The 57,671-nt window shown below is 67.2% G+C and carries 32 protein-coding genes and 1 riboswitch (2 of these 33 cut by a window edge); of the genes, 18 read left to right on the plus strand and 14 right to left on the minus strand.

Annotation, left to right across the window (positions count from 1 at the left end):
• The 3 genes from edd to zwf form a co-directional block, all read right to left on the minus strand.
• Positions 1-446, minus strand: partial view of a phosphogluconate dehydratase gene (gene edd, locus ABD024_RS01155; RefSeq protein ID WP_343848842.1) — the beginning only. Its footprint begins 1,375 nt before the window's first position; 446 of the gene's 1,821 nt are visible here — the first part of the coding sequence; the start codon lies at positions 444-446; the stop codon falls past the left edge of the window.
• A 107-nt stretch (positions 447-553) separates the two neighbouring features.
• Entirely contained in the window at positions 554-1,267 is a 714-nt protein-coding gene (gene pgl, locus ABD024_RS01160) for a 6-phosphogluconolactonase (protein WP_343848844.1), read from the minus strand.
• 118 nt (positions 1,268-1,385) lie between these two features.
• On the minus strand, positions 1,386-2,849 hold the full coding sequence (zwf, locus tag ABD024_RS01165; RefSeq protein WP_343848846.1) for a glucose-6-phosphate dehydrogenase: 1,464 nt from the start codon (positions 2,847-2,849) through the stop codon (positions 1,386-1,388).
• 340 nt (positions 2,850-3,189) lie between these two features.
• Between zwf and ABD024_RS01170 the strand changes: the two genes are divergently transcribed.
• From ABD024_RS01170 to nagA, 3 genes are all read left to right on the plus strand, one after another.
• The gene (locus ABD024_RS01170; RefSeq protein ID WP_343848860.1) at positions 3,190-3,942 is read left to right on the plus strand and encodes a GntR family transcriptional regulator; all 753 of its coding nucleotides are present in this window, start codon (positions 3,190-3,192) and stop codon (positions 3,940-3,942) included.
• A gap of 31 nt (positions 3,943-3,973) precedes the next feature.
• Positions 3,974-4,108 carry a hypothetical protein gene (locus ABD024_RS01175; RefSeq protein WP_425543106.1) on the plus strand — a complete coding sequence of 45 codons (135 nt, stop codon included), beginning with the start codon at positions 3,974-3,976 and terminating at the stop codon, positions 4,106-4,108.
• Positions 4,109-4,250: 142 nt separating this feature from the next.
• Positions 4,251-5,390 (plus strand): N-acetylglucosamine-6-phosphate deacetylase, encoded by a 1,140-nt coding sequence (nagA, locus tag ABD024_RS01180; RefSeq protein WP_343848861.1) that lies wholly within the window; start codon positions 4,251-4,253, stop codon positions 5,388-5,390.
• Positions 5,391-5,475: 85 nt separating this feature from the next.
• On the opposite strand, the gene ABD024_RS01185 is transcribed toward nagA, so the two are convergent.
• From ABD024_RS01185 to ABD024_RS01200, 4 genes are all read right to left on the minus strand, one after another.
• Positions 5,476-7,092, minus strand: a complete 1,617-nt coding sequence (locus ABD024_RS01185; RefSeq protein WP_343848862.1) for a tetratricopeptide repeat-containing sulfotransferase family protein — start codon at positions 7,090-7,092, stop codon at positions 5,476-5,478.
• A 104-nt stretch (positions 7,093-7,196) separates the two neighbouring features.
• Complete coding sequence (locus ABD024_RS01190) at positions 7,197-8,822, minus strand: tetratricopeptide repeat-containing sulfotransferase family protein (protein WP_425543107.1); 1,626 nt, start codon at positions 8,820-8,822, stop codon at positions 7,197-7,199.
• 81 nt (positions 8,823-8,903) lie between these two features.
• Positions 8,904-10,526, minus strand: coding sequence for a tetratricopeptide repeat-containing sulfotransferase family protein (locus ABD024_RS01195; protein WP_343848864.1), 1,623 nt, complete (start codon positions 10,524-10,526; stop codon positions 8,904-8,906).
• Positions 10,527-10,730: 204 nt separating this feature from the next.
• On the minus strand, positions 10,731-13,745 hold the full coding sequence (locus tag ABD024_RS01200; protein ID WP_343848865.1) for a TonB-dependent receptor: 3,015 nt from the start codon (positions 13,743-13,745) through the stop codon (positions 10,731-10,733).
• 491 nt (positions 13,746-14,236) lie between these two features.
• Positions 14,237-14,468: riboswitch (cobalamin riboswitch) on the plus strand.
• 132 nt (positions 14,469-14,600) lie between these two features.
• Here ABD024_RS01200 and btuB point away from each other — a divergent pair.
• Positions 14,601-16,451, plus strand: a complete 1,851-nt coding sequence (btuB, locus tag ABD024_RS01205; protein ID WP_343854399.1) for a TonB-dependent vitamin B12 receptor — start codon at positions 14,601-14,603, stop codon at positions 16,449-16,451.
• A gap of 171 nt (positions 16,452-16,622) precedes the next feature.
• A complete protein-coding gene (locus tag ABD024_RS01210) occupies positions 16,623-20,183 on the plus strand; it encodes an efflux RND transporter permease subunit (protein ID WP_343848866.1) in 3,561 nt (1,186 codons plus the stop codon).
• Between the two features lie 194 nt (positions 20,184-20,377).
• Here the strand turns inward: ABD024_RS01210 and ABD024_RS01215 are convergent, their stop codons facing one another.
• Positions 20,378-24,928, minus strand: coding sequence for an autotransporter outer membrane beta-barrel domain-containing protein (locus ABD024_RS01215; RefSeq protein ID WP_343848867.1), 4,551 nt, complete (start codon positions 24,926-24,928; stop codon positions 20,378-20,380).
• A gap of 415 nt (positions 24,929-25,343) precedes the next feature.
• On the opposite strand from ABD024_RS01215, the gene ABD024_RS01220 reads away from it, so the two are divergent.
• From ABD024_RS01220 to ABD024_RS01230, 3 genes are all read left to right on the plus strand, one after another.
• Positions 25,344-26,708: a M16 family metallopeptidase gene (locus ABD024_RS01220; RefSeq protein WP_343848868.1), complete on the plus strand. Its 1,365-nt coding sequence runs from the start codon at positions 25,344-25,346 to the stop codon at positions 26,706-26,708.
• 65 nt (positions 26,709-26,773) lie between these two features.
• Entirely contained in the window at positions 26,774-28,186 is a 1,413-nt protein-coding gene (locus ABD024_RS01225) for a M16 family metallopeptidase (protein WP_343848869.1), read from the plus strand.
• Positions 28,187-28,355: 169 nt separating this feature from the next.
• Positions 28,356-28,892, plus strand: coding sequence for an acyloxyacyl hydrolase (locus ABD024_RS01230; protein WP_343848870.1), 537 nt, complete (start codon positions 28,356-28,358; stop codon positions 28,890-28,892).
• A gap of 6 nt (positions 28,893-28,898) precedes the next feature.
• Here the strand turns inward: ABD024_RS01230 and ABD024_RS01235 are convergent, their stop codons facing one another.
• The 4 genes from ABD024_RS01235 to ABD024_RS01250 form a co-directional block, all read right to left on the minus strand.
• Positions 28,899-30,425: a DHA2 family efflux MFS transporter permease subunit gene (locus ABD024_RS01235; RefSeq protein WP_343848871.1), complete on the minus strand. Its 1,527-nt coding sequence runs from the start codon at positions 30,423-30,425 to the stop codon at positions 28,899-28,901.
• A 109-nt stretch (positions 30,426-30,534) separates the two neighbouring features.
• Positions 30,535-31,740 carry an HlyD family efflux transporter periplasmic adaptor subunit gene (locus tag ABD024_RS01240; protein ID WP_343848872.1) on the minus strand — a complete coding sequence of 402 codons (1,206 nt, stop codon included), beginning with the start codon at positions 31,738-31,740 and terminating at the stop codon, positions 30,535-30,537.
• A 9-nt stretch (positions 31,741-31,749) separates the two neighbouring features.
• On the minus strand, positions 31,750-33,189 hold the full coding sequence (locus ABD024_RS01245; RefSeq protein ID WP_343848873.1) for an efflux transporter outer membrane subunit: 1,440 nt from the start codon (positions 33,187-33,189) through the stop codon (positions 31,750-31,752).
• Positions 33,190-33,210: 21 nt separating this feature from the next.
• Positions 33,211-33,669: a MarR family winged helix-turn-helix transcriptional regulator gene (locus tag ABD024_RS01250; RefSeq protein WP_343848874.1), complete on the minus strand. Its 459-nt coding sequence runs from the start codon at positions 33,667-33,669 to the stop codon at positions 33,211-33,213.
• A gap of 389 nt (positions 33,670-34,058) precedes the next feature.
• On the opposite strand from ABD024_RS01250, the gene ABD024_RS01255 reads away from it, so the two are divergent.
• From ABD024_RS01255 to ABD024_RS01265, 3 genes are all read left to right on the plus strand, one after another.
• Positions 34,059-34,925 (plus strand): MBL fold metallo-hydrolase, encoded by an 867-nt coding sequence (locus ABD024_RS01255; RefSeq protein WP_343848875.1) that lies wholly within the window; start codon positions 34,059-34,061, stop codon positions 34,923-34,925.
• Positions 34,926-34,977: 52 nt separating this feature from the next.
• On the plus strand, positions 34,978-35,835 hold the full coding sequence (locus ABD024_RS01260; protein ID WP_343848876.1) for an EamA family transporter: 858 nt from the start codon (positions 34,978-34,980) through the stop codon (positions 35,833-35,835).
• Between the two features lie 100 nt (positions 35,836-35,935).
• Complete coding sequence (locus ABD024_RS01265; protein WP_343848877.1) at positions 35,936-37,540, plus strand: S10 family peptidase; 1,605 nt, start codon at positions 35,936-35,938, stop codon at positions 37,538-37,540.
• On the opposite strand, the gene ABD024_RS01270 is transcribed toward ABD024_RS01265, so the two are convergent.
• Positions 37,533-37,700 carry a hypothetical protein gene (locus tag ABD024_RS01270; RefSeq protein WP_343848878.1) on the minus strand — a complete coding sequence of 56 codons (168 nt, stop codon included), beginning with the start codon at positions 37,698-37,700 and terminating at the stop codon, positions 37,533-37,535. The two genes, ABD024_RS01265 and ABD024_RS01270, sit on opposite strands and share 8 nt — an antisense overlap.
• Positions 37,701-37,813: 113 nt before the next feature.
• Positions 37,814-42,172, minus strand: a complete 4,359-nt coding sequence (locus ABD024_RS01275) for a DEAD/DEAH box helicase (protein ID WP_343848879.1) — start codon at positions 42,170-42,172, stop codon at positions 37,814-37,816.
• A 212-nt stretch (positions 42,173-42,384) separates the two neighbouring features.
• On the opposite strand from ABD024_RS01275, the gene ABD024_RS01280 reads away from it, so the two are divergent.
• The 7 genes from ABD024_RS01280 to ABD024_RS01310 all read left to right on the plus strand — a co-directional run.
• A complete protein-coding gene (locus tag ABD024_RS01280) occupies positions 42,385-44,400 on the plus strand; it encodes a S1 family peptidase (protein ID WP_343848880.1) in 2,016 nt (671 codons plus the stop codon).
• Positions 44,401-44,536: 136 nt separating this feature from the next.
• A complete protein-coding gene (locus tag ABD024_RS01285; protein WP_343848881.1) occupies positions 44,537-46,789 on the plus strand; it encodes a TonB-dependent receptor domain-containing protein in 2,253 nt (750 codons plus the stop codon).
• Between the two features lie 121 nt (positions 46,790-46,910).
• Positions 46,911-47,729 (plus strand): alpha/beta hydrolase, encoded by an 819-nt coding sequence (locus ABD024_RS01290; protein WP_343854401.1) that lies wholly within the window; start codon positions 46,911-46,913, stop codon positions 47,727-47,729.
• 102 nt (positions 47,730-47,831) lie between these two features.
• Positions 47,832-52,829 (plus strand): alpha-2-macroglobulin family protein, encoded by a 4,998-nt coding sequence (locus ABD024_RS01295; RefSeq protein WP_343848882.1) that lies wholly within the window; start codon positions 47,832-47,834, stop codon positions 52,827-52,829.
• A 172-nt stretch (positions 52,830-53,001) separates the two neighbouring features.
• Positions 53,002-55,368, plus strand: a complete 2,367-nt coding sequence (gene pbpC, locus ABD024_RS01300; RefSeq protein WP_343848883.1) for a penicillin-binding protein 1C — start codon at positions 53,002-53,004, stop codon at positions 55,366-55,368.
• A gap of 54 nt (positions 55,369-55,422) precedes the next feature.
• A complete protein-coding gene (locus tag ABD024_RS01305) occupies positions 55,423-56,838 on the plus strand; it encodes a TolC family protein (protein ID WP_343848884.1) in 1,416 nt (471 codons plus the stop codon).
• Positions 56,835-57,671 carry the 5' portion of an efflux RND transporter periplasmic adaptor subunit gene (locus ABD024_RS01310; protein WP_343848885.1) on the plus strand. It continues 216 nt past the right edge of the window, so 837 of the gene's 1,053 nt are visible here — the first part of the coding sequence; its start codon is at positions 56,835-56,837; the stop codon falls past the right edge of the window. Before ABD024_RS01305 ends, ABD024_RS01310 begins: the two co-directional genes overlap by 4 nt.

A 57,671-nucleotide genomic window follows, 5' to 3' on the forward strand; every position in this document is an offset into this window, starting at 1 on the left:
TCGAACATGTCGTGCGACAGCGCCACCGCGGTGGCCAGCGCCACCACGTCGCGCGAGAACAGCGACAGCTGCATGCCCGGGCGGCCCTGGGTGATGCCGTCGCACATCGCCGGCACGCCGCCAGCGACCTGCGCGGTGAAGCCGGCGTCGCGCGCGACCTGGCGGATCAACGCCGGATAACGCTCGTACGGCTGGTGCGCCGACAGCATGTCGTTGTACGCGGTGACGATGGCCAGGTTGGCGCGCCGGCCGCTGCGCAGCGCGGCTTTGTCCTCGCTACCGCAGGCGGCGAAGCCGTGAGCCAGGTTGCCGCAGGACAGGTGCTCGCGCTGGGGGCCGCTGCGGTCGATCGCGTCGATCCGCCGGAGATACGCCGCGCGCGTCTCGCGGCTGCGCTCGCGCAGGCGTTCGGTGACTTCGGCGACGACGGGATGCAGCGTGCTCATGATTCATTCCGATGGTGGTGTTGTGGGAGCGCACCTTGTGCGCGACGCTTTTGCGGGTATCTCGTTATCTGCTGGCGCCGCCCGCCGTTGGCACACGGGGTGCGCTCCTACGGACACCAGTACACCGCCACCGGTACGCGCTGCTGGGTCAGCACCGCGCGCACCGGATAATCCTGCGCGGCACCGAGGCCGAGCCGCGCGTCGGCGAGCAGGTCGCGCTTCTTCTCGCCAGCCACCAGCAGGTACAGCGCGCGCGTTTCCAGCAGGGTCGGCAGGCTCAACGTGATGCGCGGCTCGCCGGCGCCGGGCGCGCGCATCGGCAGCACGCGGGCGCGGCCGTCCAGGTCCAGCGCCTCGGCCAGGTGGTCGCCGCCGGGGAAGAACGAGGCGGTGTGGCCGTCGTCGCCCATGCCCAGTACCACTGCGTCGAATGGCAGCGGCAGCGCGTCGATGCGCGCGTCGGCGGTGGCCAGCCCGCTTTCGGGGGTGGCGTCGCCGGTGTACAGCGGCACGAAGCGCGCGGCCGCGGCGGCGTGCTGCAACAGGGTGGTCTGCGCCAGCCGCGCGTTCGAGCGTTCGTCGGTGTCTGCCACCCAGCGCTCATCGACCAGGGTCACCTGCACCTTGGCCCAGTCGAGTTTCTCGTGCGAGAGGCGGTCGAAAAAACCCTTCGGCGTGCTGCCGCCGGAGACCGCCAGCACGGCATGGCCGCGTTCGGCCAATCCGCGGCGCAGGCGTTCGGCGACGCGTTCGGCCAGTGCGGTGGCCTGCGCCTTGCCATCGGTGAAGCTGTGGGTGGTGACGTTCAGTGATGGGGTCATGATTGATGTCGGCGCGCAGGGAAGTCAGTCGCTGCCGGTACGCGTAGCGTGTTGGAGAGGGGCAAAGTCTGCCGTGCGCGTCGGCATGGCGGAGTGAATCGCCGCGATGAGTGCTGGCTTACTCACTGTCTTCGTTCCAGGTGCGGCCGTCGCGTTCGATCAATGCCACCGCGGCGCTCGGACCCCAGCTGCCGGCGGTGTACGACCGCGGCGGTTCGCCGCTGTCGGCCCACGCGGCGAGGATCGGGCCGGCCCAACGCCATGCCGCTTCCACTTCGTCGCGGCGCATGAACAGGGTGGGGTTGCCACGCACCACGTCGAGCAGCAGGCGTTCGTACGCATCCGGCTGCTGCACGCCGAACGCCTCGGCGAAACTCATGTCCAGCGGCACGTGGCGCAGGCGCAGGCCGCCGGGGCCGGGGTGCTTGATGGTCAGCCACAGTTTCACGCCTTCGTCCGGCTGCAGTCGCAGCACCAGCCGGTTCTGCGCCAGCGTGCCGGCGCCGACATCGAAGATCGAATGCGGCACCGGCTTGAAGGTGACCGCGATCTCTGACACCCGGCTCGGCAGCCGCTTGCCGGTGCGCAGGTAGAACGGCACGCCGGCCCAGCGCCAATTCGCGATCTCCGCCTTCAGCGCGACGAAGGTCTCGGTGTTCGACTTGCTGTTGTCCAGTTCCTCCGGGTAACCCGGCACGCTGGCGCCTTCGGCCACGCCGGCGCGGTACTGGCCGCGCACGGTGAGCTGGGCGGCGTTGCTGTCGTCGATGGGCTTGAGCGAATGCAGCACCTTCAGCTTCTCGTCGCGCACCGCGTCGGGCGCCAGCGACGACGGCGGCTCCATCGCCACCATGCACAGCAGCTGCAGCATGTGGTTCTGCACCATGTCGCGCAGTGCGCCGGCGCGGTCGTAGTACGCGCCGCGATGGCCGACGCCGAGGGTTTCGGCCACGGTGATCTGCACGTGGTCGATGTGCCCGGCGTTCCACAGCGGCTCGAACAGCGCGTTGCCGAAACGCAACACCAGCAGGTTCTGTACCGTCTCCTTGCCGAGGTAGTGATCGATGCGGAAGGTCTGCGATTCGCTGAACACCTTGCCGACCGCGTCGTTGATCTGGTTCGCGCTGGCCAGGTCGCGCCCGATCGGCTTCTCCAGCACCACGCGCGAGGCGCCTTCGTTGAGCTTGTACTGGCCCAGCCGATTGCAGATGTCGACGAACAGTTCCGGCGAGGTGGACAGGTAGAACACGCGGATGTGCTCGGGCTGGTTGCCGATGAAGGCGGCGAAGTCGTCCCAGCCCTCGTCCTTGCGTGCGTCGAGCGGGCGGTAGAACACCTGCTGCAGGAACACGTCGAGCTGCGCCGCTGCGCACACGCCGATCAGTGCCTCGCGCAGCTGCGCGCGGTAGCCGTCGTCGTCCAGCGCCTCGCGGGCGATGCCGACGATCCGGCTGCTGGCCGGGATCTGGCCGTCGAGGAAACGATGGAACAGGGCCGGCAGCAATTTGCGCACGGCGAGATCGCCGGTGCCGCCGAAAATCACCAGGTCGAACGGTTCGACCGATTGGGAGGAAGCAGTCACGCAGTCACCTCGACTCGATGCCGGATGGCGGGCAGCGGCCGAGAAGGCGCGATGACCCGGGTTGCCGAAGATCGTACCAGTGAAATACCAGATCAGCTACCCGGATGCATACGAATTCATGAACAAATTGCGGTCGGGCGACCAGTCGGAATGATCCCTCAAACTCCGTCGATCCCCGGATCAAGTCCGTGGCTGGCTCTGAGCGCGGGCTGCAGGCCGAAGTCGAAGAGTGCCCTCAGCATGCACTTCGACTTCGCCCGCTGGTGCGCGCTACGCCTAGTGCGAACGGTTGGTCTGGCGGGCTTGCGGTCAGTGGTTCGCTATTGGTATCGTTCGACGCATGGAAACCGCACTGGTCAACGAATACCGCCGCATCTGCCACGACCCGGCCACGCACCAGCCGCTGGCCTATCTGCGCCTGCGTCGGGCGATCCGCAACATCGTCGAGCATCGCGATATCGAACCGGGCCAGGCGCTGCCCAGCGAACGCGACCTGTCACAGGTGCTGAAGCTGTCGCGGGTGACTGTGCGCAAGGCGATTGCCGGCCTGGTCGAGGAAGGCCTGCTGACCCAGCGCCACGGTGCCGGCACCTTTATCGCCGAGCGCATCGTCAAGCCGATGTCGCGGCTGACCAGCTTCACCGAGGATCTGCGCGAGCGCGGCCTGTCGCCACGCTCGGAATTCTTCGAGCGCGGCATCGGCGAGGTGACGCCGGAGGAATCGATGGCGCTGAACCTGTCGCCCGGCTCGCTGGTGGTACGCCTGCACCGCCTGCGCTACGGCCAGGACGAGCCGCTCGCGATCGAGCGCAGCGTGGTGCCGGCCAGCGTGCTGCCCGATCCGCTGCTGGTGCAGGACTCGCTGTACGAGGCGCTGGAGAAACTCAATGCGCGCCCGCGCCGCGCATTGCAGCGGTTGCGCGCGGTGTCACTGAACGCGCAGCAGGCGCGGCTGCTGCACGTCAACGTGGGCAGCGCGGGGTTGAGCATCGAACGGCGCAGCTTTCTGGACGACGGCCGCGTGGTCGAGTTCACCTGTTCCTGGTACCGCGGCGACATCTACGACTTCGTCGCCGAACTGCAGACCGACTGAAGGTATCGATACGGACGCCCGCGGCACCTTGATGTACCGGGAGGCGCGCGAGTCGGCCGCGGTGGTCGCGTGCCAGTTCGCCGCGAACGAGGCTGTGGTCAGCGCGCTGGCGCCATCGCTGCGCGCGCAGCCGCCGCAGCTCAACAAGGTCACCGGGACCGTTTGATCATGTAGGAGCGCACCTTGCCCACAAGGGACTTCCCTCGGTCGTGCGCGGTGCTTTTTTGGCTTCGTCGGGCGGTGCCCGCCTTGCAGGAGTATCACGCGCAGGGCGCTCCTACGGCTCATCATTCTCACGGATATTCACCATGACACTCGCTCTTGCCAACGCCCGCGTACTCACCCCTGACGGCTGGCGCAGTGACCTCGCCGTGCTGCTCGACGGCGGGCGCATCGCCGATCTGCTGCCGCCATCCGATCCGCGTGTGCGCCATGCGCAACAACAGGATCTGCACGGCGCCATGCTGCTGCCCGGCTTCATCGATGTGCAGGTCAACGGCGGCGGCGGCGTGCTGTTCAACGAGGCGCCTACGGTCGAGACGTTGCGCCGGATCGGTGCCGCGCACCGGCGCTTCGGCACCACCGGTTTCCTGCCGACCCTGATCAGCGATCGCGCGGAAGTGATGCGCGTGGCGTTGGCCGCGGTGGAGCAGGCGCTGGCCGAAGGCGTGCCTGGCGTGCTCGGCATCCATCTGGAAGGGCCGTACCTGGCGCCGGCACGCAAGGGCGTGCATGACGCGAAGCATTTCCACGCGCCAAGAAGCGACGAACTGGCGCTGCTGTGCGCGCCGCACCGCGGCGTGCGCCTGCTCACGCTGGCGCCGGACCAGGTGCCGCTGGCCAGCATCGGTGCGCTGGCTGCCGCCGGGCTGATCGTCTGCGCCGGACATACCGCGGCCGACTACGAAACAACCCGCGCCGCGCTCGCGGCTGGCGTGCGTGGCTTCACCCACCTGTTCAACGCGATGACCCCGTTCGGCAGCCGCGAGCCGGGCGTGGTCGGCGCCGCGCTGGAGGATGCCGATAGCTGGTGCGGCATCATCGTCGACGGTCACCATGTGCATCCGGCCAGCCTGCGCGTGGCGCTCGCCGCCAAGCCGCGCGGCAAGATGCTGCTGGTCACCGACGCGATGCCGCCGGTCGGTGCGGACCGCCCCGATTACGTGCTCAACGGCGAGACCATCATCGCCAAGGACGGCATCTGCCAGACCGCGCAAGGCGTGCTGGCCGGCTCGGCGCTGGACATGGCCAGCGCAGTACGCAACGCGGTGCAGTTGCTTGGTCTGTCGCTGGAGGAGGCGGTGCGCATGGCCAGCACCTATCCGGCCGAGTTCCTTGGCCTCGGCGAAAGCCACGGCCGCATCGCCCCGGGCTTTCGCGCCGACCTGGTGGTGCTGGACGACGAGTACCGCGTGCAGCAGAGCTGGATTGGCGGGGCCGGAGGGTGAAGCGAGTTCCAGACCGTCTCGACGACCCTGGCGGGAGCGTGCCGGAATGGTACTCCGGCGCATCAGGGTCCCACATGTAGGCCGATCAGCTCACCACAATCCCTTGTTCGGCAAGGGCCAGCCGCATCGGTTCCAGTTGCTTCGCATAACGGCGCCATTGGCCGAGATTGCGGGAATGAACCGGCTCACGCACCTGGACACTGCTGGGAGTGGTCACGGCAGCCGGATTGCGCTCGGGATGCAGGCAACCCTCCTCCATCGCCAGCCCGCAATGCTGCAGCACGCGACGCATGGTCGCCGCGGGCTCATTCACCAGGGCGGCATATGAAACGTCAAGCATGGCGCCGGGCATGCTGGCCCGCCAGTGGTCCGTCAGGCGTACGTATTGGCCGTAATAATGGGCGAGCGCCTGCTGGTCATAGCAGTAGGGAGAGGCCAGACCGAACATGACCTTCAGGTTGGAATAACACACATCCATCGGACCGCGCGCCAGGTGCAGGATCGGTGCGCGGGGCAATGCCCGACGGATGAAGGGGACCATTCGTACATTGATCGGCAGCTTGTCGATGTAGAAACGATGTCCCCTGGCGCGCCATTGGGTCTGCTGCAGGTAGCGTGCCCCGAGTTCCGCGAAGTCCATGTCCGCGCTGCGCTCGATCACCTTCAGCATGCCCTGCGCGCTTCTTGGCGCGACATCGGCCACCCAGTGGAGCTGGCGCTGAAAATCCTGGATCTCCCCGGCGGAAACCACCTCCGAATGACTCGACAGCATCTGGTCGAGCAGAGTCGATCCCGAACGGGGCATGCCGACGATGAAGATGGGCATGGGGCCGTCGAATTCCGTTGCAGCATCGGTCGCCGCTATGGCGATGGATGCCGGGATGCCGACAAGCGCATCGGTCAGCGTCACCTCGCCCTGTGCATCGTAGGGATGGATTTCACGCATGAGCGCATTGCTGCGCGCCAGCGCCGACCACGCCTCGTCGAGACGCCCGCAATCGTCGTGCACCTTGAAAATCGCCGATTCGAATTCAGCGCGGGCAAACTTGTCGCGCGCATCCGCACTTTCCGCGGAGATGCGGCCAAGCGATTCCCGAAAAAGATCGAGATGGTTCGCTTCCGGCGTCTGCTTGCGAAGGTTCGCCAGAATGACCGCGGCATCACCGTGGTCCGGCCAGTGTTGCAGGCATGCCAGCAGCACCGCTTCGGCCTCGGCGATCCTGCCAAGGAACTGGTACAACATGGCATTCAGGTAATACTCGCTGCTCGTGTCGATGCCGAGCGCTGCCGCTCGATCCATCAGCGCCCGTGCCGCCGGTATCTCTCCAAGCACCCAGCACAGGTGTGCCTGCTCGCTGAGCACTTCGGCCGGCGGGGCCGGTGCGCGTCCGAGGTGCGCGAGACAGGCGCGCGCAGCCTGGATCTCGCCGTTCGTCGACAGGCGCCACGCCAGTTGCGCGATCAGGCGGGCGTCATTGGGCAGCAACGGGACGGCCTGCAGCAATTGCCGGGTTGCCGCATGCATCTTGCCTTGCCGAAGGATCACGTCGGCCAGTGCCATGCGGACGGGAACGTCGTGCGGCGCAGCTTGCACGAGTGACTCAAGTGCGGTCTGCGCCGCCGCCCACTGCCCGGCATCCATGGACTGCTGGGCCTGGCGGCGGAGACGGTCAGCTGCCGCTGAGGTATCCGCGATATGCATGGAGAGATGGTATCCGGGTGCTGGTTGGCTCGATAAATGTAGCAAGGCGTGATCCACCAGGCACCACGTTGAAACGACGATTCATCCCGGCACAAAAACCCGCATCACTGATTGCCATGGAGCTGACGTGGTGAATCCTCGAGCGCCAGCCGCAGGGGTTCCAGCTGCCTCGCGTAATGCTGCCACTCGCCGAGGGCGCGCCGGTGGATCGGTTCGCGCACCTGGGCACTGCTTGGCGTGGCCACTGGCGCAGCATTGCGTTCGGGATGCAGACAGCCCTCTTCGTTTTCCAGCCCGCAGTGTTCCAGAACCTGACGCAGGGTGATCGCCGGCTCGCTCACCAGCGATGCGTAGGAGACGTCGAGCATCGCACCGGGCATGCTGGCGTGCCAGTGGTTGGTCAGTCGCACGTACTGCCCGTAATAGTGGGCCAGCGTGCGCATGTCGTAGCTGTAGGCCGAGGCGGGGCCGAGCATGGCCTTGAGGTTGGAAAAACACACGTCCATCGGCTCGCGGACCATATGCAGGATCGGCGCATGCGGCAACGCGCGACGAATGAGATGAACCATCCGGACGTTGATGGGCAATTTGTCGATGTAGAACCGCCGCCCCTGCGCGCGCCATTGTGTCTGCTGCAGATAACGCGCGCCCAGTTCCGCGAAGTCGATACCCGTGCTGCGCTGTTGTGCGGTCAGCATGCCTTGAACCCCGCTCGGGGGGACGTCCGTCATCCAGCGCAGCTGCCGTCGAAAGTCATTGATCTCGCCGGCGGAAACCACCTGCGAATGACTGGAGAGCATGCGGTCGAGCAGGGTCGTGCCGGAGCGGGGCAGGCCGACGATGAAGATCGGCGTGGCACCCCCGAAGGCCGGAGCCGGTTCGACGGGAGCTGCGGCGATCGCCGCGGACGCGTGGATGATCGCATCGGTCACGGCGGTTTCGCCGGCCGCGTCGTAGGGGCTGAGTGCATGCATGAGGGCATTGCTGCGCGCCAATGCCTGCCATGCCTCATCATGGCAACCAAGGTCGTCCAGCTCCTTGAAAAGCGCCGACTCGAACCCGGCGCGAGCGGTCAGGATTTCCGCGGCGTTGTTGTTCCCCGGGATCCGGCAGAGCCGTTCGCGCAGTAAATCGAGATCATTGGTTTCCGGCGTCTGCTTGCGCACATTCGCCAGTGCCACCGCCGCGTCGGCGAAATTCGGCCATCGGTGCAGGCATGCCTCGAGTACGCTGCGGGCCTGGGCAATCTTTCCGGTGTACTGGGACAGCATGGCGTACAGATAACAGGCATCGGGCGTTTCAATCCCCGCCGCGATCGCGCGATCCATCAAGGCCATCGCTGCCGGTATTTCACCAAGCATCCAGCGCAGCTGCGCCTGCTCGGCCAGCATCGGGGCCGACCGATCGGATGCAAGCTCGAGCTGGTCGAGACAGGCCCGTGCCGCCAGAATTTCGCCATTGAAGTACAGGCGCCGCACCGTCTGGACCATCAACCCGGCGTTGCTGGAGGATGCCAGCGCGACTTGCAGCAGCTGATGGATCGACGCGCGCAACCGGCCGCGCTTGAGCAGCACGCTCGCAAGTTCCATGCGGGCGGGGGCATCATCAGGTACCCGTTCGACAAGCGCCTCGAGGGTGATCTGCGCTGCATCCAGCAGGCCGGCGTCCATGTACTGCCGGGCGCGGCGGCGGAGGCGGTTTTCCACGGTGGGCATGTCATCCGCGGTCATAGGGAGAGACGACCTTTGCGGGATAGTGGAAAGCTCGCGCTGCCATACCGTGACACTGGCAGGCAGTTTGGGCCGATGTCGTCACGACTGCCGCACCCGACCGGGAATTTCACCAAGTGCCAGGCGCAGGGGTTGCAATTGCTCGGCGTAGTTCCGCCACTGGTCGAGGCCGCGGGTGTGGATCGCTTCGCGCACCTGCGCACTGCTCGGCGTGGCAACCGGCGACGCATTGAGTTCCGGACGCAGGCAGCCTTCCTCCAGCGCCAGCCCGCAGTGCTCGAGCACGTGTCGCAGCGTGCTTTCCGGGTCGCGCACCAGTGAGGCGTAGGAGATGTCGAGCATGGCGTCGGGAAGCCGGGCGTGCCAGTGCCGGGTCAGGCGCGCATATTGCCCGTAGTAGTGCGCCAGCGCCTGCAGGTCGTAGCTGTACGGCGAGATGTTGCCGAACATGGCCTTGAAGTTGGAGAAGCAGGTGTCGATCGGGTCGCGCACCATGTGCAGGATCGGCGCGTGCGGCAAGGCCTTGCGGATGAACGCGACCATCTGGATATTGGCCGGCAGCTTGTCGATGTAGTAGGCGTGACCTTGGGCGCGCCACTGCGTCTGCCGGAGGTAGCGCGCGCCCAGCTCGGCGTGGTCGATGTCCGCGCCGCGCTGGATGATCTTCAGCAGCCCGTGCGACTTCGCCGGAGGCACGTCCGCCACCCAGTGCAGTTGGCGCCAGAAGTCGATGATCTCGCCGGCGGACACGATCTGCGAATGGCCCGACAGCATCCGGTCGAGCAGGGTGGTGCCCGAGCGCGGCATGCCGACGATGAAGATGGGTGTAGGCCCCTCGGACGCGGGCGCAGGTGTCGTTTCGGCCTCATCGCTCAGCGCAGGCATGCGCATCAATGCGTCGGTGACGGCGGTCTCGACGTCGGCGTCGTACGGATTGAGCTCGTGCATGATGGCGTTGTAGCGCACCAAGGCGGGCCAGGCCTCTTCGCGACGTCCGAGATCGTCCAGTATCTTGAATTGCACGTATTCGAATTCCGCGCGGACGAAACGGGCACCGGGATCCGGCTCGTCTCGGGGAAGCCGGCGCAGTTGCTCTTGCACGTCATCCAGCCGATGGGCTTGCGGCCGCTGCTTGCGCAGGTTCACCAGCGCCATCGCCGCATCACCGAAATGCGGCCAGCGTTCGAGGCACCCCTCCAGCACCGTACAGGCGCGCTCGACGTCGCCGCTGAACTGAAGCAGCATGGCGTACAGATGCAGTTCGCCCGGTGAGTCGACGCCGGCCGCGATGGCTTTTTCCATCAGCGCCTTTGCCGAGGCAATCTCGCCGATGCTGAAGCGCAGGTGTGCCTGTGCAACCAGCAGCTCCGGCGGAGGTGCTGGGGCCTGGGCGAGGAAGTCAAGACAACTGCGTGCGGCGAGAATCTCGCCAAAGGCAACTAGGCGCCTCGCCACGCCAATGATCAGCAGGCCATCCTTTGGCAGTCGACGTGCAACCCGCAGTACCAGCCCGGTTGCTTCACGCAGCCGGCCACGCCTGAACAGGACATCAGCCAGGTCGACCAGCACCGTGGGGTCGTTCGGTACGTGTCGGGCAAGAGACTCCAGGGCCACCTGCGCGGCGTCCCATTGCTGGTTGTCGATGTACCGCCGGGCTAGGTTGCGCAGGCGATCTTCTGCTGCGTAAAGGTCCTGTGAATTCATTCGGGCATAGTAGCTTCATGGATGGGAGATCGTGAGCCTGGTCACTGCTGTTAACGAGGTTCCTTAAATCAGGCACGTTCGCCACGGTTGGCTTCGCTGAATCGTTGCGTACAGGGACTTCAGCCTGGAAATTTCTGCCTGCAGGACAAAGAAAAGCCACCGGCCGAAACCGGTGGCTTTCAAGGCTTGAATCAGCCGGTACGATCAGTAGTCGTAGGTGACCGACAAACGTACCGTGCGCGGCGGCTGGAAGTAGATGCCATCGCCGTAGCTGTTGTTGATGTTGAGAGTGTTCGTGAAGCGGTTGTACGAGCTATTACCGGTCGGGTCGGTCTGCACGGCCTTCTGTCCGTTCAGCGCGTTGAAGACGTCCAGGTTGATCCCGAGCTTGTTGTCGGCGAACGCCGGCGAGTAGTGCACGCCGAGATTGAGCTGCGTGGTCCACGGTGTATGGCCGACGCTACCTGCCGTGACGCGCGCGCCATTGCACCAGTGATAGTTGCCGCTGCCGTAGTTGTTGTAGCCGGACGGGTCACCCGGCTTGCCCGGGCCGTAATAGGCCTTGCCCGAGCCGCCCGTGCCGTAGTAGCCCAGGCACTCCTTCGGATAGCCGGACTGTTCCAGCAGCGTGCCGGACACCAGCCATTCCGGCGTGATCTGATAGGCGCCGCGGATACGGAGCTGGTGCTTGCGGACGTTGGCCAGTTCGCCGTTCGAGCCATCCATGAGCTGCCAGGAATCCCAGTCCTCGGTCTTGGAGACGTCGGCCTGACCGAAGTCGGAACGCACCTGGCCCTCGGTATTGCCGAAGCCGCGGGTGTAGGTGTAATCGACGCGCGCCTGCCACTTGCCGTCGAACGGATGCTCCATGTACAGGTTCAACGAGCCGGTCTTGCGCTTGACGCCCTGCTGATAACCCCAGTCCTGCTGAGTCATCGGTATGAGCTTGCTCTGGGTGCCATCGTCCGACTTCACCAGGATGGTGTTGGTCATACCCGGATTGATCAGGCGGCAGTAGGACGCGCCGTAGAGCGAATCGTAGTAAGCATTCGGATCCAGGCCCATGCTGGTCATCTTGTCCGCGATGTGGCCCGGCGAGCATTCGTCGTCGATCGCGGTCTTCAGGTCGCGCCACATCGCCTTGGCACCGTAGGTCCAGTCATCGTTGAGCTTCTTGTCGAAGCCGAGGATGAATTCATCCAGATACTCCGCTTTCAGGTTGCGCGCGGTGACTTGCTGGGCATCCTTCGGCAGACCTTTCTCGCCGTCTGGCGAAGTCGTCGCGGGGTCATCTTGCGTCGTCAGGCCGGTCGGGACGCCGGTGGTTGGGTCGACGCCGGTATAGCTGTAGTTGGTGGTGAGATAGGTCGAGGTGTTTGCCGCACGCTCGGCGGCGTTGTCCGGCAGCGCAAGGTAGTAGCGACCCGCATTGCCGTAGATCTTGAACGAGGAGTCGCCCATCACGTCCCAGCTGGCGCCGATGCGGGGTTCCCACTGGTTCTTCAAATCGACGAACGCCTTGCCGACGTCGTTGTAGTTGGTGAAATGGTCGTTGCGGACACCGATGCTCAACAACACGTTGGGCGAGACCTGCCAGTCGTCCTGCAGGTAGTAGGCCTTCTGGGTCGTCCTCATGCTGGTTTGCCAGCCGATCTCGCGCTTCTGTACGGTGGAGGCGGAGATGTAACGCCAGTAGTAATTCAGCGCCGGATTAAACGGGTTCTGCTGATTCGGACCCTGGTTGTGGGCCTGGTAGGACATGTTGTCGATACCCACGGCCAGGTCGTGGTCGCTCAACTTGTAGTTGAAGTCGGCGCGCAGGCCGTGGGTGCCGTTGGTGGCGTCGTTCGAGTCCCAGCTGGTGTTGGTCTGGGGGTTGATGATGCCGAACGGACCCGTACCTGGCGGCAGGAAGGCCGGATTCTCGTTTTGCGGCCGGGAGATGAACGGCAGCAGGCTGGTGTTGCCGTAGATCGTCGGATTCTGGAAGTTGGCCTTGCCGTACAAGACGCTCAGCGTGGCGGCATCAGTGATGTAACTGGTGAAGTGGGCGAGATAGAACTGGGAGTTGTCCTTGGTCACGTCGTTCGCGGTGGAGAATGCGCCCGCCTTCAGCGTCTTGTAGTCGAAGTCATAGGTCGAGCCCGCCCCGGTGGACTGCCGGTTGTTCAGCGCCGTCAGCTCCAGGATGTTGCTGTCGGTGATGTTCCAGTCCAGCTTGCCGTAGAACTTCGTGTTCTTGTCCGTGTTGTACTGGACGACCTGGTTGGCCGCGACTTCCACATTGTTGGACTGCGTCTTGGTGGTCTCGGCCGCCAGGAACATGAACAACTTGTCCTGGATCAGCGGGCCGCCAAGATAGGCCGAGTAGATCGTCTCCCATTGCTTGTTGTCATTGCGGTACTGGTGCAACGTGCCCGGCAGACTCGGGGTTTCCAGCGCGTAGTTGACCTGGCTGGTCGACGCCGGGACGACCGGATGACCGTAATAGTTGTTGACCGGGGTCCCCTCGAGGAACCGCGGCTGCCAAGACACCTGGCCGCCGAAGTGCCATTCGTTGGTGCCGCGCTTGCCGATCTGGTTGATCACGCCGCCGTCGGAACGACCGTACTTGGCGTTGTAGCCGCCGGTGAGCGTTTCCTGCTGGTCGATCGCGCCGTACGGCAACTGGAAGCCGCCCAAGTTCTTGTACGGCTCGCCGGTGTTGTAGCCGTTCACGTAGTAGGCGTTCTCGGTCACGCTTGAACCGCCGAACGAGACGAGGGCGTGGTTGCCCGGACCGGTGAAGTAGCCGCTGCCGGACGTGGTGCCCGGTGCCAGCAGTGCAATGGACTCCGCGCTGCGGCCGACCGGAAGCTTCCGCAGGTCAGCCGCGGTGATCACCGTGCTGGAATTGACGCTGGAGACGTCGATGGACGGAAGTGCATTCGCCTGTACGGTCACCGCGCTCAGCGAGGTCGTTCCTGGCGCAGCTGCCGAGAACGTGACCGAGGTACCGGCGCCGGGTGACAGCGCCACGTTGTTTCGCGTATCGACGACGGCGCCGTCCTTCTTGAGCGAAACCGTGTAGACCCCGACCGGCACGTTGCTGATCTGGAAACGGCCCGAGCTGTCGACGGCAACTTCGCGCGTCAGGCCCGTCGCGTTGGTGGCGCTGACGGTTTCGCCCGCGGCTGCCGGTGCCTGGCCGAAGATGGAACCCGTGGTGGACTGTGCCATGGCGACACCGCCGAGGCTCACGCTCAACGCCAGGGCGAGAGCGGTGTGGCGCCACCTTGGATTATGGATTTTGTTGTGACTACTCATTGACAATGAATCTCCCCAGAGTGAAAGGCCCGAAGGCCAAGTGACGTAATTCGATCAACTCACCGATAAGCAGCTGGATGCACGCGGGCAGCCGCCGATTGTTCCGTCAGTCAGGCGCAGAGCCTCATGCCGTCGCGTTGTATCCATGACATTCAGCAACTTGTTATCCGAACATAAAGCGACGCAAATACCGACGTCAACAAAATCTTCATGATTATTATGAATTAGTAAGAAGTTACGATTTCCAACACTCAAATTTGTAATAACTTGCGATTATTGTTTCCTTGATTCTCATTTTATGGGAAGGACTTCAATAATATTGGCGTTGACAGAAACGATGAGTGTGAAAGCCTGCAAGCGCTCTTTTAACGGGGCGTTTGATTTGCGTGAATTTCACGCCGGCGCTAGAGTGGCGCGGTTCAGGTGTCCCGAAGGCTCATGGCCGGAGGGATGAAACGGGAAGCCGGTGCGTGGTGTGCGAACACACTGCAAAGCCGGCGCTGCCCCCGCAACGGTAAGCGAGACCACGAACGGCGAACGCCACTGTGCATGGCACGGGAAGGCGCCGTTTCAAGGCATGCGGGCGATCGCATGCCACTCGTCAGCCCGGAGACCGGCCCGAACGATTCCTGGTGGCTCGCGGTGGGCGAGGCCGAACCACGTGTCGGTCGATCCTGCCTGCCCGTCGTTCCGCCTTCCTCCTGCCCGCTGCCAGCTCATTGAACACATGAGCCGTGCGCGGGTGCGCGGCGTAGAGGAACGAACATGATGAAGAAGTCCCTGCTGGCAGCGGCGCTGCTCGGTTGCACGATGGCCGCGCAGGCTGCCGAGCAGAACGATGCATCGGCGCTGGCCCCGGTGATCGTCACCGCCACGCGCACCGCGATCACCGCCGACGAGGCGCTGTCGTCGGTGACGGTGATCACCCGCGCCGACATCGAGCGGCTGCAGCCGCTGTCGGTGCCGGATCTGCTGACCGGCCTGCCCGGGGTGAGCTTCGCCAACACCGGCGGCTACGGCCAGCAGACCTCGCTGTTCATGCGCGGCACCAACTCCACCCACACCCTGCTGCTGGTCGACGGCGTGCGGGTGGCATCGGTCAGCGCCGGGCTGGCGGCGTTCGAGCAGATTCCGGTGGAGCAGATCGAGCGCATCGAGATCGTGCGCGGCCCGCGTTCGAGTCTGTATGGCGCCGACGCGCTCGGCGGCGTGATCCAGATCTTCACCCGCCGCGGCACGCGCGATGGCGGGCTGCGGCCTTCGTTCAGCGTGACCACTGGCAGCAACAACCTGCTGCGCGGCCAGGCCGGACTGTCCGGCGGCAGCGAGCACGCCTGGTACAACCTCGGCGCCGGCGCGCAGTACACCCGCGGTATCAATGCCTGCCGCATCGGCGCCGGCACGGTGTTCGCCGGCTGCTTCACCGACGAGCCGGACCGCGACGCCTACCGCAACAAGAACCTCAGCGCCAGCGGCGGCTACCGCTGGGACAACGGCGCCGAGCTCACCGGCACCTGGCTGCGCAGTCTCGGCGAGATCCATTTCGACGGCAGCTACCAGAACCGCAGCCGCACCCTGCAGCAGGTCGCCGGCAGCGGTTTCAGCTTCAACCCGCTGGAAGCGTGGAAAACCACGCTGAGCGTGGGCCAGAACCTGGACCGCTACGACAACTACGAGAACCGGGACTTCGTCGGCTACATCTACTCGCGACGCAACCAGGCGTCGTGGCAGAACGACCTCAGCGTGGCCAGCAACCAGCTGCTGACGCTCGGTATCGACTGGCAGGGCGAGCACATCGACAGCGACACCGGCTTCCTGGCCAGTCGCCGCAACAATACCGGCGGCTACGTGCAGTACCAGGGCACGTTCGGCCGCCACGAGGTGCAATTGTCGGCGCGACGCGACCACAACGGCCAGTTCGGCGACCACAACACCGGCGCCGCGGCGTGGGGCTACCGCTTCGATCATGGCCTGCGCCTGTCCGCCAGCTACGGCAGCGCGTTCCATGCGCCGACCTTCAACGACCTTTACTACCCGTATGGCAGCGGCAACCCGGACCTGAAGCCGGAAAAATCGCGCAGCGCCGAACTGGGCCTGAGCCAGCAGCAGGAGACGTGGAACTGGGCGCTGAACGCCTACCAGACCCGCATCGACCAGCTGATCGCACTGGACAGCAACTACTTCCCGTCCAATATCAGCAAGGCGCGCATTCGCGGCGTGGAAGGCCAGCTCGGCGTCAAGCTCGCCGGCTGGCAGCTGCAGGGCTACCTGGGCTGGCTGCAGCCGCGCAACGAGGACGGCGGCACCAACGATGGCCGGACCTTGCCGCGCCGGCCCGGGCGCACCGCACGGGTGGATCTGGATCGCCGCTTCGGTGCGTTCGGCGTCGGCGCCACGGTCAACGCGGCCGGGCGCAGCTACGACGATGCGGCGAACCGGCATCCGCTGGCCGGCTACGCCACTACCGACCTGCGCGCCAGCTGGCACTTTGCGCCGGACTGGCAGGTCGAGGCGCGGCTGGCCAACGTGTTCGACCGCCATTACGAGACCGTCTGGTACTTCAACCAGCCCGGTCGCAGCGCGTTCCTGACCCTGCGCTACAGCCCCGCCACGCGCTGAGCTTCCGCTTCACCGTGGAGACCACCCCTGCCTTCCGGCAGGGTGTGGACTTCAGGCACATACGTCGGGGCGTGCCAAGGGGCATAAAGTGGGCATGAACGGAACTCTTGCCCTATCCTCGCCATCCCTGCGCTGGTCCAGCCCGCGTTCGCACCGGTGGACGGAAGCATCATGAACATCTTCGCCCCGCTGATTCGCCGCCCGGTCGGCACCTCGCTGCTCGCGCTCGGCCTGATGCTGGCCGGGCTGTGGGCGTACCTGCTGCTCGGCGTGGCCGCGTTGCCGTCGCTGGATTTCCCCGGCGTCTACGTGGTGGCCAGCCAGCCCGGCGCCAGCGCGCAGACCATGGCGAACACCATCCTGGCGCCGCTGGAGCGGCACCTGGGCCGCATTCCCGGCGTCGACGAGATGTACGGCAACGCGAACGAAGGTTCCGCCTCGGTGATGGTGCGCTTCACCATGGACCGCACCGCCGACAGCGCTGCGCGCGACGTGCAGGCGGCGATCAACGCGGCCGCGGTCGACCTGCCCAGCGGCATGCCGTCGCCGCCGCAGTACTTCAAGTTCGACACCTCGCAGATCCCGATCCTGTTCCTCACCCTGACCTCGACCGGGTTGCCGCAGGACCAGCTGTTCGACCTCACCGACACCTTGCTCAAGCCGGCGGTGGCGCAGATCGACGGCGTGGCCCAGGTGCAGGTGTTCGGCGGCACCCCGCATGCGGTGCGGATCGAGCTGGACACCGCCGCGCTGGCGGCCAAGAGCCTCACTGCGAACGACGTGGCCAACGCGCTGCGCGCGGCCAACGTCACCTCGCCGCAGGGCATCCTCAGCAATGGCCGCACGCAGATGACGGTGAGTGCCAGCGACGGCCTGCAGACGCCGGCCGAGTTCGCCCGCCTGCTGGTTTCGGTGAAGAACGGCACGCCGGTGCGGCTGTCCGACGTGGCGAAGGTCTACGGCGGCCAGCAGGACGAATACCAGGCGGCGTGGTTCAACGACGCGCGCGCGGTCGGCATGCAGATCAGCAAGCGGCCGGAGGCGAACGCGGTGGCCACGGTGGAGGCGATCCGCGCCAAGCTGCCGCAGCTGCGCGCCTCGCTGCCGCAGAACGTGACGATGACGCCGGTGTTCGACCTCACCCAGACCACCAAGTCGGCGCTGCACGAAGTGCAGGTGGCGCTGCTGATCTCGATCGTGATGGTGGTGCTGGTGATGCTGGTGTTCCTGCGCCGGCTGCGGCCCACGCTGATCGCCACGCTGAGCGTGCCGCTGTCGCTGGCCGGCGCGTTCGTGGTGATGTGGACGCTCGGCTACACGCTCAACACGCTGTCGCTGGTGGCGCTGGTGCTGTGCATCGGCTTCGTGGTGGACGACGCGATCGTGGTGATCGAGAACATCGTGCGCCACATGGAGCGCGGCGAGCCGCCGATGCAGGCGGCGCTGACCGGCGTACGCGAGATCGGCTTCACGGTGATCTCGATCACGCTGTCGCTGGTGGCGGTGTTCGCGCCGCTGCTGTTCGGCAACAACATGCTGATCATGCTGCTGCGCGAGTTCTCGGTGACGCTGACCGCGGCGGTGGTGATCTCGGCGCTGGTCTCGCTGACCCTGACGCCGGCGCTGTGCGCCTACCTGCTGACCCACGAGCCGGAACGCAGCAAGCCGCCCGGGCGGATCGAGCGGGCGGTGGAGAACTTCGACCGCAAGCTGCTGCGCGTCTACGAGCGTTCGCTGGACTGGGCGATGCGCCATCGCCGGCTCATGCGCTGGCAGCCGCTGACCCTGCTGCTGCTCACCTTTGCGCTCGGCTTCGCGGTGGCGAAGACCGCCGGCGGCACCTTCATGCCGGACGAGGACACCGGCCAGCTGCAGGTCGACATCCGCACAGACGCGAACATCTCGCCGGCCGAACTGACCGCGCGCACGCTGGCGGTGGCGAAGATCATGCAGGCCGATCCGGCCGTGCTCGACCAGCTGACCCTGCTCGGCAGCAATGGTGAGGGCGCGGTCGGCAACAATGCGCAGATGTTCGTCGACCTGAAGCCGCGCGGCAGCGGGCCGGGCCAGCGCGACGAAGGCATCAAGCAGGTGGTCGAGCGCCTGTCGAAGCATTACGACAAGCTGCCCGGCGTGAAGGTCTCGGTGAGCGCCGCGCAATTCCTCGGTGGCGGCGGCAGCGGCGACGGCGGCGGCCAGTACGAGTTCCAGCTGATCAGCACCAACGGCGACGACCTGCAGCCGTGGGCGCTGAAGATGGTGCGGCAGCTGCGCACCATCAAGGAATTCCGCGACGTCGGCAGCAACTTCGACCAGGTCGGCAAGCAGCAGCTGCTGAAGATCGACCGCGAGGCGGCCGGCCGCCTGCACGTGGGCATCGGCACGATCGACTCGGCGCTGTACAACTCGTTCGGTCAGCGCCAGGTGTCGCAGATCTATTCCGACATCAACCAGTACTCGGTGGTGCTCAGTACCGGCGCGGCGCAGAGCGTGAGCCCGGAGTCGCTGCTGAACGTGCGCGTGCGCAACGAGCAGGGCCGGATGATTCCGCTATCCGCGCTGGCGACGATCGAGCCGGACATCAGCCCGCTGCGCGTGCGCCATCACAACCAGCTCGAAGCGGCCACGATCAGCTACAACCTGGCCAAGGACGTCACCCAGGACGTCGGCGTGAAGCTGGTCGAGCAGGCTGCCTACGCGGCCAGGCTGCCGGCCGGCATGCGGGTGGATTTCACCGGCGCCAACCAGCGCCTGAAGCAGGCCCAGTCCAACGGCATGGTGCTGCTGCTCGGCTCGATCCTGGCGATGTACATCGTGCTGGGCATCCTCTACGAAAGCCTCGGCCATCCGCTGACCATCCTGTCCACCTTGCCGGCGGCCGGCGCCGGCGCATTCCTGGCGATGCTGGTGACCCAGACGCAGATCTCGATGATGGCGATCATCGCGATCCTGATGCTCATAGGCATCGTCAAGAAAAACGCGATCCTGATGGTCGACTTCGCCCTGGTCGCCGAACGCGAGCGAGGATTGCCCGCACCCGAGGCGATCCGCGAAGCCGCGCTGGTGCGCTTCCGTCCGATCACCATGACCACCCTGGTCGCGATGGGCGCGGCGCTGCCGCTGGCGATCGGCTTCGGCATCGGCTCGGAAATGCGCCAGCCGCTCGGCATCGCCATCGTCGGTGGTTTGCTGGTGTCGCAGTTGCTGACCCTGCTCAGCACGCCGGCGATCTATCTGTTCAACCATGATCGCCTGGCGCGGCACGCGAAGGGCTTCATGCCGGCACGCCTGCAGTGGTTGGCCATCGGCAGCGCCGTGCTGGGTTCGGTCCAGGTGCTGGCTGGTGTGCTCGCCCTGTTGATCCCGAAGCTGGCGGCGAAGATGGGCGACAAGGCCCCGCTCGTCTCGATCGGGCTGCTTGTGCTGGGCGTGACATTGCTAATCCTGGGCATTGCCGTGCTGCGACGCCGGCGCCGCGCGCGCTTTGCCTTGTTCAGCGTGTTCGCGGTGGTCCTGGGCCTGCCCGTGCTGGGCCAGCTTGCGATGCTGGCGATGGCGCCACCGGGGGCGCCCGGCGGCAATCCAGTCGGGATCATCCTTCCCGCGATGATGCTGGCCACCGTGGGCTGGGGCGTGTTCAGCGCGCGCACCAAGGCCTATTTCGGCGAATCGACCGAGGGCTTCTTCGCCCGGCGCGGCGGACGCCTGCGCCTAGCCCGCGGCAGGCACTGACCCGCTCGACGGGTGCCGTGGTGGCCGCGGTCGCCTGCTGCTGCGGAACCACCATGATGTCTCCGGGATTTTGCGCCCCCGCCAGATGCGCACTGGTGCCTGAAAGCCCGGGTGCCGCCAAACACGCCAAACAAAGGAAACAAAAGGGCCATCTCACTCCGTCCCCCTTTGTATCCGCGACGACGGCGATGGCTTTAGAGCGCCACCTTCAGGCGCGCCGACAGCATCTGTGCATGGTCGCGCTGGCCCATCTCATAGTCGTAGCCGAACTTCAGTGTCGTGCGTGTCGATAGCGTTGCATCCAACCCGACGCCGAGCAGGCCGCTGTAGCGCGACAGGCCGATGCCGACCAGCGGCTGCCATTGCTGCAGGCCAACGAAGCTGGCGTCGAGCGCGTCGCCGTGCGAGGTCAGGGTGCGCTGCCACTGCGCACGCGCACTGACGTCCACGGCCCGCCCGTCGTCCAGGTTCCAGTGGCGGCCGGCACGCACGCCGAGGCCCGCCTGCCAGCGATCCAGGGTCTGCGCGTTGCTGCGCAGGCCAAAGCCGCCGGCGCCCTGTTCGGCGAAGCCGCCGCGATCGATGCGTGCGTACTGCACATTGACGAATGGCGTGACATGGCTGTCGCCACGACCGAGGTGCAGTCCGCTCTCGCCGTAGGCCACGTTGTAGTTGCCGCTGTACTGGGTCTGCACGCCCTGCACGCTGTCGCCCAGCAGGATCTGCCGGCTGACATCCTGCTCGAAATGGCCGAAGCCGACGCGACCCTGCGTGTACCAGTTGCCGTTGAGCCAGCCTGCGTACATCATGCCTTCGGTGCTGCGACTGTTGTCGTGGTCGAAGCTCTGCTCCAGCCGCTGCTGGCCCCGGCTCTGGCCGAACGCGTAACCGGCCACGCCGGAATGGCCGATCTGGCGGTCGCTGCCGACCAGCCAGCCGTTCAACTGGAAGCCGACACCGTCGAAGCCGGTGCGCGCCATGTCGCCACCGATGCTGAGGTTGCGCATCCACATGCCGAAGCCGGTGCCCTTGTCGAGCAGGTTGTCGAAGCGATCCGACAACGCGCGGCCGGACGCGTCGATAGCCTTGAAGGTCATCGCCGCGCTGGCCGCGTGCAACTGGCCGGACAGGCTTTGCAGCGAGGCCTGCGCCGCCAGCAAAGTAGGCGACTGCTGGAACTGGCCGGCGGCACGCAGGAAGTCGCCCGACACGCCGGTGAGGTTGCCGGCTGCGATCTTGTCGTTCAGCTGCTCGAAGGCACCTTGCACGCGCTGAGCGCTGCCGAAGGAGGCCGGGGTGTAGCTCACGCCCTGGCCCGCGGCCGCCGTGGTCACGTTGAGGCCGGTGGTGTCCAGCCACACGCTGTTGGCGTCGTAATTGATGGTGGTGGCGGTGAAGACCACACCCGTGCCCTTGACCAACTGGTCGAAGGTGCCGGTGAGGCCGCCGGCTGCCGTGAGGACGTTGGTGTGGGTATTGCTCACATAGCCGCTGTCGGCGCCGGTCACCTCCAGCGTGCCGCCGTTGAGTATGGCTGTACCGGCCACATCGAGTTTGCTGCCCAGGCTGACCGCCAACGTGCCTGTGGAAGCGTTCGTATAGTCGCCTCCGACCGTGATATTGTGCCTTTGCACAAATACCTTGCCGGCGTTGGAAAGATTGCGAGCGACGCCGACCATCCAGACATCCAGGTAGTTGTCTGCAAGACGACCTAGAACGCCCGCCTCGCCTACCGTGACGTCGCCAGGTACCACTTGCTTCGCCAGCAACACGCCGTTATTGATCGTGGTGCCTCCGGAGTACGTGTTTGCCGCTTCCAGAATCAAATTGTTCGAGCCATCTTGCGTGATAAATCCTGTCCCGGAAATCGCACCACCGTAGAAAATGTTCAGATTGCTGTTGAATACGAGCGATCCGTTATTCACGACATCGGCGTGCAGCTCGTACTTGTCGATGTCGTATATGGCCGTACTGGACGGGTCGCTAGGCAGATTCCCGGTGTTATCCATCTGCAAGGTACCGCGTTCGATCGTGATGTAAGTGGGCTGAATTTGGTGGCTCGCCAGCAGCGTGAGTGTTCCCGTACCGGCTTGTACAAGCGTGCCGTAATAGGCCGGGGCATCCCCTGCCAAAATATTGCCGTCAAAAGTCACAGCGTCACTGCGATTGAACATCAGCTCGCCGCCATCGATGTTGACGTCGTATTGGCCGATGGAACCTTTTGTAGCACCATCGCCTATTTGCAACGTGCCGCCAAGGACTGTGATCGGACTAGTTGTGAGTTCATCGTTGTCGATAACCCAGGTGCCATCGCCTTTTTTGATCAGTGAGCCCGCGAAGGTGGTCGTGCCGGTGACCGCTTGCGAGTACGACTGTGTCGTCCCCGTGCCGCCGTCCAAAACCAGGGAGGAATCAGAGTTCGAACCGATCTCGAGATCGCCCTGAATGGAGCCGCCGGCCGACAGGGCGACGTAGTTGTTTGCAGTCGGAATCATCTGCACATTGCCGATGATGGTGCCTGCATTGATCAACGCCATCTCCCCGTCAGGATTGGATGGAATGGCGCTAGCCGACGCCACGAAAATGGCGCAATCGCCGGTGCCTCCACAATCTCCACCCGTAGTACCAGTCGCCTCGATGGTGGATCCGCTGTCATTGCTCACTGTGCCGCCGTGTTGCAGGAAAACGCCGATTGAGCTTCCAGTGATCGTACCGCCATCGATATTGCTCACGACGCCGGTATCGCCGGAGATTTGGATCGCGACGCCGTACGACCCCAAGGCACTAATGACGCTATTGCCTTGGTTGGTAACCGAGCCTCCATTCCCCATTACAACGCCGGAGCTTCCGCTGATCTTGCTGTCGTGGCTATTGGTGACTGTACCATTGCCATACATATTGATGGCTATGCCGCTGCTTTCAATGCTGGCGCCGTTGCTATTGATGACGCTGCCTTGACCGTTATAGAAGTCCAATCCCGTACCGCCGCCGTTGGCCTTTATGCTGGCGTCATCGTTGAGCACTGTGCCCCCCTGCGTCAGTCGCAGGCCATAGCCGTACAGACCGTCGCCACTGATGATGCCGCCACTCTCATTGACGACCGCGCCGGCACTGAATAGATGGATGCCGGTTACTCCGGCTATAACGCCACCGTCGCGATTGGTAACGGTAACCGAGGCACCACTCAGGAACAGACCTCTGCCTTGGTCGCTGAGGATGCTGCCTCCGTCGTTGCTCACCGTAATGGAGTCGCCGCCCAAGGCAACAATGCCCTCTCTCGTTCCACTGATGGTGCTGCCGGCACCGTTGTGGATGGTGGCTCCGTCGTAAAATCTGGCTGCTATATATCCTGTAATGCTGCCACCGTCGTGATTCAAAACGTTTACGGTGCCGGTGCGCGATTCCAACGGGCCGTCTACATTGTCAACAAGCGCACCCGCATTGTTCAGCGTCGCACCATTGCTCAAGACCAGGTGATTGCTCAGCGACACACCGCCGTTCACCGTTAGTGTGGCGTTTTGGCTATTGCTGTCGTCCACCGTGACGCTGCCGATACCAACGGCACCATCCGAGACAAGTTCCAAGGTGCCGCCTTGTACGGTGGTGCCGCCGGTATATGTGTTGGTCCCAGAAAGGATCAGCTTGCCCGGACCGGCCTGCTCCAGTGAGCCACTGCCGCTGACGAGGCCGTTGAAGGTCACGTTGTCGCTGCGGTCGAACACCAGAAATCCGTTGTTCGTCACATCGCCGACGATCGAACCGGTGATGCCACCGTTGCCGAGTTGCAGGGTGCCGCGACTGATCGTGGTGCCACCGGTGTAGGTGTTGGCACCGGTCAGGATCAGCGTTCCCGCGCCGGCCTGCTCAAGCGAGCCACTGCCGCTGACGAGACCGTTGAAAATCACGTCGTCGCTGCGGTTGAACACCAGCGACGCCTCGTTCGTCACGTTGCCGGTGATCGAACCGGTGGTGCCGCCATTGCCAAGCTGCAAGATACCGCGGCTGATCGTGGTGTCGCCGGTGTACGTGTTGGCACCGGTCAGGAACAACGTGCCCTTGCCGGCCTGTTCCAGCGAACCGCTGCCGCTGACGATGCCGCTGAAAATCACGTCGTCGCTGCGGTCGAACACCAGCGACGCCTCGTTCGTCACGTTGCCGGTGATCGAACCGGTGGTGCCGCCATTGCCAAGCTGCAAGATACCGCGGCTGATCGTGGTGCCACCGCCGTAGGTGTTGGCACCGGTCAGAATCAGCGTTCCCGCGCCGGCCTGCTCCAGTGAGCCACTGCCGCTGACGAGGCCGTTGAAAATCACGTCGTCGCTGCGGTTGAACACCAGCGACGCATTGTTCGTCACATCGCCGACGATCGAACCGGTGATGCCGCCGTTGCCGATCCGCAACGTGCCCAGCTTGATCGTGGTACCGCCGGTATAGGTGTCCGTACCGGCCAGCACCAGCGTGCCGGTACCGCCCTTGATAAGGTCGATCGAGCCGCGGATATCCTCGGACAAAACGGTGACGTCATTGGAGTCGACGATGATCTCGCCACCGGTAAAACCAGTGCTGCCTGCCGGTGGTGGTGCGGGTGGTGCGGGTGTGGGCCTGACGTTTGCGCCACCCCCGCCACTACCACCACAGCCCGATAATCCCAGTGCCAGTGCCACGGCAAAAGCCATCGCACACGACTTAAGCCAGAAGCCGCCGATCTCGCGAGTCGGCGCGCCCATCCCCTGCGAATTTTCCATGTGCTTCCCCCGAAGTCGCAACATCCTGCCGCAAGGATCATCGGAATGCTATGTGCGCTGCGGCAGATCCAGGTTTCGGGGTAGGCGGCTTCCGGCGCGCCTTGCGTCGCGGTGCATCGGTCTGCCCGTTTCGTGCGCTCGTCGCCAGCGTCGGCAGGTGCATGCGCACGTCCTGCGGCCACGCGTCGATCAGCGTGACGATAAGGAGGGTGGAGGGAATAAATCAGCCGGCTGATCTCGGCCGTCTACGACTTCAGCGGCTGAGCGCCAGCTACAACTTCCGCGGTCCGATGACAGGCGAAAGCCTGCTGCTCACCAGCCAGCCGGCCAAGGCGCGGGTCTGCAGTCGCGCCCTTAGCTTTACACCCTTCGCGGACTTGCTAAGGTTGAGCCCTTTCCAACGAAGGGACCGCCCATGCGTCTGCGTCCGGCTGCCTTGCTCGCTTCATTCGCCCTGTTGACCGCGCTGGCCTCGCCGCCGCTGGCCGCGGCCGAACTGACCATTCCGCCGATCGCCTACCAGCAGCGCACCCTGCCGAACGGCTTGCAGGTGCTGAGCGTGGAGGATCATTCCAGCCCGAACGTGGCGGTGCAGGTGTGGTACCACGTCGGCTCGAAGGACGACCCGCAGGGGCGTTCCGGCTTTGCGCATCTGTTCGAGCACCTGATGTTCAAGAGCACGAAGCACATGCACGCCGAGCAGTTCGACCGGCTGACCGAGGACGTCGGCGGTGCCAACAACGCCTCTACCGGCGACGACGTCACCAACTATTTCGAGGTGGTGCCCAGCAACCACCTGCAGACCCTGTTGTGGGCCGAGGCCGAGCGGCTGTCCAACCTCAACGTGGACGAGGCGAACTTCAAGTCCGAGCGCGCGGTGGTGCAGGAGGAGTACCGCCAGAGCGTGCTGGCCAACCCGTACGGCAAGCTGTTCAACGCGATCGACCCGAAGTCGTACACCGTGCATCCGTACAAGCGCCCGACCATCGGCAGCATCGAGGACCTGGACGCGGCGACGCTGCCAGACGTGATCGCGTTCCACAAAACGTTTTACCGGCCGGACAACGCCACCCTGATCGTCGCCGGCGACTTCGACCCGAAGCAGCTCGACGCCTGGGTCGACCAGTATTTCGGCTGGATCCCGAAACCGGCTACGCCGATCCCGCAGGTCACCGCGCAGGAACCGAAGCGCAAGAAGGACCTGCGCTACACCGTCACCAGCGAGACCGCACCGCTGCCGGCGGTGGCGCTCACTTGGCTGCTGCCGCCGGCGTCCGACACGGCCGACAGCATCCCGCTCAAGGTCGCCGCGGCGCTGCTGTCGCAGGGCGATTCGTCGCGGCTGTACCAGTCGCTGGTGTATCGCCACCAGGTTGCCCAGCAGGCCGGCGCCGATGCCGACGGGCGGGTCGGCCCGGGCCTGTTCACTGCCTACGCGATCCTCGCCAGCGGCCACCCGCCGGCCGAAGCGGAGAAGCTGCTGCACGAAGAGATCATCTGGCTGGCGACCCAGCCGATTCCCGCCGCCGAGCTGGACAAGGTGAAGACCCAGCTGCTGACCGGCGAGCTCAAGCAGCGGCAGACCGCGCAGGGCCTTGCCTTCGCGCTGGGCCAGGCGGCGCTGATCGACGGCAATCCGGAACACGTCAACACCGACCTGGCCGCGTTGCAGAAGGTCACCGAGCAGGACGTGCACCGCGTGTTGCAGAAGTACGTGACCGGCGCGCGCAGCGTCACCATCGACTACCTGCCGCAGGCTGCCAAGGGAGAAGCGAAATGAGTCGCCGGACGAATGCCTGCCGTTTGGCCGTCTTTACGGCCGCCATGGTTGTCACCGGAAGCGCGTTGGCGGCCGATTTTCCGGTCACGCCGCCCACGCCCGGACCTGCGCCGACACTGAACGTGCCGACACCGACGACGCAAACCCTGGCGAACGGCTTGCAGGTGGTCAGCGTGCGTCGCGCCGGGCTGCCGCTGGTCACCGCGCAGCTGGTGTTGCGCAGCGGCGGCGAGATGGACCCGCCGTCGCTGGCCGGCCTGGCCGATCTCACCGCGAGCCTGCTGACCAAGGGTGCCGCCGGCAAGACCGCGCCGCAGATCGCCGCCGCCGCCGAGGCGCTCGGCGGCTCACTGGATGCCGATGCCGGCTGGGACGAAAGCGCGGTCGGCATCACCGTGACCACGCCGAAACTGCCGCAGGCACTGGGCCTGCTGGCCGAGGTGGTGCGCCAGCCGGACTTCAGCGCGGCCGAGTTGAAGCGGGCGCAGGCGCAGGCGATCAACGACCTGCGCCTGCTGCTGAGCCGGCCCACCGCGCTGGCCTCGCTGGCGGCCAGCCGCGGCGTGTTCGGCGACGGCGCCTACGGCCATTCGCGCGGCGGCACACCAGCCTCGCTGGCGCGCATCAGCCGCGCCGACGTGCAGCGGCTGCACGCCGCGCTGTACCGGCCCGACAACGCGATCCTGATCCTCGCCGGCGACATCACCCCGGCGCAGGCGCAGCAGCTGGCGCAGGCCAGCTTCGGCAGCTGGCCGAAGCCGGCCACGCCGCTGCCGGAACGCGCGGCGGGCAAGGCCGCCAGCCGCGTGCCGGCGATCCTGCTGATCGATCAGCGCGGCGCCGGCCAGGCCGGCGTGGTCGCGGCGCATGCGGCGCCGTCACGCGGCGATGGCGGTTACTACGTGGGTACGGTCGCCAACGCAGTGCTCGGTGGCTCGTACTCGGCGCGCCTGAACGAGGAGATCCGCATCAAGCGCGGCCTGTCCTACGGCGCCAACAGCCGGCTGCAGCCGCTGCGCGACGCCGGCCTGTGGCTGGCCTCGGCGCAGACCAAGAACCCGTCCGCGGCGCAGGTGGTCGAGCTGATGCTGGGCGAGTTCAAGCGGCTGGGTGGCACGCGGGTTTCCGCCGACGAGCTGGCCGCACGCAAGGCCACCCTGATCGGCGGCTACGGCCGCAGTCTGGAAACCACCACCGGGCTGGCCGAACAGGTCGGCGAGCTGGCCGTGTACGGCGTGCCGCTGGACGAGATCGGCCGGTATATCGCCAAGGTGCAGGCGGTGACGCCGAAGGAGATCGAGAAGTACGCGGACAAGCACCTGGATGCCGGTGCCAGCACGGTGGTGGTGGTCGGCGATGCCGCGCAGTTCGCCGCGGACATTCGCAAGGCGCATCCGCAGGCCGCGCTGCTGGAATCGACCGCGCTGGACCTGGACAGCCCGACGCTGCAGCCGGCAGCGACCGCTGCAACGCGGTAATCGCGTCGCCTCGCCGCCATCAAAAAAACCCGGCATGCGTGCCGGGTTTTTTATGGCGCTGGAAACGCGGTGTTTCAGACCCTGCCCGAAAGGATTCACCAAGGCTCGACACGTTTTTTTAGACTATGGGGTACATAAATACGTCATCCCAGCCTCACGGGTCTTACCCATGCTTTCCCTCAACCGGCTTCCCATACTTGGCCTCGGCCTCGCCGCCGCGCTGGCCGCATCGACCTTCCCCGCCGTTGCCGCCACCCACCTGGAGATTCAGGGCGGGCGCAGCTACATGGACGGCTACGGCACCAACGCCGCCTTCGTCGAGGCCGTGTTCGACGAACACCGCATCGGCACGACCCGTTTCAGCTGGTCGCCGGATGTTTCGCTGGGCTGGATCGGCGGCCGCGACGTGCTTCGTTATCGCGGCGCCCGCTACGACACCAGTGATGACGCCTGGCTGCTGGCCGGTGGCGCGCGTATCCACTACGGCGACGCCGGCGACTGGTATCGGCCGTTGTTCTTCAGCTTCCAGCCGGCCTTGAACACCGGGCGCACGCAGGCATTGAGCAGCGCCTACGAATTCATCAGCACGCTGGGCTGGCAGGGGCGACACGTCAGTTTCCAGATCCGCCACGTCTCCAACGGCCGCCTGCACAAGCCCAACCGCGGCGAGACCATGGCCCTGATCGGCGTGGGCTTCGACCTGTAACCCGTCTCAGTGTCCGCCGGCGACGGGGCGGGCCTTCGGGGTGAACGGCGGCTTGGCCAGCCAGATCACGGCAACCAGGCCGATGAAGACCCAGCCCAGCACATGGAACACCTCGTTGAACGAGATCTGGTAACCCTGCTGGGTGATCATCCCGTTGATGATGCTGCCGCCCAGCTGCGAATCACCCCGACCGAGGTGCTGCATCGCCTCCTGTGACACCGGGTTATAGGGGTTGATGTGCTCGGCCAGCTGCTCGTGGTGGGTCACCGCGCGACGGGTCCACATCAGGGTGGTGAGCGAAGCCGAGAAGCTGCCGCCGAGCGTGCGCATGAAGGTGGCCAGGCCCGAGCCGGCGGCGATCTCGTGCTGTTGCAGGTCCGACAGCAGGATCGTCAGCGTGGGCATGAAGAACAGCGCCACGCCGAGCCCCTGCCACAGCTGCACCATGGCGACGTGGTTGAAGTCGACGTCCAGGTAGAAGTTCGAGCGCATGAAGCAGGTGCCGCCCATGACCAGGAACGACAGCGCCGCCAGCAGGCGCAGGTCCATGCGCATGGCGTACTTGCCCACGAAGAACGTCAGCAGCACGGGGATCACCCCGAGCGGCGCGGTGGCGTAGCCGGCCCAGGTCGAGGTGTAGCCCAGGTTCTGCTGCAGCCACAGCGGCACCAGCAATGCGATCGCGAAGAACGCGGCGTAGCCCAGTACCATCGCCAGCGTGCCGATGGTGAAGTTGCGGTGGCGGAACAGCTTCAGGTCGACGATCGGATCCTTGTCGGTCAGCTCCCAGATCAGGAAGACCGCGATGCCGATCGCCGAGACGATGCTGGTGACGATGATGAAGGTGGAGTTGAACCAGTCCTCGTCGTTGCCCTTGTCCAGCACGATCTGCAGCGCGCCCACGCCGATGATCAGGCTGATCAGGCCGACGTAGTCGATCTTCGGCCGCTCGGTCTTCTCGACCTTCCCGCGCAGCTGGTTGGCCACCACCATGCTGGCGAAGATGCCGATCGGCACGTTGATGAAGAAGATCCACGGCCACGAATAGTTGTCGGTGATCCAGCCGCCGAGGATCGGGCCGGCGATCGGCGCCACCACCGTGACCATCGCCAGCAGGGCCAGCGCCATGCCGCGCTTGGCCGCCGGGTAGATGCCGATCAGCAGGCTCTGCGTGATCGGGTACATCGGCCCGGCTACCGCGCCCTGCAGCGCGCGGAACACGATCAGCATGCCCATGCTTTGCGAGATGCCGCACAGGAACGAGGTCAACGCGAACAGCAGCGTGCAGGCGGTAAAAAGTTTCACTTCGCCGAAGCGGCGGCTGAGGAAACCGGTCAGCGGCAGCGCGATCGCCATGCTCACCGCGAACGAGGTGATCACCCAGGTGCTCTGGTTGTTGCTGACGCCGAGGTTGCCGGCGATGGTCGGCAGCGACACGTTCGCGATGGTGGTGTCCAGCACCTGCATGAACGTGGCCAGCGACAGACCGATCGTGCTCAGGGCCAGGTTGGGCGGGCGGAATTCGGTGGTCATCGGTGCCGGTCGTCTAGTCTGGAATGGGTAGGAACCCGCTCGCGGGCGATGCTTTTTTCCGAATTCTCAAAGCAACAGCATCGCCCGCGAGCGGGCTCCTGCAGGGGCGCTATTTGCCGCCGGCCATGTTGGCGTGGACGATCTGCCCGATCACCGTGTCGGCCTTGGCCAGCTGCTGCCGATAGACGTCGGTGCTGAAGGCCGGCCGGGTCGGCGACTGCTGCGCCAAGGTCGGGCCGCTCTGGTCGTGCAGGCTGACGTCCACCGCCAGCGACATGCCCAGCCGCAGCGGATGTTTGTCCAGCTGAGTCGGGTCGTCGAACACGATGCGCACCGGAATGCGCTGCACGATCTTGATCCAGTTGCCGGTGGCGTTCTGCGCCGGCAACAGCGAGAACGCGCTGCCGGTGCCGACGCCGAGGCTCTGCACCTTGCCCTTGTATGCCACCGCGCTGCCATACACGTCCGCCTCGATCGTCACCGGCTGGCCGATGCGCATGTCGGTGAGCTGGGTCTCCTTGAAGTTCGCATCCACCCACACGCCATGCAGCGGCACCACCGCCATCAGCGCCGCGCCAGGCTGCACGCGCTGGCCGACCTGCACCGAGCGTTTGGCCACATAGCCGTCCACCGGCGCGATCAGGGTGGCGCGCACGTCGTCGAGGAAGGCGGCGCGCAGGTGGGCCGAGGCGGCCTGTACGTCCGGATGCGAGGCGACCACGGTGTCGTCGACCAGCACCTTGCTGGTCTGGTACTGCTGCTGCGCCGCGATCAGCGCGCTCTCGGCGCTGGTCAGCGCATCGCTGGCGTGCGCCAGTTCCTCGGTCGAGATCGCGCCGGACTTTGCCAGCGCCACGCGCCGGTGGTAGTCGGCACGCGCCTTGGCTACCGCGGTCTGGCGCGCGGCCACGTCGGCCTGCGCGCCGTTGACGCTGGAATACAGGCCGCGCACCTTGCGCACGGTATTGGCGAGGTTCGCCTTCGCTTCGGCCAGCGCCACGTCGGCGTCGCTGGGGTCGAGCTGCACCAGCACGTCGCCGGCGTGCACCAGGTCGCCGTCATCGGCGCCGATGCTGACCACGGTGCCGGGCACCTGCGGGGTGATCTGCACCACGTTGCCGTTGACGTAGGCGTCGTCGGTACCCTCGTACCAGCGGCCGTCGAGGAAATACCACAGCGCCCAGCCGATCACGGCGAGCAGCGTCACGATGCCGAGCAGGCGCAGCAGCAGGCCGCGCGGGTTCTTCGGTGCCGCCGTATCCGGCAGTGGAGCGACCGGCGCGCTTGCGGCCGCGGTTGGGTTCTGGCTGGACATGGGGCTGCCTCAGGAACGGGATGGGGTGGAAGACGGGGTGCCGGCCCGCGGCTGGAAACCACCGCCGAGGGCCTGGATCAGCTGCACCGAAAGATCGACCTGCTGCGCCTCGAGCGCGGCGCTGCCGCGTTCGGCGGCGAGCAGCTGCTGACGCACGCTAAGCGCTTCCAGGTAGCTGCCGATGCCGGCCTTGTAACGCTGCTCGGCCAGTTGCCAGGCCTGCTGCGCGGCGTCCTGCGCGCGCTGCTGCGCGTCGATCTGCTGTTGCAGCGACTGCAGCGCGGACAAATCATCGGCGACCTGGTTGAGCGCGCCGACCAGGGTCTGGTTGTACTGCGCCACGGCGAGGTCGTATTGCGCATCCTTGCCGGACAGGTGGGCGCGCAACTCGCCGCCGTCGAAAATCGGCAGGCTGAGCGACGGCCCGAACTGATAGAACCGCCCGGCCAGGCTGAGCGGGTTGGCGCCGCCCATGCTGACCATGCCGGCCATCGCGCCGATGCTGATGTTCGGCAGGAAGGCGGTCTTCGCCGCCTGGATGTCCTTGCCGGCCGCCTCGACGCGCCAGCGTGCGGCGACCAGGTCGGCGCGATGGCCGACCAAGTCCAGCGGCAGGTCGGTCGGCACCGCCAGCGCGGCCGGTTTCAGCAACTGCGGCCGGGCGATCTGCAGCCCGCGATCCGGACCCTTGCCCAGCAGTACCGCCAGCGACGAGCGCGCGGCATCGACCGCGCGGCTGGCCAGCGCCACCTGCTGCTCGGCGCTCGCCACTTCGGCGTCGCCCTGCTTCAGCGCGATCTGGTTGTCGATGCCGGCGGCGACGCGCTGACGGGTCAGCTCGCGCGACTGCTTCGCGCGCTTCTGCTCACCGGCGGCCAGGTCCTGCTGGGTGAACGCGTAGCCAAGCTGCGCATAGGCGCGGGCGATATTGCCGGAAAGTTCGATGCGTGCGGCGCGGGCATCGACCTCGGCGGCGCGTGCCTGGCCCACCGCCGCTTCCCACGCGGCACGCTTGCCGCCCCACAGATCCAGATCCCACTTGAAGCTGGCGTAGCCGTACTTGGCCAGCGCGAAATGCGCCTTGTCGCCGAGCAGCGCGGCCGGCGGCCGGGCCCCGGCGACCGCGGCGCCGCCATTCACGCTGGGCCCGCGCGCGGCATCGGCGATGCCGGCCTCGGCCTGCGCCGCGCGGGCGCGCGCATCGGCGACGCCGAGGCCGGGGTTGTCCCGCAGCGCTTCGGCGATCAGCGCGTCGAGCTGCGGATCGCCCAGCCCGCTCCACCAGTCGGTGGAGGGCCACGCCGCCGCGGACAGGTGAGCCAGGCTGCGCTCGGCCTTCAGCGTGGACGGATCGATCGGCGTGCCGTCCGGATGCAGGCCGCCGCCGCTGGCGCAAGCGGCCAGCGCGAGGGTCAGGGCGGCGGCAGCCGCAAGAAGATGCAGACGCATGGAAAGGTCCAGGGGGAAGGGTCAGTTCTTGTCGCGGAGCGCGTGCAGCACGCGTTCCAGGTAGTCGTGCAGTTGCACCTGTTCGGCTTCGTCGAGCGAGCGCTGCGCGGCGGTCAACACGCGCTCGTTGCAGTCGACCAGCTGCGTCCACAGCGTGTTGCCGGCGTCGGTCAGCTCGATCCGCAGCGCACGGCGGTCCTGCTCATGCCGGCAGCGGCGCAGGTAGCCCTTGCGTTCGAGCTGGTCGAGCTGGCGGGTCATTGCGCCGCCGTCCAGTTCGACCGCACGGGCCAGCTCGCTGGCCGACATCGGGCCGAGCCGGGCCAGCCGCTTGAGAATCAGGAACTGGGTGAAGCTCAGGTTCAGGCCCTTGGCCGCCAACTCGCCCTCCATCGCACGCACGATCTCCGCCCGCACCAAGCCGAGCAGGACGCCGAGGCTTTCCTTGGGAGTGGTGAAGGCGAGCGATTCGCTACTCATGGCCGTGCATTCTATTGCCCAAAGTATATTTGTCAAAGCAAATATGTTCATGGCATGTATTTGCTTGGGCCGGGCGTCAGGCGGCGTGCCTGCGGCTCGTCGCGCACCGGCGCGCAACGCGGGGTCGCGGGCTGATTCGAACGCGCCCGGCGCCCCGCAAGGTCGCCAGTCATGTCGATCTCCTGCATGGTTTGACGCAAGGACGCCTGCGCACGGCGTGGCGTGACAGGCTGATGCGGTACGAACCGTGGCTGCGCCCCCGGCATGCTGCGGCAGTCGGCCGCGCAGGGGTGATAATCCCCGCGCCCGTCATACCCAAGGAACGAAATCATGGCCTCCGTCCCGACATCCTGCGCGCCTCAGTCACCGCGCCATGGAAGGAGATGACGATGCATCGCCCCGAGGTGCAGGCCTTCTTCGACGAAGCCAGCCATACCTTCAGCTACGTGGTGTGGGACCCGGCCACGGCCAGGGCGGCGGTGTTCGACAGCGTGCTCGACTACGACGCCGCGTCCGGGCGTACCGGTCATGCATCGGCCGATGCGCTGATCGCGTTCGTGCGTGCGCGAGGGCTCGATGTGGACTGGGTGATCGACACTCACGTGCACGCCGACCACCTGTCGGCGGCGCCGTATGTGCAGGCGCAACTGGGTGGCCGGCTGGGCATCGGCGAACACATCCGCGACGTGCAGGACACGTTCGGCCAGCTGTTCAACGCGGGCCCCGGCTTCCGGCGCGACGGCAGCCAGTTCGATCACCTGTTCAAGGACGACGAGCGCTACATGATCGGCGGCATCGAAGCCGTGGCGATGCACACGCCCGGCCACACGCCGGCGTGCATGAGCCACCGGGTCGGCGACGCCGCCTTCGTCGGCGATACCCTGTTCATGCCCGACTACGGCACCGCGCGCTGCGATTTTCCCGGCGGCGATGCGCGCATGCTGTACCGCTCGATCCAGCGCATTTTCGCCTTGCCGCCGGAAACCCGGGTATTCCTCTGCCACGACTACAAGCCCGCTGGCCGCGACGTGTTTGCCCACGAGACCACAGTCGGCGCCGAGCGTCGCGACAACATCCACGTGCACGACGGCATCGGCGAAGATGACTTCGTGCGCCTGCGCGAGGCGCGCGACGCCAGCCTGGCGATGCCGGCGCTGCTGCTGCCGGCGGTGCAGGTGAACATGCGCGCGGGTCAGCTGCCGGCGGCCGAGGACAACGGCGTGCGCTACCTGAAGATTCCGCTGGATGCGTTGTGAGCGGGCGCCGATGCGGCGGCAGCCTGACGGTCGGCCGTCGTCGGAGTGACGGATGATCTACGTCCTGCTCAGCGTGGTGTGCAGCGTGCTGGTGTCGGTGCTGCTGAAGCTGGCACGGCGTTTCGACATCGACGTGGGCCAGGCGATCGCCTGGAACTACGTGGTGACCAGCGCGCTCACCGTGTTGCTGCTGCAGCCCACGCTGGCGAGTCTGCGCGAACCCGGCGTGCCGTGGCTGGCGCTGGCCGCGCTGGGCATCCTGTTGCCGACGATCTTCCTGGCGCTGGCCGCGTCGGTGCGGCATGCCGGCATCGTGCGCAGCGATGCGGCGCAGCGGCTGTCCTTGCTGCTGTCGCTGGTGGCGGCGTTCGCGCTGTTCGGCGAACAGCTCAACGCACCCAAGGGCCTCGGCATTGCGCTGGGCCTGCTCGCCCTGCTGTGCATGGTCTGGCGCAGCGGGCAGGGCACGACGGAGCGCGGCGCCGCCGGCTGGCTGTATCCGCTCGTGGTGTTCGGCGGCTTCGGCGTGATCGACGTCCTGTTCAAGCGCGTGGCGCTGGCCGGCGTGCCGCTGGGCGCGTCGCTGCAGGCGATGTTCGCGCTGGCGTTGCTGGTGGCGTTCGCGCTGCAGCTGTGGCGGCGCCTGCAGGATCAAACCCGCTTCACGACACGCAGCGCGCTGGCCGGCATGCTGCTGGGGCTGGCCAACTTCGGCAACATCCTGTTCTACCTGCGCGGCCACCGCGCGCTGCCGCAGCATCCGGCGCTGGTGTTCGCCAGCATGAACCTCGGCGTAGTGGCGCTGGGTGCGCTGGTCGGCCTGCTGGTCTTCCGCGAGCGGCTGAGCCGGCTCAACCTCGCCGGCGTGGCACTGGCGCTGTTGGCGATCGGGGTGATCGCGCGCGGCTGATCACCGACGGCAGTGACTTCCGGGCTATGAAATCCCGTCGTCGTGGCGCATATGCTGCGGCTTCCCGGGGCGAAGCCGCCTCAGTCGTCAAGGATCGCCCATGCGCAAGCCTCTCCTCACCGCGGCGCTTGCCGCGCTGCTGCTCAGCTCCGTCGCGATCGCCGGACCGGACAAGAAGGACGACGAGAGCAAGCCGGAGTCGAAGCCCGATGCGACACTGGTCGAGCCGCAAACGTCGAGCAGCGAGGGCACGGTGTCGGTCGAGGGGCATCGCGTCGACTACAAGGCGGTGGCCGGCACGCTGGTGCTGCACGGCACGGGTGACAAGGAAGACGAGCCGCAGGTCAGCATGTTCTACGTGGCCTATTTCAAGAAGGGGGCGAGCGCGACGAAACGGCCGGTCACCTTCATTTACAACGGCGGCCCCGGATCGGCCACGGTGTGGTTGCACATGGGCGCGTTCGGCCCCCGGCGCGTGGTCACCAGCGACGACGGCCACACGCCGGCGGCGCCGTACGGGCTGGTCAACAACGATTACAGCCTGCTCGACGCCTCCGACCTGGTGTTCATCGACGCGCCCGGCGCCGGCTTCAGCCGGCTGATCGCGGATGACGGGGACAAGGACAAGCGCGACGAGCAAATGAAGGAACGCAAGAAGGCGATCTACGGCGTCGACGGCGACGGCCACGCCTTTGCGCAGTTCATCACCCAGTTTTTGTCGAAGTACGACCGCTGGAATTCGCCGAAGTACCTGTTCGGCGAAAGCTACGGCACCACCCGCTCGGCGGTGCTGGCGAACATCCTGGAGAACGAGGACAGCGTCGATCTCAACGGGGTGATCCTGCTCTCGCAGATCCTCAGTTTCGACACCAGCATCGACGGGCCGGAGTTCAATCCCGGCATCGACCTACCATACGAGCTGGCGCTGCCGACCTTCGCCGCCACCGCGTTCTACCACCACAAGCTGCCACAGCAGCCGGCCGCACTGGAACCGTTCCTGCGCGAGGTGGAGCAGTACGCACTGGGCGACTACGCGCAGGCATTGATGGCCGGCTCGCGCCTTGACGATGCGCGCAAGCAGACGGTGGCGCAGAAGCTGCACGAGTACACCGGCCTGCCGGTGGCCTACCTGCTGAAGGCGGACCTGCGCGTGACCGGCGGCATGTTCGAGCATGAATTGCAGACCGACGGCGAGATCACCACCGGCCGGCTGGACAGCCGCTTCTCCGGCCCGGCGATCGATCCGCTGAGCAAGGACTCCGAATACGATCCGCAATCCTCGGCGATCAGTTCGGCTTACGTGGCCGCCTTCAACGACTACGTGCGGCGCGACCTGAAGTTCGGCCAGGGTCGGCAGTACCGGCTGTTTGCCGACATCGACCACTGGGACTTCTCGCACAAGGCGCCCGGCGTGCACGGCGAGGCGCTGCAGTCGTCGACCAACGTGATGCCGGACCTGGCCATGGCGATGAAGACCAACCCCAACCTCAAGGTCTATCTGCACGGCGGCTACTACGACCTGGCCACGCCGTACTTCGCCGCGGACTACGAGATGCACCACCTGCCGATCCCGGCCACCCTGGAGCGCAACATCAGCTATGCGTGGTATCCGTCCGGGCACATGGTGTACGCGCATGAGGCGTCGCTGAAGCAGCTGCACGACAACGTGGCCAGCTTCATCGGGCAGACGGACAACGTCAGGTAGCCGGCTTGCGTCGGGTGCCGGTGCTGCGGCCGGACGGCGCGGTGGAGCCGCGCACCACCAGCTCCGGGCTGAAGCGCTCGTTGCGGCTGTGGAGCGACCCGCCGTTGGCCTCGCGCTGCAGGTCGCCGATCAGGCGCCAGGCCCGCCGCCTCGGCGTCAACGCGATCGCCGCCGCCTTCATGGTGCTGTGGTGGTTTGATGGGGTGGGCGATGGCTCGGCGCGGCATCCGCCAAGCTCCAGCGATGCCGGCGCCCCGCAGGCAGTCCACGCCATCAGCGTGCGGCAGCCGGCATTTCCGGCAGCGAGGGCGGATAACGCAGCAAGACATGCTTGGCCAGCTGGGTGTCGGCGGCCGACAACTCGATCAGCGCGGTGGGCTTGCCGCCGACCAGCGCGGCGATCGCCGCGCCGTCGCGGTACAGCACGCGCGAGCCGGCCAGCGCCGGCACCTTGTCGCCGACCAGCACGGTGCCGACCAGGTTCAGCGGGTCGCAGCCGCTGAGGCAGACCAGCTCGCCGTCGTCCGCGCGCTGGCGTACTGCGCGCAGCGGCGCGATCGCCTCGGGCAGGGCGAACTGCTCGCCGACCAGGCCTTCGACGAAGCGCCCGCCGCGGATTTCGCCGCGGGCCTCCAGCCGGTGGTACACGCGCAGCAGTTCGCGCCACGGCGGCAGCCACGGCGCTTCGCGTTCCAGCAGCTTCCAGAACACCACGCCGTAGCGGCGCAGCAGGGTGCGCGCGATGTGCTCGATCGCCTCTGGTTCGGGCTTGCCGCTGCCCGGCGCGATATTGCGTGCCAGCGCCCAGCGCCCCGCATCCTCGATGCCGCCGAACTGATGCCGGCGCAGCCGCCGGTGCCGCCCGCCGTCGCGCTTCGCCGCCGGCAGCAGCAGCGCGCGCAGGCCGGCGAAGCTGTCGGCGCTGACCCGGCCGGCGGCAACCAGCTCGCCCAGCGCGTCTTCCAGCTCGGTGCGCAGCAGCCGGGCGGCGCCCAGCAACTCGTCGAAGAACAGGGCGCCGTGTTCCTGCAGCGCATCGGCGACGGCTTGCGCGCGCGACGACAGCAGGAACTCCTGCGGATCGCTTGCGGCAACGGACGTCCAGACGGCCATATCGCGCCTTGGCAACAGTACGATGGGGGTGCTGCGCACCGGTCCGCCGCCACCGCCGCTGGCGGTGCGCAGGCGGGTCCAGCCGATCCGCCCGGCGCGGCACAACTCGTCCAGCCAGCTGATCGAGTAGTCGTCGATGCGCGCCGGCAGCAGTTCGGTTTCCCACGCGCCGGCCGCAGCCTCGTAGCCTTCCAGCTGCGCCAGTGTGGCCACCAGCGCGTCCGGCCCGCTCAGCCGGGTAGCCGCCGATACATGCTGCCAGTCAAACAGGAAGCGCATCAGCGCACGCCGGCTGACCGGTTCGATCTCGCGGCGCAGGCGGCCGATGGTGTAGCGGTGGATGCGTGCCAGCAGGTGGCGCTCGCACCACTCGGTGTCGCTGGCCTCGGCGGTGAAGCGGCCCTGCATCACGTAGCCTTCGGACTGCAGCCGCAGCAGCGCCTGCTCCACTTCGCCGGGGTCGACGTGGATGGGTTGCGCCAGTCCGTTCACGGTGACCGGGCCGAGTCCGCCGAGGCGGTGGCGCACCAGTTCCAGCAAGGCGTCTTCGCGCGTCCAGGTCTGCGCGGCGTATTCGGCCGGGGCAGCGATCGGCGGTTGCATGGCGGCGGCGGGATGCAGCGTCTGCCACAGCGGCAACTGTTCGGCGGATGCCCAGACGTCGCCGAGCCGGGTGGCGCGCTTCGCCTTCGCCAGTGCGTGCAATCGCTCGTCCCAGTCGGTGTTGGCCGCCACTTCCGCTGTGGTGACGAAGCCCAGCAGGGTCAGTGCCTCGTGCATCTCGTCGGCATCGCGCACCTGCGGCCAGGCCTCTTCGCGTACCGCGGCGATCGCGGCGGGGTCCAGCCGGCCGAGGTCGTCGGCGCTGTCGGTGTCGTTCCAGCGACGCGTCTGCACCGCCTGGGTGCGGCGTTCCTCCAGCGGAGCGTCGTCGAGGAACGCATACGGTGCGGCGTTCAGCACTTCGGCGGCGAGCGGGCTGGGTGCGCTGAGGTCGCGCGCCACGACGGCGATCTCGCCACCTTCGAGCTTGCGCAGGATCGCCAGCAGCCCGTCCACGTCCATCGCCTCGCGCAGGCAGTCGTGCAGGGTCTGGTTGACCAGCGGGTGATCCGGCACCTCGCGTTCGCCCACGATGTTTTCCAGGCAGGCGACCTGGTCGGGGAAGACCGCGGCGAGCAGGTCCTCGCTCTTCATCCGCTGCAGCGGCGGCGTCGTCTTCTTGCCGCCGGTGAAGCGCGGCAGCGCCAGCGCGGTCACCGCATTCCAGCGCCAGCGCGCGGGGAACAGCGGCGCGTCGAGCAGGGCCTGCACCAGCACGTGCTCGGCGGTGGCCGAGTGCAGGTAGTGCGCCACTTCCTCTAGCGGAAAGCTGTGGCTGGTCGACAGTGACAGCACGATCGCGTCCTCGGTCGCCGCTGCCTGCAGCTCGAAGTTGAACTGGCGGCAGAAGCGCTTGCGCAGCGCCAGCCCCCACGCGCGGTTGATGCGGCTGCCCCACGGCGTGTGGATCACCAGCTGGGTGCCGCCGGATTCGTCGAAGAAGCGCTCCAGCACCAGCGTGTGCTGGCTCGGCAGCACGCCGAGGGCGGCCTTCGCACGGGAAAGATAATCGGCCAGCTGCTGCGCGGCGGCTTGGTCCAGGCCGAGCTGATCGCGCAGCCAGGCGACCGCGGCCGGCGCGCCGCCGGCGTCGAGCTGCGCGGAGATTTCCTCGCGCAGGCGCGACACGCCGAACGACAACTCGTCGCTGCGCCCCGGTGCTTCGCCGAGCCAGAACGGAATGCTCGGCGGCGCGCCGTGCGCATCCTCCACCCGCAACCGGTCGCGCTCGACGCGCTGGATGCGGTAGCTGGTGTTGCCGAGCTGGAAGATGTCGCCGGCCATGCTCTCGACCGCGAAATCCTCGTTCACCGTGCCCACGATGATTGCCTGCGGTTCCAGCACCACCTTGTAATCGGCGGTGTCCGGGATGGTGCCGCCGGAAGTCAGCGCGGTGAGCCGCGCACTGCGCCGCGCACGCAGCTGGCCGTGCACCGCATCGCGGTGGATGTACGCGGCGCGAGCGCCACGACGGGTGGTGAAGCCCTCGGCCAGCATGCGCACCACCGCGTCGAAATCCGCACGCGCGAGATCGCGGTACGGATGGGCGCGACGCACCAGCGCGTACAGCGCGTCCTCGCTCCATTCCTGGCTGGCGACCTCGGCGACGATCTGCTGCGCCAGCACGTCGAGCGGCTGCGGCGGCATGATCAGCGCGTCCAGCTCGCCGCGGCGCACGCAGTCGAGCAGGGCGGTGCATTCGATCAGGTCGTCGCGGGTGGCCGGGAACAGCCGCGCCTTCGGGGTGCCGTCGATGCTGTGGCCGGACCGGCCGGCGCGCTGCAGGAACGCGGCGATCGAACGCGGCGAACCGAGCTGGCAGACCAGGTCGACCTCGCCGATGTCGATGCCCAGCTCCAGCGATGCGGTGGCCACCAGCACTGCCAGCTCGCCGCGCTTGAGCCGCTGTTCGGCATCCAGCCGTTGCTCCCTGGCCAGACTGCCGTGATGCGCTGCCACGGCTTCCTTGCCCAGCCGCTCGGACAGGTGCCGCGCCGCGCGCTCGGCCATGCGCCGCGTGTTGACGAAGACCAGGGTGGTGCGATGCGCCTGCACCAGCTGGGCGAGGCGGTCGTAGACCAGCTCCCAGCCATCGTTGGACATCACCGCTTCCAGCGGCACCGGCGGCACCTCGATGGCGAGATCGCGCGGACGGGTGTGGCCCACGTCGATGATGGTTGCTTTGTTCCCGCCCTTGCGCGCAGCGAGAGGGGTGAACCCCGCAAGTTCCGCATTGTCGCCGGCACCCACCAGAAAGTCGGCGACCATCTCGATGGGTTTCTGCGTCGCCGACAGCCCGATCCGCAGCAGGCGCCGCTGGCACAGCGACTCCAGCCGTTCCAGCGACAGTGCCAGGTGCGAGCCGCGCTTGCTGCCGGCGATGGCGTGGATCTCGTCGACGATCACCGTGCGCGTGCCGGCCAGCATCACGCGGCCGGAGGCCGAGCCGAGCAGCACGTACAGCGACTCCGGCGTAGTCACCAGGATGTGCGGCGGCTGCTTGCGCAGCAGGTTGCGCTCGACCTGCGGGGTGTCGCCGGTGCGCACGGCAGTGCGGATCGCCACGTCGGGCAGGCGGAGCTTCTCGAGTTCGGCGCGGATGCCTTCCAGCGGCGCTTCCAGGTTGATGTGGATATCGTTCGACAGCGCCTTCAGCGGCGACACGTAGACCACGCTGGTGGTGTCGGCGAGCGCGCCGCCGTGCGCGACGCCCTCGTGCACCAGTGCGTCGATCGCGGCGAGGAAGGCGGTGAGCGTCTTGCCCGAGCCGGTCGGCGCGGCGACCAGGGTGTGTCGGCCGGCGCGGATCGACGGCCACGCCGCCGCCTGCGCCGCCGTGGGCGCGGGGAAGGTGCGGCGAAACCAGGCGGCGACGGCCGGATGGAAATCGTCCAGCGGGCAGGGGTCCAGGCGCATCGGTGATGGTCCGTGCGGCGGTCGGGAAGAGCGCCGCGTGCATCATATATGGGGCCGCCCCGCACCCGTCCAAGCCGTCATGAAAGCGGCCACGAATGGCCATGAAAGCGGCGATGCAAGCACGCGCATGACATGTCAGTATTCAGCTTCGGTCGACACAGGTCAGGGGCCCGAGGGGGAATCCGGTGGCGGCCTTCATGCGAAGGACAATCATGCACGTCACGGAAATGCTTCCGCGCAAGCCTGGCGCCATGCGGCCGGCTTGGCGCCGGCTGGCCCTGCTTGCCGGCGCCGGCCTGTGCGCCATCGGCACCGGCCATGCCGCCAGCCTCGATCCGGCGGTGTTGCCGAAGATCCAGGCGGCCACGTTCGAGGTGGTGGCGGCCAAGCCGCTCAACGACCCGCGAACCTACGAGAAGCCGTTGCCGCTGGAGTTGCTGCCGTACCAGGAGCGCAACGACAAGTACTACTCGGTCGGCACCGCGTTCGCGCTGGACAACCACCGCTACGTGACGGCGGCGCACGTGCTGCAGGTCGGCATCGACAGCCTGTGGGGCGAGCCCGCGCTGCGCGACGCCGACGGTCACGTGTACGCAATCGACAAGATCGAAAAATACTCGCTGCAGCAGGATTTCGTGGTGTTCACGCTGGCCACGCAACCCGCGCACGCCGCCACGCTGGAGGTGAACACGAAGCCGGCGTTGAACGAGGTGGTCTACGCGGTGGGCAATGCGCTGGGCACTGGCGTGGTGATCCGCGACGGCCTGTACACCTCCGACACGCCGGAGGATCAGGACGGGCGCTGGAAGTGGATGCGCTTCTCGGCGGCCGCGTCGCCCGGCAACAGCGGCGGCCCGTTGCTGGACACCGACGGCAAGGTCATCGGCATCGTGCTGATGAAGTCGGCGAACGAGAACCTCAACTACGCGCTGCCGATCGGCAGGGTGCTGGACGCGCCGGACCACGTGGCCTCGATCGACCAGCGCGTGCCCTACCAGTTCGACGTGTTCGACACGATCCTCAGCAATACCTTCAAGACCGAATTCGCGTTGCCGCTGAGCTTCGCCGACTTCAGCGCCGCGTTCCAGCAGCGCTTCAACGCCTACGCCGACCGGCAACTGAAGGCCTTGCTGGCGAAGGAGCCGGACAAGCTGTTTCCGCACGGCGCCGGCTCCAACGCGATACTGCACAGCATGCCGTCGATGGGCAATTTTCCGGCGCTGATCACGCGCGACAACGACGGCACCTGGAGCCTGGCGCGGAAGACCGGCGACACCACCACGCTGCCAAACAACGGCTACGTGACCCCGGGTGTCGCCGGGCGGAACCTGCTGTTCCACCTGCGCAAGCCCGATGACGTGTCGTCCGCCCAGCTGTACGGCGATCCGGTGAAGATGATGGACATGCTGGCCAGGGTCGGCTTCATGACCCGCGACATCGGCCCGGAAAAGATCCGGATCACCTCGCTGGGCAAGCCGAGGAGCGACACCCTGTACACCGACGCCTGGCAGCGCCGCTGGCAGGTGCGCACATGGACGATGCCGACCGAGAACGCGCTGGTGATGACCTTCGCGCTGCCGGTGCCGGACGGCTACGTGGTGCTGATGCGGTTCGCCCAGGCCAGCCAGGAGCACGACTACCTGATCAACCTGCAGGCGCTCACCGACTTCTTCTTCGTCAGCTATGACGGCACGCTGGCGCAGTGGCAGGGCTTCCTGAAGAACACCGCCCTGCTGCCGGCGGCGTTCAAGGACATCCGCATCGACATCGACTACGGCCATCGCTTTGCCTACACCTCGAAACGGCTGCGCTATGCCTACACGCCGGCGCTGCAGAAGATCGAGCCCGACAGCATGCTCACGCTCGGCTTCAGCTACTTCACCGACCGCGGCAAGGTGGTGTGGGACGTGGCCGACGTGTGGCAGGCGGCCAGCGCGCACGACAAGGACTGGAGCAATTTCGCGCGCGTGGTGGCGCCGTCCGACGACCTCAACGACAACTTCAAGAGCAACTGGAACAAGATCGTGAACCGTCAGCGCCCGTTCGACGGCGCGCCGCGCAGCGAGAACGACGTGATGAAGATCAGCAGCGTCATTGCCGGTGCGGACGAGGCGAAGCCGACGGTGCTGTACACCGTCTACCACTACGCCGAAGGGGCGCACTCCCCGGCCGAGATGAAGGCCAGGCTTGGCCTGCTGCTGAAGGACGCGCACGTCAGCGAGCACTGAGGCCGCCGGGTCAGCGGGGGTGCTGTAGCAGCCGGAGCTTTCGCGCCGGCTGCGCTTGTATGACAATGCTGCGACGCCGCAGGGGCGAACCGGCCCGAGTCACGGCGCACCATTGCCTTCCACCCGGGGAATTCTCATGCCTGTTGCTCGTCCGTCGCGTTCCACCGTGCTTGCCTTGTCCATCGCCTTTGCCCTGGGCCTGCCGGCTTCCGCCACGCTGGCCCAGGAGGCCGTGGCGCCGACCAAGCCGCAGCCCACCAAGACCACCGAACTGCAGACGGTGAACGTCACCGCATCGAAGCGGGTGGAGAACATGCAGAAGGTGCCGATGGCGCTGACCGTGCTGACGCCGGACAAGCTGGAGGCGTTCGGCCAGTCCGGCGACACCGTGCTGCAACTGGCCTCGCGCGCACCCAGCGTGTATGCCGAGACGTCGTATGGCCGCGAGTTCCCGCGCTTCTACATCCGCGGTCTGGGCAACAGCGATTTCGACCTCAACGCCTCGCAGCCGGTGTCGATGGTGTACGACGACATCGTGCAGGAGAACCCGATCCTGAAAGGCTTCCCGCTGTTCGACCTGGCTCAGGTCGAGGTGTTGCGCGGCCCCCAGGGCACGCTGTTCGGGCGCAACTCGCCGGCCGGCGTGATCAAGTTCGAGTCGGTGCGTCCGAGTCAGGAGACCAGTGGCTACGCCCGCGTCTCCTACGGCTCGCTCGGTACCGCCAACGCCGAAGCGGCACTGGGCGGCGCGCTGGGCGGGCACTGGTCCGGTCGCGTCTCGGCGCTGGCGCAGCATCGTGACGGCTGGATCGACAACACCTTCACCGGTCAGAAGAACGTGCTGGGCGGCTACAACGACCGCGCCGTGCGACTGCAGGCGCTGTACGAGAACGACGGCTTCAGCGCGCTGATCAGCGGCCACGCGCGCTGGCTGGATGGCAGCGCGATGGTCAACCGCGCCAATGCGATCGAACTGGGTGGCCCCAGCTTCGTGCCCGGCTTTGAGCGCGACAAGGTTTCGCAGGACGGCCGCAACAAGCAGCACCTGTTCAGCTGGGGCAGCAACCTGCACCTGGCGTGGAACCTGGGCGACTACACCTTCACCTCGATCACCGGGCTGGAGCGCGCCACCACCTACAGCCTCGGCGACGTCGACGGCGGCTACGGTGCGAGTTTCCACCCGCCGATGGGCCCGGGCTTCATCCCGTTCCCGTCCGAGACCGCCGACGCGTTGCCGCACGATCGCCAGATCACCCAGGAATTCCGCCTCGCCAGCAATGGGCAAGACAAGCTCAACTGGCAGGTCGGCACCTACTGGTTCGACGAAGACATCGCGATCAGCAACTTCGACTACGCCACCTTCAACAACCACGCGCTGGACGGCTACGCCAGCCAGACCCAGCGCACCAAGGCGTGGGCGGTGTTCGGTTCGACCAACTACCAGTTGACCGACGACTTCGAGCTGCGCGCCGGCGCGCGCTGGTCGCACGACTCGCGCGACTTCCAGGTGACGCGCTACCTGTCGCCGTTCGGCGCGGGTCCGTTGCATTTGACGGCCCAGCCGCACGACGCACGCTGGAGCGGCGACCTCACCGGCACCTGGACGCTCAGCCCGAACGTCAACGTGTACGCACGCATCGCCAACGGCTTCCGCGCGCCCAGCGTGCAGGGCCGCGTGCTGTTCGCCGACTTCATCTCGCAGGCCAAGCCCGAGACGATCACCAGCTACGAGATGGGCGTGAAGACCACCGGCATGGACAACCACGTGCGCTTCAATGCGGACGTCTATACGTTCAACATGCACAACCAGCAACTCACCGCGGTGGGCGGCGACATCAACGTGACGCGCCTGCTGAATGCCAGCAAGACCCAGGGCTACGGTGCCGAATTCGACCTGGAGGCCTACCTCACGCCGAACTTCGTGCTCACCGCCGGCGGCAGCTACAACCACACCGAACTGAAGGACCCGAACCTGGCGGTGGCCGTGTGCGGTTCCGGCTGCACCATCCTCGACCCGCTCAGCGCCAACGGCAACGCACTGGTCTATGGCAACACCCTGCCGAACGCGCCGAAGTGGATCGGCACGCTCACCGCGCGCTACGGCATCCCGTACGGCGACGGCGGCGAGTTCTTCGTCTACACCGACTGGAACTACCGCAGCGAGGTGAACTTCTTCCTGTACGACTCGGCCGAGTTCAAGGGCAAGCCGCTGCTGGAAGGCGGTGTGCGGCTCGGCTACAACTGGGATTACGGCCGCCGCGAGGTCGCCCTGTACGGCCGCAACGTCACCAACAAGCAGGCGATCACCGGCGCGATCGACTTCAACAACCGCACCGCGTTCGTCAACGATCCACGCATCATCGGCGTGGAATTCCGCGCCGAGCTGTAAGGGTGCCGACGCCTCACCGTGTCATCGCCTGGCGCGGTGAGGCAGAATCGTCTCTTTGCCCGCAAGCGAGCGCGACGTGGATCACCCTGGCCAGCCTGCCGACACCCACCTGACCTTGACGATGGCCGACGGCCAGTCGCTGTTCCTGCGCGACTGGCCGCTGCCGCAAGCGCGCGGCGCGGTGCTGATCGTGCATGGACTGGGCGAACACAGCGGTCGCTACCAGCGCCTGGCGGCGTGGTTCAACCAGCGCGGTTACGCCGTGCGTGGCTACGACCAGCGTGGCCATGGCAGGACCCCGGGGCGCCGCGGCGGCCTGCGTCACGGCGACGACCTGCTGGAAGACCTCGCCACCGTCTACCACGACTACGCCAACGGCCTGCCGCATCCACCGCTGCTGCTCGGCCACAGCCTGGGCGGCCTGGTCGCCGTGCGCAGCGTGCTGGATGGCCGCGTCGCGCCACCGGCCTTGCTGTTGTCGTCGCCGGCGCTGCGCAGCTGGGAATCGCCGCGGATGATCCGCCTGGCGCGGATGCTCAGCCGCATCGCGCCGAACCTGCCGCTGCGCAGCGGGCTGGATTTCGACAAGCTCTCGCACGACCGCCAGGTGGTCGCCGACTATCGCAGCGATCCCCTGCGGCACGGCTGGATCACGCCGCGGCTGGCCGACTTCATCTTTCGCGACGGCGCCGCGTGCATCGCCGACGCCGCCAGCCTGGCGCTGCCGACCCTGCTGCTGGTGGCCGACAGCGACGAGTTGGTCGATCCCTCCGGCAGCCGCGCGTTTGCCCGCAAGGCCGCCGCGACGGGCCAGCTGACCACACGCTTCTTCTCGACGCTGTATCACGAGCTGTTCAACGAAGCCGAGCCGGGGCGCAGCCAGGTGCTGATGCAACTGGCCGACTGGCTGGGTCGGCAGACGCTGTCCGCGCAGCATTGACGGCGAGCAAGCCGCGTCGTCCGCCTGCGCGCCCGCTCCGCGCCTCCAAGTCGCCATGAATTCCGGCGATACTCCCACGCAGACCTACAGGGAGAAGGTTTCATGTCGCGTCGATCGTACGAGTGCTTTTCGCGCCGGGTCCTGTCGCGCGTCCTGATCAGCTTGCTGTTCGGCCTGCTGCTGGCGGCCTGCCACCGCGGCCCCGACAACGGCAAGCCGGCCCTGCAGGGCGCGCCGGCCGGCAGCGCTTCCGCGCCGGCGCCGGCGAAAACGGAGTTCGCGCTGGTCTCGGCCAGCTCGCAAACCGCCGACTCGCGCACCGCGCTGGTGCTGCGTTTCAACGCCACGCTGGCCTCGGCGCAATCGTTCGACACGCAGATCGCGGTGACCGGCCCGAACGGCGAGGTGGTCAGCGGCAGCTGGAGCCTCGACAACGACGGCAAGACGCTGCGCTTCCCGTTCGTGCAGGCGAACACCCGCTACGCGGTGCAGCTGAAGGCCGACCTGCTCGCCGCCGACGGCCGCACCCTCGGCCACGAGGTGAAGCACGACGTGTACTCCGGCAACCTGCCGGCGGCGGTCGGCTTCGCCTCGCACGGCAGCGTGCTGCCGGCGCGCGGCACCCGCGGCCTGCCGCTGGTGTCGATGAACGTGCACGACGCCGACGTGGAGTTCTTCCGTGTGCGCGAGGACGCGTTGTCGGACCTGTTCTGCGCCTATCCGCGCAACGGTCACCGCGACACTTACGAGCTCGACCATGACGTCGCCTACTACAACAACTGCGGCCAGGGCGACGAGCGGCGCAGCCGGGTGCCGATCACCCAGCTTGCCGACTCGGTCTACGCCAACCACTACACGCTGGGCGGCGAGCCGAACGAGCGCACCGTGACCTACCTGCCGGTGCAGAACATCAAGGAGCTGGCGCAGCCGGGCGTGTACATGGCGGTGGTCAAGGCCGGCGGCACGTTCAAGGACGGCTACGACACCGCCACGTTCTTCGTCAGCGACCTCGGCCTGCACCTGCGTGTGTATCGCGACAACGTGCTGCTGCACGTCGCCTCGCTGCGCGACGGTACGCCGGTGAATGCGGTGAATATCGAGATCCGCGACGCGGCCGGGCGCAGCAAGCTCAAGGCCACCACCGGCGCCGACGGCAATGCGCTGCTCGCGTACAAGATCAAGGCCTCCGACGTGCTGGTCGCGCGGCACGGCAAGGACGTCTCGGTGCTGCCGTTCAACCGGCCGGCGCTGGACGTGTCCAACTTCGACATCAGCGGCCGCAAGCAGGCACCGTTCGAGGTGTACGCCTGGTCCGGCCGCGACCTGTACCGCCCCGGCGAGACACTGCGCGCTTCGGCGTTGCTGCGCGACGACGACGGCAAGCCGATGAAGGCACAGTCGCTGTTCGTGCGGGTGAAGCAGCCGGACGGCCGCACCCTGGTGGAAAAGCGGCTGGAGCCGCAGCAGCTGAACTACTTCGAGCTGAGCCAGGCGATCCCCGCCGACGCGCCGACCGGGCTGTGGCAGCTGGAATTCCGCCTCGATCCGGCCAGCAAGGAGACCGTGCAGGCATTCCCGTTCCACGTCGAGGAGTTCCTGCCCGAGCGGCTAAAGGTCGAGCTGTCCAGCCCGCAATCGCGGCTGGCGCCGGGCGAGCCGTTGAAGCTGAAGGTTGCCTCCAGCTACCTGTACGGCGCGCCGGCCGACGGCAACCGCTTCACCGCGAAACTGCTGGTGGCGCCGGACGTGCATCCGGTTACGACGATGAAGGACACCTTCTTCGGCAATCCGCTGGTCGAGCTGCCGAAGAGTGCCGACGACGTAGTCGATGCCAAGCTCGATGCGCAAGGCGTGCTGGAGCAGGACGTGGCACTGCCCGACGACGTCAAACCGGTCGCGCCGCTGGCGGTGACCCTGTCCGGCAGCGTGTACGAAAGCGGCGGCCGCGCGGTGACCCGCCTGCTCAAGCGCACCTACTGGCCGGCCGACGCGCTGGTCGGCGTGCGCCCGCTGTTCGATCCGAAGCAGGGCGCCGAGAGCGAAGCGCCGGCCGGTTTCGAGATCGTGCGCGCGAATGCGGACGGCCAACTGGTCGCCGGTGCGCATCTGAAGGTGCGCCTGCAGCGCGAACTGCGCGATTTCTACTGGCTGTACGAGCGCGATGGCGGCTGGCAGTCCAATGCGAACCAGCGTCTGCAGCTGATCGACGAAAAAGACATCGACGTGGCCGCCGGCAAGTCGGCGAAGGTCGAGTTCCCGGTGCAGTGGGGCAGCTACCGGGTCGAGGTGTACGACCCGCAAACGAAACTCACCACGGTGTTCCCGTTCTTCGCCGGCTACAGCTGGGATGACGAGAATCTCGGCAAGGAAGCGCGCCCGGACAAGGTCAAGCTGCAGCTGGACAAGGCGCGCTACCGCGCCGGCGACACCATGAAGGTCACGGTGACGCCCCCGCAGCCCGGCCCCGGCGTGTTGCTGGTGGAATCGGATCATCTGCTCTACACGAAGAACATCGACGCGAAAGCGGGTGCCACCTTCGAGATCCCGGTCACCAAGGAGTGGGAACGCCACGACGTCTACGTGACCGCGCTGGTGTTCCGCGGCGGCGAAGCGGCCGAGCACACCACGCCGGCGCGCGCGATGGGTGTCGAGTACGTGGCGATGGACCGCAACGACCGGCGCCTCCCGCTCAAGCTCGACGCACCCGCACTGATGCGCCCGGGCAACCCGCTCGCGGTCAGCGTGCAGGCCACTGGTCTGGCCGGACAGCAGGGCTTCGTCACGCTGTCCGCGGTCGACCAGGGTGTGCTCAACATCACCAATTACCCGGTGCCCGACGCGTGGGCGTGGCTGTTCGCCAAACGTGCCTTGAGCGTGGATGCGTACGACCTGTACAGCCGCATCATCGAGGCGATGGACGGCGCCGAGGCGAAGCTGCGCTATGGCGGCGACATGAGCGGCGCGGCGCTGCCCAAGGCCACCCGGCTCAACCCGAAGGTGCAGATCGTCGACTTGTTCACCGGCCCGGTGGCGTTCGACGCACAGGGCAGGGCCACGTTGCACGTCGACGTACCCGACTTCAACGGCAGCCTGCGCCTGGCCGCGCTGGCCTATACCGACAGCCGCTACGGCAACGCCGATGGCGCGGTCACCGTGCGCGCGCCGCTGGTGGTCGAGCCGAGCACGCCGCGGGTGATGGCGGCCGGTGACAAGGCGATGATCAGCCTCGACTTGAAGAATCTGTCCGGCAAGGACGGCACGGCCAAGGTCAGCGTCAAGGGCGGCGGCCTGATCACGGTGGACAAGGCCACGCAGAGCGTACCGTTGAAGGATGGCGCCGGCACTACCTTGCACATGCCGGTGACGGCGCAGGCGGGCGCGGCGGTGGCGACGGTGGACATCCACGCCGAACTCAACGATTACCGCGTGGATCGCCACTTCGAATTCGCGGTGCGCCCGGCCTGGCCGGAAACGGTGAGCACCACGCCGCAGGCGCTGGAGGCGGGCAAGCCCGAACGCTTCGGCGCCGCCGCGATCGCCGGCCTGTTGCCGGCCACGGTGAACGCGCGGATCACCCTGAGCACCTTGCCGCCGCTGCCGTACGCGGCCGCGCTGCGCGACATGCTGCGCTACCCGTATGGCTGCATCGAGCAGACCACCAGCAAGGGCTACGCCGCGCTGATTATGGACGGCCAGACGGCCAAGGCGCTGGGCGCGCAGGTGATGAGCGACGCCGTGCGCAAGGCCGCGGTGGATGGCGCGCTGTCGCGGATCGCCTCGTTCCAGGCCAGCAACGGCCACTTCAGCTTCTGGGGCGGCAGCAGTCCGATCGTCACCTTCACCACGCCGTACGTGGTCGACTTCATGCTGGATGCGCGCGACGAGGGTTTCGCGGTGCCGCAGGACGTGCTGCAGAAATCGCTGCAGCGGCTCAACGACGACCTGCTCGCCGGCGGCCATCCGTACTACGAGTACGAGCAGCACGACCACCTGCGTATCGCCGACGAGGCGTACTCCGGCTTCGTGCTGGCCCGCGTCAACCGTGCGCCGCTGGGTACGCTGCGTGCGATCTTCGACAACGAACGGCAGAAGCTGGTCGCCCCGCTGCCGCTGGTGCATCTGGGCATCGCGCTGAAGCTGATGGGCGACACCGAGCGCGCGCAGAAAGCCGTCGACGAGGCGTTCGCGTGGAGCAAGGAACGCCCGTGGTACGTCGGCGACTACGGCTCGGACCTGCGCGACCTGGCGCTGATGGTGGCGCTCACCCACACCTACGGTATGAGCAAGCCCGCCTACGACGCGAAGCTGGTCGACTGGGCGCGCAACGCCAGCGCGAACGTGCGTCAGCGGCAGCAGGAGTTCGCCGACTACCGCTGGTCGTGGTCGTACCTGAGCACGCAGGAGCAAGCGGCGATCGCCCGCGTGGCACGCGCGTTCGACGCGAAGAGCAACGCCCCGCTGGCCGCCACGCTCACGGTGAACGGCAAGATCGAGGCTGCACCAGATCAGCACGTGTGGAGCCGCGCGCTCAGCGTGGCCGAACTCAACGCCGGCGTCAGCGTGCAGCCGACCAGCGACGCGGCGATCTTCGCCACGCTCGACGTCGCCGGCATTCCGCAGCAGGCCCCGCCGGCCGACGCCAGCCAGATCGACGTGCGGCGCAGCTACTTCACCACCGACGGCAAGCCGTGGAGCGGCAGCCAGTTGAAGGAAGGCGACACGCTGATCGTCGAACTGAGCATCGAGGCACGCATGAATATCCCCGATGCGCTGGTCACCGATCTGCTGCCGGGCGGGCTGGAAGTGGAGAACCTCAACCTCGGTGGCGCGCAGTCGTGGTCCGGCGTGGTGATCGACGGCATCGAGCTGGACCAGCACGCCTCGGCGGCGCAGATCGTGCACGAGGAGTACCGCGACGACCGCTACGCCGCCGCACTCAACCTCAGCCGCGGCGACCAGGCCCGCGTGTTCTACCTGGTGCGTGCGGTGACGCCGGGCACGTACACCGTGCCGCCGCCGCTGGTGGAGGACATGTACCGCCCGGCCGTGCGCGGCATCGGCAAGGTCGAGCCGGCGAAGATCACCGTGGTCGAACCGTAAGAGCTCGCTCCGGGGGTGATGCTCCCGGGTGGTTCTTGGACCAGAAAGGCTGGTTGGAGTCGCGGCATGCCCTTCGACTTCGGCCTGCGGCCTACGCTCAGGGCGAACGGTGTGGAGGACCGTTCACCCTGAGCGTAGCTCGCGTCAGCGAGCGAAGTCGAAGAGCCCCACAATGACCAACGCCAACCCATCCCACCGACCATCCCGTCTCAAGCGCGGGCTACGTGACCTCACGCTTGCCCTCGCCGGCGCCCTGCTCGTCGCGTTCGCCCTCGACCGCCTGTTCCCGCTCCACCTGCCCGCACCCGACACCGGCAGTACGGTGGTGCTGGCGCGCGACGGCACGCCGCTGCGTGCGTTTGCCGACAGCGATGGCGTGTGGCGCTACCCGACCACGGCGAAACAGGTGTCGCCGCTGTACCTGAAGGCGCTGCTGACTTACGAGGACCGCCAGTTCTACCGCCACCGCGGCGTCAATCCCTACGCCTTGCTGCGCGGTCTCGCCGGTGGGCTGCGCCATGGCCGCATCGTCTCGGGCGGCTCCACGTTGACCATGCAGGTGGCGCGAATCATCCAGCCGATTCCGCACAGCTTCCGCGGCAAGCTGGTGCAGATCTTCCGCGCGCTGCAGCTGGAAGTGCACCTGAGCAAGGCGCAGATCCTCGACTTGTACCTCAACCACGCGCCGTTCGGTGGTCCGATCGAGGGCGTCGAGGCGGCCTCCTGGGCGTACCTGGGCAAGCCGGCGACGCGGCTGTCGCATGCCGAGGCGGCGCTGCTCGCGGTACTGCCGCAATCGCCCAGCCGGCTGCGGCCGGACCGTCATCCCGAGGCGGCGCGCGCCGCGCGCGACAAGGTGCTCAAGCGCATGCGCGACCTCGGCGTGTGGAGCGCGGCGGAAGTGCGCGATGCGGCGATCGAACCGGTGGTCGCACGCTCGCTGCGCGCGCCGCTGTCCGCGGCCTTGCTGGCCGAACGCCTGCACCGGCAGCAGCCACAGGCGCGACGCATCATCAGTACCATCGACGCGAACCTGCAGCGCGCTGCCGAGGACCGGGTCAGCGCGTACCTGTCGCGCCTGCCGGCACACACGTCGGCGGCGCTGCTGGTGGTCGACAACGCGACGCTGGAGGCGCGCATCTACGTCGGCACCAGCGACTTCGCCGATCCGCAGCGGCACGGCTACATCGACATGGTGAACGCGCCGCGCTCACCCGGCTCGACGCTGAAGCCGTTGCTGTATGGGTTGGCGCTGGACGACGGCCTGATCCACTCGCAGAGCCTGCTGGTCGACGCGCCGCAGGATTTCGGCGGCTACAAGCCGGGCAATTTCGACGAGGCGTTCTCGGGGCCGGTCAGCGCGGCCGAGGCGCTGCAGCGCTCGCTCAACGTGCCGGCGGTGGATGTGCTGGATCGGGTCGGGCCGAACCGTTTCGTGGCGCGGCTGGCCAATGGCGGCGTCGACCTCGGCCTGCCCGCGGGTGCGCAACCGAACCTGTCGATCATCCTCGGCGGCGCGTCCACCCGACTGGAGAACCTGGTCGGCGCGTACACCGCGTTCGCCAACGGCGGCCTCGCCGGTACGCCGCGCTACACCACGGAACAACCCGCGCGGCCACGCCGGCTGTTGTCGCCCGGCGCGGCGTGGATCATCCGCGACATCCTCGCCAGCAACCCGGCCGATGTCGAGGGCGGCCCGTTGTCCGGCGCGATCAACCGGCACGCCACGGTGGCGTGGAAGACCGGCACCAGCTACGGCTACCGCGACGCCTGGTCGATCGGCGTCACCGACCGCTGGACCGTCGGCGTGTGGATCGGCCGTCCGGACGGCACGCCGTCGCCCGGCCAGTACGGCGCGGTGACCGCGCTGCCGCTGCTGTTCCAGATCGTCGACATGCTGCCCGCGCGCGGCGGCCACGCGCGAGCGCAGCCGGCCAGCGTGAAGTCGGTCGAAATCTGCTGGCCGCCCGGCGGCGCGGTCGCCGCCACCGATCCCGCGCTGTGTCGCCAGCGCCGCACGGCCTGGGTGCTCGACGACGCGCTGCCGCCCACGTTTGCCGAACGCGACCTCGGCGCGTGGTCGTCCGGCCTGCTTACCTTGCGCGTGAATGCCAAAGGCCAGCGTCTGAGCGGTGCCTGTCACGCCCGCCACGAGCACACCATCCAGCTGGCGCGCTGGCCCGCGCTGGCCACGCCATGGCTGAGCGTGGACGACCGCACCCGCTCCGCGCTGCCGCCGCTCGCGCCCGGCTGTGCCGCCGACTCGCTCGACCGCGCCACGCCGATCCGCATCGCCGGCCTGGGCAACGGTGTCACCCTGCGGCGGGCACCGAACAGCGAGCAGCCGCTGCGCGTCACGCTGCACGCGCTGGGTACGCAAACCACCGTGCAATGGCTGCTCAACGGCCGCCTGCAAGGCAGCAGCGACGCCGATGCCGCGATCGCGATCAGCCTGCCGCAGGCCGGCGACCACCGGATCACCGCGCTGGCCCGCGACGGCGCCTTCGCCACCCTCGCGCTGCGCGTGGTGGGGCCGTGATGCCGCTGCCCTGCTCTTAAGAAGGAACTAAGCGGCAGCTTCCAGAATGGCGGCATGCACGATGCCAGCCGCCAGCGACACCTCCCCGCGACGAGATCCGGCCTGCGCATGACCTGCGCCGTCGCCGTCACGCTGGTCGTGTCCGCCTGCGCCAGCTACGCACCGTTGCCGCTGGGCCGGGGCGAGGGCGCGGCCGGCGTGGCGCAACTCGTCGCGCCCACCGCCGATATGCCGCCGTCACTGGCAACGCATCGCTTCGATCCCGCCGACGGGTTGGATGTGACCGAGACGGCGATGCTGGCAGTGGCGAACAGCCCGGCGTTGAAGCTCAAGCGCGACGAACTCGGCGTGGCGCGCGCGCAAGCCTTCGCGGCCGGGCTGCTGCCCGACCCGCAGCTGAGCGTCGGCGAGGATTTTCCGCAGCACTCCGGCGGTGGCCTGACCACGGCGTTCAACCTCGGCATCAGCGAAGACATCGGTGCGCTGCTGACCCGTTCGTCGCGCCGCGCGGCGGCGCGCAGCCAGGCCGGGCAGGTGAATCTCGACCTGCTGTGGGCGGAGTGGCAGACCGTGGCGCAGGCGCGATTGCTGTTCGACCAGGTGCTGAACCTGCGCGCGCAACAGGCCCGCCTGGCCAGCGAGCAGGCGGCGCTGGAGCAGGTCACGCCCTATGTGCAGGCGGCGCTGGCCGCCGGCAACCTCACCTACGACAGCGCCAGCGCCGGCCTCAATGCCGCCGCGGACGTGCGCAAACAGCAGGCCGACAATGCGGTCGCCCTGCACCAGGCCGACAGCGATCTGCATATGCTGCTCGGGCTGGCGCCGACCGCACCGCTGGAGCTGGTCGGCGCGCCGTATCGGGTCGCGCCCACTGCGGCGCAGTTGCAGCAGGCACTGGCCGAGCTGCCGCGCCGGCGCCCCGATCTGCTGGCGCTGCAGGCAGGCTATCAATCGCAGGAAGCCAAGCTGCGCGGCGCGGTGCGGGCGCAGTTTCCCGCGTTGAACATCGGCTTCAACAGCGCGCGCGACACCAGCGCCATCTACACCCACGGTTTCAGCGTCGGCCTCACGCTGCCGCTGTTCGACCGCAACCGCGGCAACATCGCGATCGAGCGGGCGACCCGGCAGCAGTTGAAGGACGACTACGCGTCACGCGTGCTGAGCACGCGCAGCGACATGCAGCGGCTTGCCGCCGATCTCGCCACACTGGATCGGCAACGCGAGGCCTTGACCGTCCACGCAAGGCAGCTGGCCGATGCCCGCCGCGCGGCCGAACAGGCGTGGCGGCAAGGCCTGCTGGACTGGCCGACCTGGCTGGCGATCCGCAGCCGGTCGCTGGCCGCCGACCTCGACCTGCTCGCCGTGCAACAGCAGCAGGCCACCCAGTCGATCGCGCTGGAAGCGCTGCTGGGCAACACCGATGTCGACATCGCCACCCATCCCGTTTCCACGCAGGCGCCCACGCCATGAACCGATCGCTGCTCTTGCCGCTGTTGTGCCTGCTGCTGGCCGCGTGCAGCCACGGCGCCGCCGATGACGAAGAATCGGCCGCGGCCAAGGGCCAGGTGGCGGTGACCACCGCCACGCCGGTACAGCGGACCTTCCACGACACCGTCGAGGCGTGGGGTAGCGCGGCGGGCGATCCGCAGCACGCGCGTGCGATCAGCCTCGCGCATGGCGGCCAGGTCGTGGCGCTGGATGTGGCGGCTGGGCAGAGCGTGCAGCGCGGACAGCCGCTGCTGACGATCGCCCCCGATCCGGCCGCGCGCAGCGCGTACCAGCAAGCGCAGAGCGCGCTGGAACTGGCTCGCGGCGAACTCCAACGCACCGAACAGCTGGCGACGCAACGGCTGGCCACGCAGTCGCAATTGGCGACCGCGCGCAAGGCGTTGGCCGACGCGCAGGCCGCGCTGGATGCACAGCGCGCGCTCGGCGGCGGCAGCGCGCAGGAAACCGTCGGCGCGCCGGCCGATGGCGTGGTCAACGCACTCAGCGTGGGCCTGGGCGAACGCTTCGCCGCGAACGCACCGCTGCTGAGTTTCACCCCGGCGCACGCGCTGGTCGCACAGCTCGGCGTGCAGCCGGAAGACGGTGCGAAGCTGCATGCCGGCATGCCGGTGCAATTGCGCAGCGTGTATGGCGACCAGGCCGGATTCGTGGGCACGTTGCGCATGATCGGCCAGTCGATCGACCCGCAGACCCATCTGCTCGGCGCGCAAGTCGAACTGCCGGCCGAAGCCAGCGCCGCCCTGGTGGCCGGCGCGGCGCTGGACGCGCAGATCCGCATCGCCGACGTCACCGCT

It is taken from the genome of Rhodanobacter soli, assembly GCF_039523495.1.
In the GTDB taxonomy this organism is placed as follows: Bacteria; Pseudomonadota; Gammaproteobacteria; order Xanthomonadales; family Rhodanobacteraceae; genus Rhodanobacter; species Rhodanobacter soli.

Coding starts and splice junctions, on each gene's coding strand:
- ABD024_RS01275 (WP_343848879.1), bottom strand. CDS start 42,172: ATGCGCCTGGACCCCTGCCCGCTGGACGATTTCCATCCGGCCGTCGCC.
- ABD024_RS01215 (WP_343848867.1), bottom strand. CDS start 24,928: ATGGAAAATTCGCAGGGGATGGGCGCGCCGACTCGCGAGATCGGCGGC.
- ABD024_RS01250 (WP_343848874.1), bottom strand. CDS start 33,669: ATGAGTAGCGAATCGCTCGCCTTCACCACTCCCAAGGAAAGCCTCGGC.
- ABD024_RS01240 (WP_343848872.1), bottom strand. CDS start 31,740: ATGTCCAGCCAGAACCCAACCGCGGCCGCAAGCGCGCCGGTCGCTCCA.
- btuB (WP_343854399.1), top strand. CDS start 14,601: ATGAAGAAGTCCCTGCTGGCAGCGGCGCTGCTCGGTTGCACGATGGCC.
- pbpC (WP_343848883.1), top strand. CDS start 53,002: ATGACCAACGCCAACCCATCCCACCGACCATCCCGTCTCAAGCGCGGG.
- ABD024_RS01170 (WP_343848860.1), top strand. CDS start 3,190: ATGGAAACCGCACTGGTCAACGAATACCGCCGCATCTGCCACGACCCG.
- ABD024_RS01280 (WP_343848880.1), top strand. CDS start 42,385: ATGCACGTCACGGAAATGCTTCCGCGCAAGCCTGGCGCCATGCGGCCG.
- ABD024_RS01210 (WP_343848866.1), top strand. CDS start 16,623: ATGAACATCTTCGCCCCGCTGATTCGCCGCCCGGTCGGCACCTCGCTG.
- ABD024_RS01305 (WP_343848884.1), top strand. CDS start 55,423: ATGCACGATGCCAGCCGCCAGCGACACCTCCCCGCGACGAGATCCGGC.
- ABD024_RS01295 (WP_343848882.1), top strand. CDS start 47,832: ATGTCGCGTCGATCGTACGAGTGCTTTTCGCGCCGGGTCCTGTCGCGC.
- ABD024_RS01235 (WP_343848871.1), bottom strand. CDS start 30,425: ATGACCACCGAATTCCGCCCGCCCAACCTGGCCCTGAGCACGATCGGT.
- ABD024_RS01245 (WP_343848873.1), bottom strand. CDS start 33,189: ATGCGTCTGCATCTTCTTGCGGCTGCCGCCGCCCTGACCCTCGCGCTG.
- ABD024_RS01200 (WP_343848865.1), bottom strand. CDS start 13,745: ATGGCACAGTCCACCACGGGTTCCATCTTCGGCCAGGCACCGGCAGCC.
- ABD024_RS01175 (WP_425543106.1), top strand. CDS start 3,974: ATGTACCGGGAGGCGCGCGAGTCGGCCGCGGTGGTCGCGTGCCAGTTC.
- ABD024_RS01290 (WP_343854401.1), top strand. CDS start 46,911: ATGGCCGACGGCCAGTCGCTGTTCCTGCGCGACTGGCCGCTGCCGCAA.
- ABD024_RS01220 (WP_343848868.1), top strand. CDS start 25,344: ATGCGTCTGCGTCCGGCTGCCTTGCTCGCTTCATTCGCCCTGTTGACC.
- ABD024_RS01230 (WP_343848870.1), top strand. CDS start 28,356: ATGCTTTCCCTCAACCGGCTTCCCATACTTGGCCTCGGCCTCGCCGCC.
- nagA (WP_343848861.1), top strand. CDS start 4,251: ATGACACTCGCTCTTGCCAACGCCCGCGTACTCACCCCTGACGGCTGG.
- ABD024_RS01265 (WP_343848877.1), top strand. CDS start 35,936: ATGCGCAAGCCTCTCCTCACCGCGGCGCTTGCCGCGCTGCTGCTCAGC.
- ABD024_RS01190 (WP_425543107.1), bottom strand. CDS start 8,822: ATGACCGCGGATGACATGCCCACCGTGGAAAACCGCCTCCGCCGCCGC.
- ABD024_RS01195 (WP_343848864.1), bottom strand. CDS start 10,526: ATGAATTCACAGGACCTTTACGCAGCAGAAGATCGCCTGCGCAACCTA.
- ABD024_RS01285 (WP_343848881.1), top strand. CDS start 44,537: ATGCCTGTTGCTCGTCCGTCGCGTTCCACCGTGCTTGCCTTGTCCATC.
- ABD024_RS01185 (WP_343848862.1), bottom strand. CDS start 7,092: ATGCATATCGCGGATACCTCAGCGGCAGCTGACCGTCTCCGCCGCCAG.
- ABD024_RS01260 (WP_343848876.1), top strand. CDS start 34,978: ATGATCTACGTCCTGCTCAGCGTGGTGTGCAGCGTGCTGGTGTCGGTG.
- ABD024_RS01255 (WP_343848875.1), top strand. CDS start 34,059: ATGCATCGCCCCGAGGTGCAGGCCTTCTTCGACGAAGCCAGCCATACC.
- pgl (WP_343848844.1), bottom strand. CDS start 1,267: ATGACCCCATCACTGAACGTCACCACCCACAGCTTCACCGATGGCAAG.